The 51,137-nt window shown below is 72.4% G+C and carries 44 protein-coding genes and 1 pseudogene; 33 read left to right on the top strand and 12 right to left on the bottom strand.

Annotated features, from left to right (window positions below; translation table 11 throughout):
• Window positions 1-163: 163 nt before the first annotated feature.
• Window positions 164-1,951, top strand: coding sequence for an ABC transporter ATP-binding protein (locus AB0K25_RS04735; protein ID WP_308290857.1), 1,788 nt, complete (start codon window positions 164-166; stop codon window positions 1,949-1,951).
• A 223-nt stretch (window positions 1,952-2,174) separates the two neighbouring features.
• On the top strand, window positions 2,175-2,912 hold the full coding sequence (locus tag AB0K25_RS04730; RefSeq protein ID WP_357536952.1) for a DUF2470 domain-containing protein: 738 nt from the start codon (window positions 2,175-2,177) through the stop codon (window positions 2,910-2,912).
• A gap of 168 nt (window positions 2,913-3,080) precedes the next feature.
• On the opposite strand, the gene AB0K25_RS04725 is transcribed toward AB0K25_RS04730, so the two are convergent.
• The 3 genes from AB0K25_RS04725 to AB0K25_RS04715 are packed head-to-tail and all read right to left on the bottom strand — an operon-like array spanning window position 3,081 to window position 5,172.
• On the bottom strand, window positions 3,081-3,674 hold the full coding sequence (locus AB0K25_RS04725) for a TetR family transcriptional regulator (protein ID WP_219463879.1): 594 nt from the start codon (window positions 3,672-3,674) through the stop codon (window positions 3,081-3,083).
• 5 nt (window positions 3,675-3,679) lie between these two features.
• Window positions 3,680-4,435, bottom strand: coding sequence for an ABC transporter permease (locus AB0K25_RS04720; protein WP_219463877.1), 756 nt, complete (start codon window positions 4,433-4,435; stop codon window positions 3,680-3,682).
• Complete coding sequence (locus AB0K25_RS04715; protein WP_219463875.1) at window positions 4,432-5,172, bottom strand: ABC transporter ATP-binding protein; 741 nt, start codon at window positions 5,170-5,172, stop codon at window positions 4,432-4,434. Before AB0K25_RS04715 ends, AB0K25_RS04720 begins: the two co-directional genes overlap by 4 nt.
• A gap of 106 nt (window positions 5,173-5,278) precedes the next feature.
• On the opposite strand from AB0K25_RS04715, the gene AB0K25_RS04710 reads away from it, so the two are divergent.
• The 6 genes and pseudogenes from AB0K25_RS04710 to AB0K25_RS04685 all read left to right on the top strand — a co-directional run bounded on the left by AB0K25_RS04710 (window position 5,279) and on the right by AB0K25_RS04685 (window position 10,586).
• Window positions 5,279-5,665 carry a MerR family transcriptional regulator gene (locus tag AB0K25_RS04710; protein WP_208569696.1) on the top strand — a complete coding sequence of 129 codons (387 nt, stop codon included), beginning with the start codon at window positions 5,279-5,281 and terminating at the stop codon, window positions 5,663-5,665.
• Window positions 5,662-6,648 carry an aldo/keto reductase gene (locus tag AB0K25_RS04705; protein WP_208569695.1) on the top strand — a complete coding sequence of 329 codons (987 nt, stop codon included), beginning with the start codon at window positions 5,662-5,664 and terminating at the stop codon, window positions 6,646-6,648. The genes AB0K25_RS04710 and AB0K25_RS04705 overlap by 4 nt, the downstream gene beginning before the upstream one ends.
• 250 nt (window positions 6,649-6,898) lie before the next feature.
• A pseudogene (locus AB0K25_RS04700) lies at window positions 6,899-7,855 on the top strand (hypothetical protein); the annotation flags it as partial.
• A 159-nt stretch (window positions 7,856-8,014) separates the two neighbouring features.
• Window positions 8,015-8,428, top strand: coding sequence for a phosphoribosyl-AMP cyclohydrolase (hisI, locus tag AB0K25_RS04695; protein ID WP_308291109.1), 414 nt, complete (start codon window positions 8,015-8,017; stop codon window positions 8,426-8,428).
• Window positions 8,425-9,978, top strand: a complete 1,554-nt coding sequence (locus tag AB0K25_RS04690) for an anthranilate synthase component I (RefSeq protein WP_357014006.1) — start codon at window positions 8,425-8,427, stop codon at window positions 9,976-9,978. The genes hisI and AB0K25_RS04690 overlap by 4 nt, the downstream gene beginning before the upstream one ends.
• 80 nt (window positions 9,979-10,058) lie before the next feature.
• On the top strand, window positions 10,059-10,586 hold the full coding sequence (locus AB0K25_RS04685; protein WP_357536993.1) for a Trp biosynthesis-associated membrane protein: 528 nt from the start codon (window positions 10,059-10,061) through the stop codon (window positions 10,584-10,586).
• Here the strand turns inward: AB0K25_RS04685 and AB0K25_RS04680 are convergent.
• A complete protein-coding gene (locus tag AB0K25_RS04680; protein ID WP_357536949.1) occupies window positions 10,579-10,890 on the bottom strand; it encodes a hypothetical protein in 312 nt (103 codons plus the stop codon). The genes AB0K25_RS04685 and AB0K25_RS04680 overlap by 8 nt on opposite strands.
• A 477-nt stretch (window positions 10,891-11,367) precedes the next feature.
• Between AB0K25_RS04680 and trpC the strand changes: the two genes are divergently transcribed.
• The 5 genes from trpC (at window position 11,368) to AB0K25_RS04655 (ending at window position 17,050) form a co-directional block, all read left to right on the top strand.
• Window positions 11,368-12,171 (top strand): indole-3-glycerol phosphate synthase TrpC, encoded by an 804-nt coding sequence (gene trpC, locus AB0K25_RS04675; RefSeq protein ID WP_176738808.1) that lies wholly within the window; start codon window positions 11,368-11,370, stop codon window positions 12,169-12,171.
• Window positions 12,172-12,282: 111 nt separating this feature from the next.
• Window positions 12,283-13,518, top strand: a complete 1,236-nt coding sequence (gene trpB / locus AB0K25_RS04670; RefSeq protein WP_357536947.1) for a tryptophan synthase subunit beta — start codon at window positions 12,283-12,285, stop codon at window positions 13,516-13,518.
• 4 nt (window positions 13,519-13,522) lie between these two features.
• Entirely contained in the window at window positions 13,523-14,326 is an 804-nt protein-coding gene (gene trpA, locus AB0K25_RS04665) for a tryptophan synthase subunit alpha (protein WP_208569690.1), read from the top strand.
• A 250-nt stretch (window positions 14,327-14,576) separates the two neighbouring features.
• Entirely contained in the window at window positions 14,577-15,848 is a 1,272-nt protein-coding gene (gene lgt / locus AB0K25_RS04660; protein ID WP_363818834.1) for a prolipoprotein diacylglyceryl transferase, read from the top strand.
• A gap of 11 nt (window positions 15,849-15,859) precedes the next feature.
• Window positions 15,860-17,050 (top strand): NAD(P)/FAD-dependent oxidoreductase, encoded by a 1,191-nt coding sequence (locus AB0K25_RS04655; RefSeq protein WP_357536945.1) that lies wholly within the window; start codon window positions 15,860-15,862, stop codon window positions 17,048-17,050.
• Window positions 17,051-17,238: 188 nt separating this feature from the next.
• Here AB0K25_RS04655 and AB0K25_RS04650 read toward each other — a convergent pair whose 3' ends face one another.
• Window positions 17,239-18,084: a GNAT family N-acetyltransferase gene (locus AB0K25_RS04650; protein WP_219463864.1), complete on the bottom strand. Its 846-nt coding sequence runs from the start codon at window positions 18,082-18,084 to the stop codon at window positions 17,239-17,241.
• A 146-nt stretch (window positions 18,085-18,230) separates the two neighbouring features.
• Between AB0K25_RS04650 and gltB the strand changes: the two genes are divergently transcribed.
• Together gltB and AB0K25_RS04640 are read left to right on the top strand one after the other, a co-directional pair.
• Window positions 18,231-22,886, top strand: coding sequence for a glutamate synthase large subunit (gene gltB, locus AB0K25_RS04645; protein ID WP_357536943.1), 4,656 nt, complete (start codon window positions 18,231-18,233; stop codon window positions 22,884-22,886).
• On the top strand, window positions 22,879-24,387 hold the full coding sequence (locus AB0K25_RS04640) for a glutamate synthase subunit beta (protein ID WP_208569686.1): 1,509 nt from the start codon (window positions 22,879-22,881) through the stop codon (window positions 24,385-24,387). Before gltB ends, AB0K25_RS04640 begins: the two co-directional genes overlap by 8 nt.
• A 520-nt stretch (window positions 24,388-24,907) precedes the next feature.
• Here the strand turns inward: AB0K25_RS04640 and AB0K25_RS04635 are convergent.
• On the bottom strand, window positions 24,908-26,446 hold the full coding sequence (locus AB0K25_RS04635; protein ID WP_219463859.1) for a M1 family metallopeptidase: 1,539 nt from the start codon (window positions 26,444-26,446) through the stop codon (window positions 24,908-24,910).
• A 201-nt stretch (window positions 26,447-26,647) separates the two neighbouring features.
• Between AB0K25_RS04635 and AB0K25_RS04630 the strand changes: the two genes are divergently transcribed.
• The 3 genes from AB0K25_RS04630 to AB0K25_RS04620 all read left to right on the top strand — a co-directional run bounded on the left by AB0K25_RS04630 (window position 26,648) and on the right by AB0K25_RS04620 (window position 30,948).
• Window positions 26,648-27,460 carry an SGNH/GDSL hydrolase family protein gene (locus AB0K25_RS04630; RefSeq protein ID WP_219463856.1) on the top strand — a complete coding sequence of 271 codons (813 nt, stop codon included), beginning with the start codon at window positions 26,648-26,650 and terminating at the stop codon, window positions 27,458-27,460.
• A 236-nt stretch (window positions 27,461-27,696) separates the two neighbouring features.
• Complete coding sequence (locus tag AB0K25_RS04625) at window positions 27,697-30,213, top strand: FtsK/SpoIIIE domain-containing protein (protein ID WP_219463854.1); 2,517 nt, start codon at window positions 27,697-27,699, stop codon at window positions 30,211-30,213.
• Window positions 30,214-30,948 (top strand): hypothetical protein, encoded by a 735-nt coding sequence (locus AB0K25_RS04620; RefSeq protein ID WP_363818449.1) that lies wholly within the window; start codon window positions 30,214-30,216, stop codon window positions 30,946-30,948.
• Window positions 30,949-31,060: 112 nt separating this feature from the next.
• On the opposite strand, the gene AB0K25_RS04615 is transcribed toward AB0K25_RS04620, so the two are convergent.
• Window positions 31,061-31,408, bottom strand: coding sequence for a hypothetical protein (locus AB0K25_RS04615; protein WP_208570917.1), 348 nt, complete (start codon window positions 31,406-31,408; stop codon window positions 31,061-31,063).
• Between the two features lie 416 nt (window positions 31,409-31,824).
• Here AB0K25_RS04615 and AB0K25_RS04610 point away from each other — a divergent pair, with 416 nt between their 5' ends.
• Window positions 31,825-32,025 (top strand): hypothetical protein, encoded by a 201-nt coding sequence (locus AB0K25_RS04610; protein ID WP_255597670.1) that lies wholly within the window; start codon window positions 31,825-31,827, stop codon window positions 32,023-32,025.
• A gap of 98 nt (window positions 32,026-32,123) precedes the next feature.
• The gene (locus AB0K25_RS04605; protein ID WP_363818446.1) at window positions 32,124-32,378 is read left to right on the top strand and encodes a hypothetical protein; all 255 of its coding nucleotides are present in this window, start codon (window positions 32,124-32,126) and stop codon (window positions 32,376-32,378) included.
• Here AB0K25_RS04605 and AB0K25_RS04600 read toward each other — a convergent pair.
• Window positions 32,347-32,715, bottom strand: a complete 369-nt coding sequence (locus AB0K25_RS04600) for a hypothetical protein (protein WP_363818443.1) — start codon at window positions 32,713-32,715, stop codon at window positions 32,347-32,349. The two genes, AB0K25_RS04605 and AB0K25_RS04600, sit on opposite strands and share 32 nt — an antisense overlap.
• Complete coding sequence (locus AB0K25_RS04595) at window positions 32,712-32,870, bottom strand: hypothetical protein (RefSeq protein ID WP_219463851.1); 159 nt, start codon at window positions 32,868-32,870, stop codon at window positions 32,712-32,714. The genes AB0K25_RS04600 and AB0K25_RS04595 overlap by 4 nt, the downstream gene beginning before the upstream one ends.
• Window positions 32,871-33,178: 308 nt before the next feature.
• On the opposite strand from AB0K25_RS04595, the gene AB0K25_RS04590 reads away from it, so the two are divergent.
• The 7 genes from AB0K25_RS04590 to AB0K25_RS04560 all read left to right on the top strand — a co-directional run bounded on the left by AB0K25_RS04590 (window position 33,179) and on the right by AB0K25_RS04560 (window position 41,917).
• A complete protein-coding gene (locus AB0K25_RS04590; RefSeq protein ID WP_208570915.1) occupies window positions 33,179-33,400 on the top strand; it encodes a winged helix-turn-helix domain-containing protein in 222 nt (73 codons plus the stop codon).
• 397 nt (window positions 33,401-33,797) lie between these two features.
• Window positions 33,798-34,061: a DUF6244 family protein gene (locus tag AB0K25_RS04585; RefSeq protein WP_219463849.1), complete on the top strand. Its 264-nt coding sequence runs from the start codon at window positions 33,798-33,800 to the stop codon at window positions 34,059-34,061.
• A 200-nt stretch (window positions 34,062-34,261) separates the two neighbouring features.
• Window positions 34,262-34,693 carry a hypothetical protein gene (locus AB0K25_RS04580; RefSeq protein ID WP_363818438.1) on the top strand — a complete coding sequence of 144 codons (432 nt, stop codon included), beginning with the start codon at window positions 34,262-34,264 and terminating at the stop codon, window positions 34,691-34,693.
• Window positions 34,694-34,931: 238 nt separating this feature from the next.
• Window positions 34,932-38,423, top strand: a complete 3,492-nt coding sequence (locus AB0K25_RS04575; protein WP_363818435.1) for a DEAD/DEAH box helicase family protein — start codon at window positions 34,932-34,934, stop codon at window positions 38,421-38,423.
• Window positions 38,424-38,449: 26 nt separating this feature from the next.
• Window positions 38,450-39,898 carry a restriction endonuclease subunit S gene (locus AB0K25_RS04570; RefSeq protein WP_363818432.1) on the top strand — a complete coding sequence of 483 codons (1,449 nt, stop codon included), beginning with the start codon at window positions 38,450-38,452 and terminating at the stop codon, window positions 39,896-39,898.
• Between the two features lie 5 nt (window positions 39,899-39,903).
• Window positions 39,904-41,394, top strand: a complete 1,491-nt coding sequence (locus tag AB0K25_RS04565; RefSeq protein ID WP_363818429.1) for a class I SAM-dependent DNA methyltransferase — start codon at window positions 39,904-39,906, stop codon at window positions 41,392-41,394.
• Between the two features lie 187 nt (window positions 41,395-41,581).
• Entirely contained in the window at window positions 41,582-41,917 is a 336-nt protein-coding gene (locus AB0K25_RS04560; RefSeq protein ID WP_219463836.1) for a DUF6204 family protein, read from the top strand.
• Between the two features lie 159 nt (window positions 41,918-42,076).
• On the opposite strand, the gene AB0K25_RS04555 is transcribed toward AB0K25_RS04560, so the two are convergent.
• Window positions 42,077-42,796: a trypsin-like serine protease gene (locus tag AB0K25_RS04555; protein WP_357536921.1), complete on the bottom strand. Its 720-nt coding sequence runs from the start codon at window positions 42,794-42,796 to the stop codon at window positions 42,077-42,079.
• A gap of 559 nt (window positions 42,797-43,355) precedes the next feature.
• A complete protein-coding gene (locus AB0K25_RS04550) occupies window positions 43,356-43,571 on the bottom strand; it encodes a DNA-binding protein (protein WP_219463832.1) in 216 nt (71 codons plus the stop codon).
• A 79-nt stretch (window positions 43,572-43,650) separates the two neighbouring features.
• Between AB0K25_RS04550 and AB0K25_RS04545 the strand changes: the two genes are divergently transcribed.
• Genes AB0K25_RS04545 through AB0K25_RS04535 form a run of 3 tightly spaced genes read left to right on the top strand, consistent with a single transcriptional unit; the run spans window position 43,651 to window position 45,735 of the window.
• Window positions 43,651-43,842, top strand: a complete 192-nt coding sequence (locus AB0K25_RS04545; protein ID WP_219463829.1) for a hypothetical protein — start codon at window positions 43,651-43,653, stop codon at window positions 43,840-43,842.
• Window positions 43,842-44,204 (top strand): hypothetical protein, encoded by a 363-nt coding sequence (locus tag AB0K25_RS04540; RefSeq protein WP_363818831.1) that lies wholly within the window; start codon window positions 43,842-43,844, stop codon window positions 44,202-44,204. Before AB0K25_RS04545 ends, AB0K25_RS04540 begins: the two co-directional genes overlap by 1 nt.
• Window positions 44,205-44,253: 49 nt before the next feature.
• Window positions 44,254-45,735: a DUF3237 family protein gene (locus tag AB0K25_RS04535; protein WP_363818424.1), complete on the top strand. Its 1,482-nt coding sequence runs from the start codon at window positions 44,254-44,256 to the stop codon at window positions 45,733-45,735.
• Between the two features lie 85 nt (window positions 45,736-45,820).
• On the opposite strand, the gene AB0K25_RS04530 is transcribed toward AB0K25_RS04535, so the two are convergent.
• A complete protein-coding gene (locus AB0K25_RS04530; RefSeq protein ID WP_357536917.1) occupies window positions 45,821-46,765 on the bottom strand; it encodes an FAD-dependent oxidoreductase in 945 nt (314 codons plus the stop codon).
• Between the two features lie 124 nt (window positions 46,766-46,889).
• On the opposite strand from AB0K25_RS04530, the gene AB0K25_RS04525 reads away from it, so the two are divergent.
• The 3 genes from AB0K25_RS04525 (at window position 46,890) to AB0K25_RS04515 (ending at window position 50,915) form a co-directional block, all read left to right on the top strand.
• Window positions 46,890-47,843, top strand: coding sequence for a LysR substrate-binding domain-containing protein (locus tag AB0K25_RS04525; protein WP_363818421.1), 954 nt, complete (start codon window positions 46,890-46,892; stop codon window positions 47,841-47,843).
• A 317-nt stretch (window positions 47,844-48,160) separates the two neighbouring features.
• Window positions 48,161-50,428 carry a M48 family metalloprotease gene (locus tag AB0K25_RS04520; protein WP_363818828.1) on the top strand — a complete coding sequence of 756 codons (2,268 nt, stop codon included), beginning with the start codon at window positions 48,161-48,163 and terminating at the stop codon, window positions 50,426-50,428.
• 88 nt (window positions 50,429-50,516) lie between these two features.
• Window positions 50,517-50,915: a hypothetical protein gene (locus tag AB0K25_RS04515; RefSeq protein WP_357536914.1), complete on the top strand. Its 399-nt coding sequence runs from the start codon at window positions 50,517-50,519 to the stop codon at window positions 50,913-50,915.
• Window positions 50,916-51,137 lie beyond the last annotated feature (222 nt).

Here is a 51,137-nt window from a genome sequence, read left to right as displayed (position 1 = left end):
GCAGCGCAGCGGAGCCCCGCAGTCGCGAACGAAGGGTTGGTTCGGTGAGCGCGAGGAGTGCAGCGCAGCGGAGCCCCGCAGTCGCGAACGAAGGGTTGGTTCGGTGAGCGCGAGGAGTGCAGCGCAGCGGAGCCCCGCAGTCGCGAACGAAGGGTCGACGCCGGTGAGCGCGAATGTGGGTGGCGGGGACGAACGGGTCGAGGGGACCTGGCAGACGTTGCGCCGGGGGCTGGCGCTCTCGCCCGAGCTGCGTACCGGACTGGCCGGCACGATCGCCCTGGCGCTGGTCTACATGGTCGGCCGGGTGGCGGTCCCGGTCGCCGTGCAACGCGGCATCGACCAGGGGATCGCCGTACCCGGTGGTCCGGACCTCGGGGTGATCGTCACGGTGGTCACCGCCACCACGGCGGTGCTGGTGGTCACCACCGCCTGTGGGTACCTGATGATGCGGCGGCTGTTCACGGTCAGCGAGACCGCACTGGCCAACGTCCGGACCAGGGCGTTCCGGCACGTGCACGACCTGTCGATGCTGCACCAGCAGTCCGAGCGGCGCGGTTCGCTGGTCTCCCGGGTGACCAGCGACGTCGACCAGATCACCCATTTCCTCCAGTGGGGCGGGGTCATCCTCCTGGTCAACCTGGGCCAGCTCGTGGTCACCACGGCGGTGATGCTGGCGTACTCCTGGCAGTTGACGCTGGTGGTGCTCGTCGCGTTCACCCCGGCGGTGCTGATGATCCGGCTGCTGCAGCGCCGGTTGGCCGGGGCGTACGGGGTGGTCCGGCAGCGGATGGGCACCCTGCTCGGCACGATCGCCGAGAGCGTGGTGGGTGCGCCGGTGATCCGGGCGTACGGGGTGTCCGGGCGGACGGCCCGCCGGCTGGACGAGGCGATCGACGGGCAGCGGGTGGCCCAGCAGCGGGCGATCCGGATCAGCATCATGGGCAGCTCGGTGGGGGAGTTGGCGGCCGGGGTGGCACTGGCCGGGGTGGTGGTGGTCGGGGTGTCGCTCGGGGTGGACCGGACGCTGTCCGTCGGCCAGCTCACCGCCTTCCTCTTCCTGGTCACCCTCTTCATCCAGCCGGTGCAGATCGCCACCGAGGTGCTCAACGAGGCGCAGAACGCCATTGCCGGCTGGCGGCGGGTGCTCGACGTGCTCGACATCGCGCCGGACGTGGCCGACCCGGGCGAGCAGGGTCGGGAGCTGCCGGCCGGGCCGTTGGACATCCGCTTCGCCGGGGTGACGTTCGCCTATCCGGGTGGGCCGCCGGTGCTGCACGGCGTCACCCTGGACATCGCGGCGAAGAGCCGGGTGGCGGTGGTCGGCGAGACCGGCAGCGGCAAGACCACCTTCGCCAAGCTGCTCACCCGGCTGATGGACCCGACGCAGGGGCGGGTGCTGCTGTCCGGGGTGCCGCTGGACGAGGTGCGGTTCGACTCGTTGCGGTCCCGGGTGGTGATGGTGCCGCAGGACGGGTTCCTGTTCGACGCCACGGTCGGGGAGAACGTCCGCTTCGCCCGCCCCGAGCTGACCGACGCGCAGCTCACCGCCGCGTTCACCGAGCTGGGGCTGGCCGACTGGTTGGACGGTCTGCCGGCGGGTCTGGCCACTGCGGTGGGGGAGCGGGGGGAGGCGTTGAGCGTCGGGGAGCGGCAGCTGGTGGCGCTGGCCCGGGCGTACGTGGCGGATCCGGATCTGCTGGTGCTGGACGAGGCGACGAGCGCCGTCGACCCGGCCACCGAGGTACGCCTGCAACGCACCCTGGACGCGGTGACCCGGGGTCGTACCACGCTGGCCATCGCGCATCGCCTCTCCACCGCGCAGGCCGCCGACGAGGTGGTGGTGGTGGACCGGGGTCGGATCGTGCAGCGCGGCCCGCACGAGGAACTCCTCCGTGACCCCGACTCGGTCTACGGCCTGCTCTACGCCTCCTGGTTGGAACAGACCCGCTGACCGGCCGGCACCAGACACCGCCCTGCCACCTGCTGTGGACGCTTCGGCTGGCTGGTTGGCGCAGGCCCGCTGACGTCCGGCGCGGTGCCGGTGACGGGCGACCGGCCGCCGGGTCCGTGCCGCCGAGCAGCGTGTCCCTGCGGAATCGGCGGTCGGTGGACGTGGTCGCCCGGGTGCTCTACGCTGCGGGTTAGGTAAGGCTAACCTTTATCGGAGGTGCCCGGTGGCCCCGACCCCTGCTGAGCTGATCCGTACCCTGGTGGCCGGTCGGCTGCCCGGCCTGGTGCATCTCGCCCACCGACCCGGGCCGTTCCACGTCCGGCACGCCACCGACGTGGAGGGGCGGGTGCTGCTGCTCGTCCCGGTCTTCAGCGACCTGGCCGCCGAGCTCGACCCGGGGGTCGCCCGGGACGTCGCCGTGGTGCTCGACGTGCTCGATCTGCCTCCGGCCGCCGGAGCGCCCTCGGCCGGCCGGGCCTGGGTCTCCGGCTGGGCGGTGCCACTGGACGGAGAGTCGGCCCGTCGCGCCGCCGTCGACTTCGCCGCCGTGGACCCGACCGGCGACCTGCTCGACGTCGGGAGCCGCTTCCGGCTGCACCGCTTCGAGGTGGTCGAGGCCCGGCTGGAGACCGCCGGTGTGGTGCACCGGGTCGATCCCGGCGAGTACGCCGCCGCCGAGCCGGACCCGCTGCACGCCGACGAGGCCGCGCTGCTGGCCGATCTCGCCAACCGCCACGGGCCGGAGACGGTCGCGTACCTGCGCGGTCGGCTCCGGCTGACCGGCGACGAGCCCCGGGTGGTACGCCTGGACCGCTACGGCCTGGTCGTGGCGTACGGCCGACCCGGCGACCGCCGCCGCACCCGCCTGCCGTTCCCCCACCCGGTCACCGACCCGGCGGACCTGCCCCACCTCCTGCACCCCCTGCTCCACCTCCCCACCCCCGCCCACCCCCACCCCTGACCCCCACCCCCGCTCCCACCCCCGCCCCCTGCCCCGGTGATCAAGAGGTTTGCGTCATGCCGGGCGGCTTTCGTGACGTAAACCTCTTGATCACCGGGACGGGGCATCACCGGGGCAGGGCATCACCGGGGCGGGGCGTCGCCGGGGCAGGGCGTCGCCGGGGCGGGGTTAGGGGAGGGGGGCGGTGAGGTAGCGGTGGATGGTGGGGCCGAGGGTTGTGGCCAGGGTGTCGGGGGTGGCGGAGGCGACCGGTTCGAGGCGGATGACGTAGCGCATCATGGCCAGGCCGATCATCTGGGTGGCGACCAGGGCGCCGCGCAGCGGCCGTTCCGCCGGGTCGAGGTCGAGCTGGTCGAGCACCCGGCGCAGCACCTGGGTGGTCAGGAACTCGCGCATCAGCCGGGCCGTCCACTCGTTGTTGCTCGCCGAGCGGAGCAGCGCCACCGCCGCCCCGCCGGCCGGCGAGTCCCACACCCCGAGGAACGTGCGGACCAGCCGTTCCCCGATCCCGTCCGGGTCGCCGGCCAGCACGGCGGGCAGCAGCGCGGCCGGGTCGACCGGGATGTCGACGGTGGCCCGGAACAGCTCCTCCTTGCTGCCGAAGTAGTGGTGGACCAGGGCCGGATCGACCCCGGCGGCGGTGGCGACCTGCCGGATCGAGGTCGCGTCGAAACCGCGTTCGGCGAACGCCGACCGGGCGGCGGCGAGGATCGCCTCCCGGGTGTCCTGGTTGCCGGGGCGGCGGCCGGTGCGTCGGGTCACCGGGCTCACCCGCTGCGCCGGCGCAGGGTCGCCGCCGCCAGCACCAGGGCCACCACCGCCGCGCCGGCCACGATCGACACGTCGCGCCACATCAGGCCGGTCGGTGTGGGGTGCGCGCCGACCTCCTGGAGCGCCTCCACCGCGTACGACAGGGGCAGCGCGTCGCTGACGGCCTGGAGCCAGCCGGCCATCTGGTCGCGCGGCACGAACAGCCCGCACAGGAGCAGTTGCGGGGCGACCACGACCGGCATGAACTGCACCGCCTGGAACTCGGTGCGGGCGAAGGCGCTGCACAGCAGCCCCAGCGCGACGGCCAGCACCGCGTTGACCGCGGCGATCAGCACGACCAGCGCGGCGGACCCGGCGGTGGTCAGCCCGAGCAGCCGGTACGCCGCGGCGGCGGCGACGGTCGACTGGACCACCCCGGCCAGCCCGAACGCGATGCCGTAGCCGAAGAGCAGGTCGAGCTTGCCCAGCGGGGTGGTGAGCAGCCGTTCCAGCGTCCCGCTGGTGCGTTCCCGGAGCATCGCGATGCTGGTCACCAGGAACATGATGATGAACGGGAAGAAGCCCAGCATCACCAGGGCCACCCGGTCGAAGGGGGACGGTCGCCCGGGTGGGGCGGGCTGGTCGGCGTACATGTAGTAGACCAGGGTGAGCAGCACCGTCGGCACCACCACCAGCAGCGCCACCGTACGCCGGTCGTGTCGCAGTTGACGCAGGATGCGCCCGGTGGTGGCGGCCAGGATCGTCGGGTTCACGCCGCCTCCCCGATGTCCGCCGGGCCGGCCTCGCCGGCCCGGATGAGGCGCAGGAATGCCTCTTCCAGGTCGTCCACCCCGGTCGCGGCGCGGACCGCGTCGGGGGTGTCGTCGGCGATCAGCCGGCCGTGGCGGATCAGCAGCAGCCGGTCGCAGCGGGCCGCTTCGTCCATCACGTGGCTGGACACCAGCAGGGTGGTCCCGGCGGCGGCCAGGGCGTGGAACCGGGCCCACAGGTCGGCCCGTAGCACCGGGTCCTGCCCGACGGTGGGCTCGTCGAGGACGACCAGTTCCGGTTCGCCGACCAGCGCGCAGGCCAGTGAGGCCCGGCTGCGTTGCCCGCCGGAGAGGGTGCCGACCAGTTGGCCGGCGGCGGCGGCCAGGCCGACGTCGGTGACCGCCGCGTCGGCGTCGGCGGCGGTACGCCCCTGGAGGGCGGCGAAGTAGCGGGCGTTCTCCCGGACCGTCAGGTCGACGTAGACGCTGGGGGCCTGGGTCAGGTAGCCGACCCGGCGGCGTAGCTCGGCCGCGCCGGCCGGTCGACCCAGCACGGTGACCGTGCCCGAGTTGATCGTCTGCACCCCGACCACGGCCCGCATCAGGGTGGTCTTGCCGCTGCCGCTCGGGCCGAGCAGCCCGGTGACCGCGCCGCGCGGCACCGTGCAGCCGATGCCGTCCAGCACCCGTCGTCGACCCCGGTCGACGACCAGGTCGCGGACGGCGATGGCGTCGTCCATCGCGCCTCCTCAAAACTCATCTTGTGTTGAAATCAACGCTAGATGAATTACCCGGTGTCGCGCAACGGTTGACTTCGAGCACGCTCGAACTGAGAACCTGGGGCACGTGGACATCAGCACGCGGGAGAGAGTCCTGTCGGTCGGCGAGGCGGCGGCCCGGGTCGGCCTGACCACCTACACACTGCGCTGGTACGAACAGGAAGGGCTGGTCGCCCCGGTCGGCCGCGACTCGGCCGGCCGCCGCCGCTACACCGAGGCCGACCTGAACTGGCTGATGCTGCTCACCCGGCTGCGCCGCACCGGCATGCCCGTGCGTGACATGCGCCGGTACGCCGAGCTGGCCCGCCAGGGCGACCGGACGCGGGCCGCCCGACGGGCGCTGTTCGAAGCCCACCGGGTCCGGGTACTGACCCGGATGGCCGAACTGGAGGAGGACCTCAAGGTGCTCAACTACAAGATCGAAATCTACCGTTGCGCGGAGGAGGGGCGATGATCCGTCGACAGCTGGGGGCCGACGGTCCGGAGGTCTCCGCGATCGGCCTGGGCTGCATGGGGATGAGCTTCGCCTACGGCGGGCCGGACGACGCGGAGTCGACGCGCACCCTGCACCGCGCCCTCGACCTGGGGGTGAACCACCTCGACACCGCCGACATGTACGGCTTCGGCGCCAACGAGCGGCTGCTCGCCCCGGTGGTGCGGGCCCGCCGCGACGAGGTCTTCCTGGCCACCAAGTTCGGCAACCGACGCACCCCCGACGGCTCCGGGGTTCGCGTCGACAGCAGCGCGGCCTGGGCCCGGGAGGCCTGTGACGCCTCCCTCGGGCGGCTCGGGGTCGACACCATCGACCTGTACTACCTGCACCGCCGTGACCCGGGCACCCCGATCGAGGAGACCGTCACGGCGATGGCCGAGCTGGTCGAGGCGGGCAAGGTGCGCCGGCTCGGCCTGTCCGAGGTCAGCCCGGCGACCCTGCGTACGGCCCACGCGGTGCACCCGATCTCGGCCGTGCAGATGGAGTACTCCCTGTTCACCCGGGACGTCGAGGGGGAGATGCTGGACACCTGCCGGGAGTTGGGGGTGGCCCTGGTGGCGTACTCACCGGTCGGGCGGGGGCTGCTCACCGGGGCGATCACCGGGCGGGACCAGCTCGCCGAGGGTGACTGGCGGGCGGCGGCTCCCCGCTTCGCGGCGGAGAGCCTCGACGCCAACCTGCGCCTGGTGGCCGCCGTCCGGGCGGTGGCCGACGAGATCGGCTGCACGCCGGCCCAGGCCGCCCTGGCCTGGCTGCTCGCCCAGGGCCCGGACGTGCTCCCGATCCCGGGCACCAAGCGGGTCCGCTACCTGGAGGAGAACACCGCCGCCGCCGATCTGCGGCTCACCGCCGCCCAACAGGCCCGGTTGCGGGAGGCGGTCCCCGCCGACGCGGTGGCCGGCGAGCGGTACGCGGCAGCCGGGATGCGGACGGTCGGCCACTGACCTGCGCCGGTCGCCTCTCTCACCACGAACGGCCCGATCCGGTCACCTCGGCCGGTGTCCGGATCGGGCCGCGTGCTCAGGCGACCGTCAGCACCTGCGGCCCTACCCTCGGATCGGGCGCTAGCCTTCTTACCGGTCTTTAGCCCCGACCCGGGCTTCAGCCTTCGGACCGGGCGCTAGCCTTCTGACCGGACAGGATGTCCGCCTTCGGGCATTGCGGACCTGATCGGACGTACGGCACGATGGCGCGGTGGATCACGCTCCGTTGCCGGAGGCCGCTTTCCTGGCCGACTGGACCGACCGGTTACGGGCCTCCGCCGAGCGTCCGGTGGTCGGGATTCTGCTGCGCGGCAGCCACGCCCGGTCAGCCGCCACCGCCTACAGTGACGTCGACCTCGACGTCCTGGTCACCGCGACCGGCCGGCCCGTCCCGGCGGATCCGTGGCACCTGTCACCGCTGTCGGACCCGTCACCGCCCTCGGACCCGGCGTCCCCGCCCGGTGCGGGGCCGTCGGCCCTGTCGCGCCGGGCCGCTGCGCCGGGGCCGCCCGAGCGGGTCGGTCCCGCGCCGGGCCCGCGCCGGGCCGGTCCGCCGTCCGCACCGGGCCCGACCGGTCCGGCCCGGCAGACGACCCCGGTCGACGCCGACCGCGCCGGTCCGGGTGGCACGGGCCGGCCGGCCGAGACGCCGTACGACACCCGTCGCGCCTACCTGACCGAGGTCGACGGGCGGATCGTGCACGTCTCGGTGGCCGCGCGGGACGTCCGCACCTGGGTCGACCGGCTGGGCGAACCCGCCGACTGGGCGTTCGGGCTGCCGGTGACCACCCCCACCCGGCTGCTCTGGGCCGACCCGACCTGGCGTCGCCGGATCGACCTGCCCGTGCTCTGCCAGCCCGCCGACCAGCCCCGGCTGGAGGAGCTGGTCGCCACCCTCGGCAAGGTGGCCGGGGCGCTGGCCGCCGACGACCCGCTCGGCGTCCGGCTGGCCGCCGCCGACCTGGCCCGGCTCTGCCCGTGCGTGCTGCGCCCGGCCAACCCGGGGGTGCGGGTGGTGTCCCGCCGGGCCGCCTTCGCCGCCGCCCTGGACCTGCCGGTCGCGCCGCCGGGCTACCGCGACGACATGCTGCGCTGCCTGGGGGTACGCCCCGCTGCCGCCGCCGAGGTCGGCGTCGCCGCGGCCCGCCTGGTGGCCGGGGTGCTCCCGCTGGTCCGCCCGTACGCCGACCGGATTGCCGAGACGGCCGGCCCGGACCTCGCCCTGGCGCTGCACGATGGCCGGCTGGACCGCTACGTCGCCCAGTTGTCCCGGGCGGTCGGGGACGGGGCGCAGGTGCCCGCACCGCGTGCGGGACAATCGGGAACTGTGCCCGTACCTGACTCTGCCCCCAGCGACGGCGGACCCGCCGACGCGGCCCGCCCGTCCCGTCTCGACCCGGCCATCGCCGCCCGGCTGCGCCGCACCCCGGACGGCCTGGTGGCCGCAGTCGTGCGCCAGCACGACACCGGCGAGGTGCTGATGGTCGCCTGGATGGACGACGAGGCGCTGCACCGCACCCTCACCACCGGCCGGGCCACCTACTGGTCGCGCAGCCGGCAGGAGTACTGGGTCAAGGGCGCCACCTCCGGCCACCACCAGTACGTCCGTTCGGTGGCGTTGGACTGCGACGGCGACGCGCTGCTGGTCGGCGTGGACCAGGTCGGCGCTGCCTGCCACACCGGCGAACACACCTGCTTCTTCACCGAACTCCCGGTCACCGGTCAGGGGGTCCAGCGATGACCGACGGTGCGCTCAGCCCGGATCTCGCGGGGTTCGTGGCGGCGGCGGCCCGGTGGCGGGTGGTGCCGGTGACCCGCCGGCTGCTGGCCGACGCGGAGACCCCGGTGGGGGTCTACCGCAAGCTGGCCGGCGGGCCGGGAACGTTCCTGCTGGAGTCCGCCGAGCAGGGTGTCGGTTCGGCCGGCATGGCCTGGTCGCGGTACTCGTTCATCGGGGTGCGCAGCAGCGCCACCCTGGTCGAACGGGACGGCGTCGCGCAGTGGACCGGCACCCCGCCGGCCGGCGTGCCGGTCTCCGGCGACCCGGTGCACGTGCTGCGGGAGACCGTCGAGGCGCTCGCCGGTGGCACCCCGGACCCGGCGGCGGGCCTGCCGCCGCTGACCGGTGGCATGGTCGGCTACCTGGGGTACGACCTGATCCGCCGGTTCGAGCGGTTGCCCGAGCTGACCGAGGACGACCTCGGGGTGCCGGAGTTGGGCATGATGCTCGCCACCGACCTGGTGGTGCTGGACCACTACGACGGGTCGGCGATCCTGGTCGCCAACGCGGTGCTGCCACCGCTTACCGACCCGGACCGGGCCGACCGGGTCACCGCCGCCTACCACCACGCGGTGGGGCGGCTCGACGCGATGACCACCGCGTTGTCCCGACCGATTCCGCCCATGATCTCGACGGTGGGTCGGCCACCGGCCGGCGACGTGGTCAGCCGCACCCCGGACGGCGGCTACCCGAAGGCGGTCGAGGCGGCGAAGGAGGCGATCCGGGCCGGCGAGTGCTTCCAGATCGTGCTGGCCCAACGCTTCGAGCGGGCCACCGACGCCGACCCGCTGGACGTCTACCGGGTGCTGCGGACGACCAACCCGAGCCCGTACATGTACCTGCTGCGCTTCGACGGGTTCGACATCGTCGGCTCGTCCCCGGAGGCGCACCTCAAGGTCAACGCCGACACCGACGGGCAGCGGCGGGCGATGTTGCACCCGATCGCCGGCACCCGGCCGCGCGGGTCCACCCCGGTCGCCGACGCCCGGCTCGCCACCGAGCTGCTGGCCGACCCGAAGGAACGCGCCGAGCACGTGATGCTTGTCGACCTGGGCCGCAACGACCTGGGCCGAGTCTGCCAGCCGGGCACCGTGCAGGTGCCGGAGTTTGCCACCATCGAGCGGTACAGCCACGTGATGCACATCGTCTCCACGGTGGTGGGCACCCTGCGCGAGGACCGGACGGCCTTCGACGCGCTGGCCGCGACCTTCCCGGCCGGCACCCTGTCCGGGGCCCCGAAGGTCCGCGCCATGGAGATCATCGAAGGGTTGGAGCCGGTGCGCCGAGGGCTCTACGGCGGCACCGTGGGCTACTTCGGGTTCGGCGGCGACCTCGACATGGCGATCGCGATCCGGACCGCGCTGATCCGCGACGGCCGGGCGTACGTGCAGGCCGGGGCGGGGGTGGTGGCCGATTCTGATCCGGCCGCCGAGGACCAGGAGACCCGGAACAAGGCCGCCGCCGTGCTGGCTGCCATCGCCGCCGCCGAGACCCTGCGACCGGCCCGGTGAGCGGCACCGCCTCCGACGGTCCGGCTGTCCCCGACGGTCCGGCGGAATCCGGCGGTTCGGCCACCTCCGGGCGGCGTGAGCTGACGTACGCCGTGCTGCTCTGCCTGGCGGGGGCGGGCCTGGCCACCTGGACGGCGACCCGCACCTGGTCGGTGGAGGTGCTCGCCCGGGGGGCGTTGCCGCCGGCCCGGCAGGACCGCTCCGGGGCGGACCTGCTGCCCTGGCTGTCCGCGTTGGCGCTGGTCGCGTTGGCCGGTGGCGGTGCGGTGCTGGCCACCCGGGGGCGGCTGCGGCGGCTGCTGGGTGGTTTCGTCGCCCTGCTCGGCCTGGCGGTGGCGGCCGGTGGCGGTTACGGGCTGGCCGTCGACCCGGGGGCTGAGGCGCACCGGCAGTGGCCGGCGCTCTGCCTGCTCGGCGGCCTGGTGGCGGCCGGAGGCGGGTTGCTCACCGCGCTGCGCGGCGCGGGTTGGCCGACGATGGGTGCCCGCTACGAGCGGACGGCGCGCGCCACCGGGCCGGACCGGCCCGACGGTCGGCCGATCGCCGAGGGGGGCAACCGGGCGGCGTGGGACGCGCTCGACCGGGGTGAGGACCCGACGGTCAGCTGACCGGCTGCGGCGCGCAGGTGGCGCGCTGGTCCCGAACGGCCCGCCGGTCCTGACCCGGGTGCCGGTCCCGGGCCGCGGCCCGGGTGGCGGCCAGCTCGGCGACCAGGCGGTCCAGCTCGGCGCGCTGGTCGGCGCGCGCCCGGTCGGCGCAGACCGCCTCCCAGGCGTTGCCCCGGGCGGTGCGTACCCGCCCCTCGCCCGCGACGACCCGTTCCAGGGTGTGCACCACCTCGACGGCCAGCGAGGCGACGGTTCGGGAGATGGTGGTGAGTCCGATGCCGGCGTTCGGCCCCGCAGTGCTCATAGGTCACCCCGCACGATGAGATCCGATGGTGGGCAGGCGCATGGTCGAGTCTGCCCGAAACCGATGCTGCCCGGTTCACGTTTCGCCCTGGTGACGGGCCGGTCAACGGCCCCCACCTGCACCGGGCGGAGATCCTTGAGTTTCGTCACAGCCGCCTCGACCGGGCCGAGCTGCGCGGTGCGCCGGAACGTGATCTCATAACGCATATGGGCGTCTATCGATGGTCCGGGCGGCTCCGGACGACGGATGTCGATGACACCCGCCGACGGGTACGGTGGCGCTGTGTGACATTCCGTTCACCGGAGGTCCGGCATCATGCCACAGCCCATCTCGTGAGGAGCGCCATACCCCCGGCACTTGTCGCCAGGTGGCGCCCCCTAGCATCGGCCCATGACACCCGGAGAGGGGAGTCCGTTGGTGACTGCTGAGCATGCGCACGCAGAGGGGGACGGGGCCGGTTCGGCGGCGTCCGCAAGCGTGCTCGACGAGATCCTGGCCGGCGTCCGCGAGGATGTGGCGCGACGGCAGGAGCAGCTTCCGCTGGAGCGGTTGCGCGAACTGGCCGCCGCCGCGCCGCCGCCGCTGGACGCGTACGCGGCCCTGCGCAAGCCCGGCGTGGCCGTGATCGCCGAGGTGAAGCGTTCCTCACCGAGCCGGGGCCGACTGGCCGAGATCGCCGACCCGGCCGAGCTGGCCGGCGAGTACGCCTCGGGTGGTGCCCGGGCGATCAGTGTGCTGACCGAGGGGCGCTGGTTCGGTGGCTCACTCGACGACCTGGCGGCGGTGCGGGCTGCGGTGCAGGTGCCGGTCCTGCGTAAGGACTTCGTGGTCTCCAGCTACCAGGTGCACGAGGCCCGGGCGCACGGTGCCGACCTGGTGCTGCTGATCGTCGCCGCGCTGGAGCAGAACGCCCTGGTCGGGTTGCTGGAGCGGATCGAGTCGCTCGGCATGTGCGCGCTGGTCGAGGTGCACACCGAGGAGGAGGCCGACCGGGCCCTGGAGGCCGGCGCGCAGGTGATCGGGGTCAACGCCCGTGACCTGCGTACCCTGGAGGTCGACCGGTCGGTGTTCGAACGGATCGCCCCCGGCCTGCCGAGCAGCGTCGTCAAGATCGCCGAGTCCGGCGTGCGCGGTCCGCACGACCTGATCCGGTACGCCTCGGCCGGCGCCGACGCCGTCCTGGTGGGCGAGGGGCTGGTCACCCAGAAGAGCCCCCGTGAGGCGGTCGCCGAGCTGGTCAACGCCGGGAACCACCCGGCCACGCCCCGCCCGGCGCGCTGACCCGACGGGCAGATCTGCGCAGCGAGAGGACATCGCGATGAGCGAGCGCGAGCGATTCGTCACCGGCGACGCGACGGGGCGTCGGCGCGCGGACGGCCGGGGAGCGACGGCATGAGCGCCGACGTGACGACCCCGGCCGGCCAATTTCCCGACTCCGCCGGTCACTTCGGCCGGTTCGGCGGCCGGTTCGTCCCCGAGGCGCTGGTCGCTGCGCTCGACGAGCTGGACGCCGCGTACCGCAAGGCGATGACCGACGAGGAGTTCCTCGCCGAGTTCGCGGCCCTGCTGCGCGACTACGCCGGCACCCCCTCCCTGCTCTACTCCGCCGAGCGGTTCTCCGCCAAGATCGGTGCCCGGGTCCTGCTCAAGCGGGAGGACCTCAACCACACCGGCGCGCACAAGGTGCGCAACGTGCTGGGCCAGGCGCTGCTCACCCGGCGGATGGGCAAGCGGCGGGTGATCGCCGAGACCGGCGCCGGTCAGCACGGGGTGGCCACCGCCACCGCCGCCGCCCTGTTCGACCTCGACTGTGTGGTCTACATGGGCGAGGTGGACACCGAGCGGCAGGCGCTCAACGTGGCCCGGATGCGGATGCTGGGGGCCACCGTGATCCCGGTGACCACCGGCTCGCGCACCCTCAAGGACGCGATGAACGAGGCGATGCGGGACTGGGTCGCCAACGTCGACGACACCCACTACCTGATCGGCACCGCCGCCGGCCCGCACCCGTTCCCGGAGATGGTCCGCGACTTCGTGCGCGGCATCGGCGACGAGGCCCGCCAGCAGTGCCTCGACCTGACCGGTGGGCTGCCCGACGCGGTGCTCGCCTGCGTCGGCGGCGGCTCCAACGCGCTGGGCATCTTCCACGCCTTCGTGCCCGACACCGACGTGCGGCTGTACGGCTTCGAGGCCGGCGGCGACGGCGTGGACACCGACCGGCACGCCGCCAGCATCACCGGCGGCACCCCCGGGGTGCTGCACGGCGCCCGCACGTACGTGCTGCAGAACGCCGACGGCCAGACCGTCGAGTCGCACTCGATCTCCGCCGGCCTGGACTATCCCGGCGTCGGCCCGGAGCACGCCTGGTTGCACGACAGCGGCCGGGCCCGCTACCAGCCGGTGACCGACCGGGAGGCGATGGCCGCGTTCGAGCTGCTCTGCCGCACCGAGGGGATCATCCCGGCGATCGAGAGCGCGCACGCCCTCGCCGGCGCGGTGCAGATCGCCCCGCAGCTCGCCGCCGAGCTGGGCCGGGAACCGCTCCTCGTGGTCAACCTCTCCGGCCGGGGCGACAAGGACGTGCACACCGCCGGTGAATACTTCGGCATCCTCGACAAGGAGCAGTGAGACCGTGAGCCGGATCGGGGTGGCCTTCGACAAGGCCCGGGCCGACGGGCGGGCCGTCCTGGTCGGCTGCATGCCGGCCGGGTTCCCCACCGTCGAGGGCAGCATCGCCGCGATGACCGCGATGGTCGAGGCCGGGGTGGACGTCATCGAGGTGGAGATTCCCTACTCCGACCCGGTGATGGACGGCCCGGTGATCCAGAAGGCCAGCGACATCGCCCTGGCCGGTGGCGTCCGTACCGCCGACACGCTGCGCATCATCGAGGCGGTCGCGGCCACCGGGGCACCCGTGGTCACCATGACCTACTGGAACCCGATCGAGCAGTACGGGGTGGACGCGTTCGCCCGGGACCTGGCCGCCGCCGGGGGCACCGGCCTGATCACCCCCGACCTCATTCCCGACGAGGCCGGCGAGTGGCTGGCCGCCTCGGACGCGTACGGGCTGGACCGGACGTTCCTGGTCTCCCCGTCGTCCACGGACGCCCGGCTGCGGATGACCGTCGAGCACTGCCGGGGCTTCGTCTACGCCACCGCCATCATGGGGGTGACCGGGGCCCGCTCCCAGACCTCGGACGCCGCCCCGGTGCTGGTCTCCCGGCTGCGGGAGGTCACCGAGCTGCCCGTCGGGGTGGGTCTCGGCGTCGGCACCGGCGCGCAGGCGGCCACCGTCGCCGGGTACGCCGACGGGGTGATCGTGGGTAGCGCGCTGATCCGCCGGCTGCTGGACGCCCCGGACCTCGACGCGGGGTTGGCCGCCCTGCGTACCCTCTCCGCCGAGCTGGCCGAGGGCGTCCGCAACCCGACCCGCTGAGCCCGCACCCGGCCGGCCCGTCCCACCCTGCCGTCCGTCGCCGAGGTGCGGTACGGCTCGGATTGATCAACTCAGTGGGGGCGCGACGGCGGTGTCCGCTGCGGCGGAATGCTGCCATTTCGCCCCACGGGTGGCGTCCGTCGGGCGACCGGCCGCCGGGGTTGCAGGGTCGGGTGGCAGGTCTGACCGGACCGGGGTGCCACGGCGGGGCTCCGCAGCGGTAGCCTGTGCACCCGTGACCCACGTCTCGATGACACCCCTGGCGGCGCTGCCCAGCCCGACGACCGCCGTCTGGCAGCTCGGGCCGGTCCCGCTGCGGGCGTACGCCCTCTGCATCGTCGCCGGCATCGTGATCGCCTGTCTGGTGACCGAGCATCGGCTGCGCCAGCGTGGCGTCGCCCCCGGCGCGGTGCTCGACATCGCGGTCTGGGCGGTCCCGACCGGCATCATCGGCGCCCGGATCTACCACGTGATCACCTCACCCGAGAAATACTTCGGCACCGGCGGTGACCCCTGGAAGGCGTTCGCCATCTGGGAGGGCGGTCTCGGCATCTGGGGTGCCGTCGCCGGTGGCGCGGTCGGTGCCTGGATCGCCGCCCGGCAGCTCGGCATCCCGCTGACGGTGGTGGCCGACGCCCTCGCCCCGGGCCTGCCGCTGGCCCAGGCGGTGGGCCGGCTCGGCAACTGGTTCAACAACGAGCTGTACGGCGGGCGGACCAGCCTGCCGTGGGGCCTGGAGATCCACCGGATGGACCCGGACAATCCCGGGCACGCGCTGCGCGACGACGCCAACCAGCCCATCCTGGAGCCCGGCCTCTACCATCCGACGTTCGCCTACGAGGCGCTGTGGAACCTCGGCGTCGCCGGCCTGGTGTTCGCACTGGACCGGCGGTTCAAGCTGGGGCGCGGCCGGGCCTTCGCGCTCTACGTGATGGGTTACACCGCCGGCCGGTTCTGGATCGAGCTGATGCGCAGCGACGAGGCGAACCGGATCCTCGGGGTCCGGCTCAACGTGTGGACCGCCGGGCTGGTCTTCCTCGGCGCGCTGATCTACTTCCTGCGGGTGCGGGGCCCCCGGGGTTACCTGATCCCGATCGACGCCCCCGCGCCGGCTCCGGTGACCGGCGGCGACGTCTCCCAGGTCGACCTGTCCCAGACCGGCAAGGGGTCCGCCGCGACGGTCGCGCCGGTGGGCTACCAGGTGGTCGACGAGGAACAGTTCACCGCGTACCGGGAGACCGGGGTACGGCCCGACGGACCCGCCGCCGACGACGCGGCGGCGACCGACGACCAGCCTGCGGGCCACGACGACCAGCCTGAAGGCCACGACGACCAGCCGGCGGGCCACGACGACCAGCCGGCGGGCCACGACGACCAGCCGGCGGAGCCCGACCGGCTCAGCGGCGGTGCGGAGGCGGGGGCCGGCGGCGACCGGGCCGCCGGGACCGGCGCGGGTGACGACGTCGACGCGTCAGCGGGGGCCGGCGGCGCGGGTGGCCGGCCCGCCGACCGGGACAACTGAGCGGGCCCGGCATGCGCAGCGCGGTGGTGGTCGGCGCCGGGCTCGGCGGACTGTCGGTGGCCGGCGCGCTGGCCCGCTCCGGCTGGCAGGTCACCCTGCTGGAACGGGCCGACCGGGTCCGCCCGGAACCCACCGCCGTGGTGCTCTGGCCCAACGGGGTACGCGCGTTGCGGGTACTCGGCCTCGGCGCCGGCCTGGACGCCATCGCCACCCCGCTGCCCGACGGCGGTATCCGCCGCCCCGACGGTCACTGGCTGGCGCAGCCCCGGCCCACCCCGGCCGACCGGATGCCGGTGGTGGTGCACCGGGAGGATCTGCACGACGCCCTGATCGCCGGCCTCGGGGACCGGGTCGAGCTGCGGACCGGGGTCGTGGTGGACAGCGTCCGGGCGAACCCCGACGAGCGGCCCGGGGTCGGGCTGAACGGGCAGTTCGTCGAGGCGGACCTGGTGGTCGCCGCCGACGGCACGGACAGCGTGCTGCGCCGTCAGCTCGCCCCCGAGGCCAGCGTGGTCAGTTCCGGCTGCGCCGCCTGGCGGGCGGTGATCCCCTGGTACCGGGTGCCGGTGCCGGCCGACCAGCCGGTCGGTGGTGAGGTGCTGGGCGCCGGTTACCGGTTCGTGGCGGCCTCGCTCGGCGAGCGGGGGTCGTCCGGCGCGTCCCGTCGAGGTGGCGTCTACTGGGTGGCCACCGCCGCCGGTGCGCCCCGCCCGGAGTCCCCGCAGACCCAGCTCGCCCTGCTCAAGCGGTGGTACGCGGGCTGGCCCGCCCCGATCGGTGATCTCCTGGCGGCCACCGAACCCGCCGACCTGGTGCAGCAGGAGGTGCGTGAGTTGCGTCCGCTGCCCCGGGCGTACGGCTTTCCCGCCGGGCCGGGCGGGGTGGTGCTGCTCGGCGACGCCGCCCACGCCATGCCACCGCACCTGGGACAGGGCGCCTGCCTGGCCTTCGAGGACGCGGCCACCCTGTCGTCGCTGCTGCGCGAGTCCCGGTTGCCCGACGCCGTGCTGGCGTACGACCGGTTGCGCCGTCCCCGGGCGGCCACCGTGGTCCGGCAGACCCGCCGGATGTCGGCGGTGCTCCAGACCCGGGGCCGGCTGGCCCTGCGCGCCCGCGACGCGGCGCTCGGCACGATCAGCCCCCGCCTGCTCTCCGGTGCCGCCGCCGCAGCCGCCGCCTGGCGCCCCCCACCCACCCCCTGACCCGCTGCCCCCGGCTCGCCCGCCCCGCCCCGCCTGCGCGGCCGTCCCCGGGCCGGTGATCAAGAGGTTTACGTCATGCGCGGCCCATTTCCTGACGCAAACTTCTTGATCACCGAGCCGGGGCGGGGCGAGCCGAGCCGAGCCGAGCCGGGACGAGCTGGGGCGGGGCGGGGGAGGGACAGGGGCTGTTAGAGGAGGGCGGTGGGTTCGGCTATGCAGGCGGTGCCGATGCGGCGGAAGCCGACGCGCAGGTAGATGCGGGCGACGTCCTCGCTGCCGGCGGAGAGGAAGACCAGGTCGGTGCCGGCGGCGCGCAGGGTGCGGGCCAGAGTGGCGGTGACCGCGGCGGCGAGGCCCCGGCGGCGGGCGGCCGGCAGGGTGGCGACCCCGGCGACCTCGGCGACGTCGTCGACCCGCATCGCCATCCCGCTGGCCAACGCGCCGTCGTCAGGCGTCCAGGCGACCGCCGACAGTCGCCGGCCGGCGGCGATCGCGGCCCGCTCCTCGTCGAGGGCGGCCACGTCCAGCTCGGTCATCGCGGCGTCCCGTTCGGCCGGGCCGGCGGCGCCGGGGGCGGTGCCGGCGGCGGAGAAACCGACCGCGGCGACCGCGCGGCGGGCCGCCACGTCGAGCGCGAAGCCGGGCGCGTCCGGGTCCAGCACCCGCACCGGTACGTCGGTGAGCGTCGCCGGGTCGGCCGGGATCACCTGCGGGTCGAGCACCATCAGCGGGGCCTCCAGCACGCTCAGGCCGGCGGCCCGGGCGGTGGCGAGCAGGTCCGGGGTGGTCTCGTGCACCCACTCGAACGCCTCGGGCAGGCCCAGCTCACGCTGCCGTTCCCGGACGGTGTGCAGGTCGGCCAGCGACGGTGGCGCGGTGGCGTCCAGGCGGGGGCGGGCATAGAACGGCCAACCGACCCCGTCCCGGGCGAACAGCACCAGGCCGCCGTGTTCCTCGGCGCGGGCGGCGTCCCGGGGCACCGCGTCATAGAAGCGTTCCAACCGGTCGAACAGGTCGCGGTGCGCAGGATCCACCGCGCGAGACTACACGTCCCAGAGTCTGGAAGGTGTGATCAATCCGCACTGGCCCTGCCCGGGTCGCCCTAACGTAGACTCAACAGACCGCCCAGGGCCGACGTCGTCCCGACCATGAAACAACCTGAGTGACGACAGGAGACCCGGTGGCCCTTCCGTACCCGCACAGCCCGCAGCCGGTCCCTTCCGCGACCGGTCTGTACGACCCGGCGCACGAGCACGACGCGTGCGGGGTGGCCTTCGTGGCCGACCTCCACGGGCGGCGCTCCCATGCGGTGGTGGCGAACGGCCTCGGTGCGCTCTGCCGGCTCGACCATCGTGGCGCCCGGGGCGCCGAGCAGAACACCGGCGACGGCGCGGGCATCATGATCCAGGTGCCGGACGCGTTCCTGCGTGCGGTGGTGGACTTCCCCCTGCCCCCCGCCGGCCAGTACGCCACCGGTCTGGTCTTTCTCCCCGACGACGACGGCGGTGAGGCCCGCGCCCGTCAGGTGGTGGAGAAGTACGCCCTCGTCGAGGGGGCCGAGGTGCTCGGCTGGCGCGACGTGCCGACCGACCCGAGCGGGCTCGGTGAGACGGCGTTGGCGGCGATGCCCCGGATCCGGCAGCTCTTCCTGGCCGCGCACCGGCTCACCGACACCCCGGCGGGTCCGGCCGGTTCCCCGCTGTCCGGCATCGACCTGGACCGGGTGGCGTTCTGCGTGCGTAAGCAGGCCGAGCGGGAGACCGCCGAGCGGGGGGTGACCGCCTACTTCCCGTCGCTGTCGGCGCGGACGATGACCTGGAAGGGCATGCTCACCCCCGACCAGCTGCCGGAGTATTTCCCGGAGCTGACCGACGAGCGGGTCGACAGCGCGATCGCGCTGGTGCACTCCCGGTTCTCCACCAACACCTTTCCGTCCTGGCCGCTGGCCCACCCGTACCGGTTCATCGCGCACAACGGCGAGATCAACACGATCCGCGGCAACCGGAACTGGATGCAGGCCCGCGAGGCGCTGCTGCGTAGCCCGCACCTGCCCGGCAACATCCGTCGGGTGTTCCCGGTCTGCACTCCGGCCGCTTCCGACTCGGCCAACTTCGACGAGGTGCTGGAGTTGCTGCACCTGGCCGGCCGGAGCCTGCCGCACGCGGTGCTGATGATGATCCCGGAGGCGTGGGAGAACGACCCGGCGATGCGCCCGGACAAGCGCGCGTTCTACCGGTTCCACGCCAGCCTGATGGAGCCGTGGGACGGGCCGGCCTCGGTCGCCTTCACCGACGGTGAGATCGTCGGGGCGGTGCTGGACCGCAACGGCCTGCGGCCGGGGCGCTGGTGGCGGACCGCCGACGGGCTGGTGGTGCTGGGCAGCGAGGCGGGCGTGCTCGACCTCGACCCGGCCTCGGTGGTCGCCAAGGGCCGCCTCCAGCCGGGCCGGATGTTCCTGGTGGACACGGTCAACGGCCGGATCGTCTCGGACGACGAGATCAAGACCGAGTTGGCCGCCGCCCAGCCGTACGACGAGTGGCTGCACGCCGGCCTGATCGACCTCGGTGACCTGCCCGCCCGGGAGCACGTGGTCTACACCCACGACTCGGTGCGCCGGCGGCAGCAGACCTTCGGTTACACCGAGGAGGAGCTGAAGATCCTGCTCGCCCCGATGGCGCGTACCGGGGCGGAGCCGCTGGGCTCGATGGGCACCGACACCCCGATCGCGCCGCTGTCGACCCGGCCCCGGCTGCTCTACGACTACTTCCACCAGCTCTTCGCGCAGGTCACCAACCCGCCGTTGGACGCGATCCGGGAGGAGTTGGTGACCAGCCTGGCGTCGACCATCGGCCCGGAGGGCAACCTGCTGGACCCGGGTGCGGCGAGCTGCCGGCAGATCGTGCTGCCCTACCCGGTGATCGACAACGACGAGCTGGCGAAGCTACTCGACGTCGACGAGGACGGTGACCTGCCCGGCTTCAAGGCGGTCCGGGTGTCCGGGCTCTACCGCATCCGCGACGGCGGGGCCGGCATCAAGGCCCGGTTGACCGAGATCTGCCGGCACGTGTCCGAGGCGATCGAGGACGGCGTGCGCATCCTGGTGCTGTCCGACCGGGACTCCAACGCCGACCTGGCGCCGATCCCGTCGCTGCTGCTGACCGCGGCGGTGCACCAGCACCTGGTGCGGGAGCAGACCCGGACCCAGGTGGCGCTGATCGTGGAGTCCGGTGACTGCCGCGAGGTGCACCACGCGGCGGTGCTCATCGGGTACGGCGCGGCGGCGGTCAACCCCTACCTGGCCTTCGAGTCGGTGGAGGACATGATCGCCACCGGGGCCCTGGTCGGGGTGGAGCCGGCGAAGGCGGTCCGCAACTACGTCAAGGCGCTCGGCAAGGGCGTCCTCAAGATCATGTCCAAGATGGGCATCTCGACGGTGTCGTCGTACTGCGGCGCGCAGGTCTTCGAGGCCGTCGGCCTGGACACCCGGCTGGTCGACCGCTATTTCCGGGGCACCCCCAGCACCATCGGCGGGATCGGGCTGGCCGGGATCCACACCGAGGTCGCCGCCCGGCACGGGCAGGCCTGGCCGACGCCCGGCACCGTCGGCTCCACCCGGCTGGAGGTGGGCGGCGAGTACCAGTGGCGGCGCGAGGGTGAACTGCACCTGTTCAACCCGGAGACGGTCTTCCTGCTCCAGCACGCCACCCGCAGCCGCCAGTACGACGTGTTCCGCCAGTACACCGCCAAGGTCGACGAGCTGGCCGCCCAGGCCGGTTCGCTGCGCGGGCTGTTCACCCTGCGGACCGGGCTGCGTCCGGCGGTGCCGATCGAGGAGGTCGAGCCGGCCACCGAGATCGTCAAGCGGTTCGCCACCGGCGCCATGTCGTACGGGTCGATCTCGGCGGAGGCGCACGAGACGCTGGCCATCGCGATGAACCGGCTCGGCGGCAAGTCCAACACCGGCGAGGGCGGCGAGGACGTCGACCGGCTGCACGACCCGGCACGCCGCTCGGCGGTCAAGCAGATCGCCAGCGGACGCTTCGGGGTGACCAGCGAATACCTGGTCAACGCCGACGATCTCCAGATCAAGATGGCGCAGGGCGCGAAGCCCGGCGAGGGTGGGCAGCTGCCCGGCAACAAGGTGTGGCCGTGGATCGCCCGCACCCGGCACGCCACCCCCGGCGTCGGCCTGATCTCCCCGCCGCCGCACCACGACATCTACTCCATCGAGGACCTCGCCCAGCTCGTGCACGACCTCAAGTGCGTCAACCCGGCCGCCCGGGTGCACGTCAAGCTGGTCAGCGAGGTCGGTGTGGGCACCGTCGCGGCCGGGGTCGCCAAGCTCAAGGCCGACGTCATCCTGATCTCCGGGCACGACGGCGGCACCGGCGCGTCCCCGCTCAACTCGCTCAAGCACGCCGGCACCCCCTGGGAGTTGGGCCTGGCCGAGGCGCAGCAGACGCTGCTGCTCAACAAGCTGCGTGACCGGGTCACCGTGCAGGTCGACGGCCAGCTCAAGACCGGCCGGGACGTGGTGGTGGCGATGCTGCTCGGCGCGGAGGAGTTCGGTTTCGCCACCGCCCCGCTGATCGTCGAGGGCTGCGTGATGATGCGGGTCTGCCACCTCGACACCTGCCCGGTCGGCATCGCCACCCAGAACCCGGTGCTGCGGGAACGCTTCACCGGCCGGCCGGAGTTCGTGGAGAACTTCTTCCTCTTCCTCGCCGAGGAGGTCCGCGGCTACCTGGCCGAGCTGGGCTTCCGCAGCATCGAAGAGGCGATCGGGCAGACCGAGGTGCTCGACATCGTACCGGCGATCGACCACTGGAAGGGCCACGGCCTCGACCTGGCCCGGGTGCTGCACACCCCGCAGCTGCCCGAGGGTGCCGCCCGGCGCGGTGTCCGCGCCCAGGACCACGGCCTGGAGCTGGCCCTGGACAACGAGCTGATCGCGCTGGCCCAACCGGCGCTGCGCGACGGCAGCCCGGTCCGGGTGGAGGTGGCGGTGCGCAACGAGCACCGCAGCGTCGGCGCGATGCTCGGCGGCGAGGTGACCCGCCGGCACGGCGGCGCCGGCCTGCCGGACGACACCGTCGAGTTCGTGCTGCGCGGCACCGCCGGGCAGTCCTTCGGCGCGTTCCTGCCGCGCGGGGTGACCCTGCGGCTGCACGGCGACGCCAACGACTACGTCGGCAAGGGGCTCTCCGGGGGCCGGATCGTGATCCGCCCGGACGCCGCCGCGCCGTTCGTCGACCCCGAGGCCACCGCAGGGCAGCGCGCCGAGGACCAGATCATCGCCGGCAACACCATCCTGTACGGGGCCACCGGCGGTGAGCTGTTCCTGCGCGGCCGGGTGGGGGAGCGCTTCGCGGTGCGTAACTCCGGTGCGGTGGCCGTCGTCGAGGGCGTCGGCGACCACGGTTGCGAGTACATGACCGGTGGCACGGTGGTGGTGCTCGGCGAGACGGGCCGTAACTTCGCCGCCGGCATGTCCGGTGGGACGGCGTACGTGCACCGGTTGGACACCGGCCGGGTCAACGCGGAACTGGTCGACCTGTCCCCACTGCGCGACGCCGAGCGGGAGTTGCTGCACGACCTGGTGCAGCGGCACGTCGCGGAGACCGACTCGGCGGTCGGCGCGGAGTTGCTCAAGAACTGGCCGGAGGCGGTGGAGGAGTTCACCGCCGTGGTCCCCCGGGACTACCGCCGGGTTATGGAGATCATGAAGGCCGCCGAAGCCGCCGGCCGCGACGTCGACGACGCGGTCATGTCTGCGCTGACCGCGTCGGTGCCGCCCGCCGCGCGGGTGGTCGCCCAGGAGGTGGCTCGTGCCTGACCCGAATGGTTTCCTGCGTTACGAGCGGCAGTTGCCGGCCCGTCGCCCGGTGGCGGTGCGGATCACCGACTGGCGCGAGGTGTACCCGCCCGCCGGGGCCGAGCTGATCCGGGAGCAGGCCACCCGGTGCATGGACTGCGGCATCCCGTTCTGCCACGACGGCTGCCCGCTGGGCAACCGCATCCCGGACTGGAACGACCTGGTCCGCACCGGCACCTGGGACGCCGCGGTCGAGTCGCTGCACGCCACCAACAACTTCCCCGAGTTCACCGGCCGGCTCTGCCCGGCGCCCTGCGAGGCGGCCTGCGTGCTGGGTCTGGGCGGCCAGCAGCCGGTCACCATCAAGCAGGTGGAGGTGGAGATCGCCGACGCGGCGGTGGCCCGGGGCGGGCTGAACCCCCGCCCGGTGCCGGCGTCGACCGGGCGGTCGGTCGCCGTGGTCGGTTCCGGGCCCGCCGGGCTCGCCGCCGCCCAGCAACTGGCCCGCGCCGGTCACGCCGTCACGGTGTACGAGCGGGACGACGCGATCGGCGGTCTGCTGCGTTACGGCATCCCCGATTTCAAGCTGGAGAAGCAGCACATCGACCGGCGGCTGGCCCAGCTCGCCGCCGAGGGCGTGCAGTTCCGCACCGGGGTGAACGTCGGGGTCGACGTGACCGCCGAGGAGCTGCGGGCCCGGCACGACGCGGTGCTGCTGGCCTGTGGCGCGCTCCAGGGCCGGGACACCCCGGAGACGCCCGGTCGGCCGCTGCGCGGCGTCCACCAGGCGATGACCCACCTGGTCGCCGCCAACCGGGTGGTCGCGGCGGCCGGGGACGGTCGACCCGCGCCGGCGGTGCTGCCCGACGGCACGCCGATCGACGCGGCCGGCAAGCACGTGGTGATCATCGGTGGTGGCGACACCGCCGCCGACTGCCTGGGCGTGGCCCACCGGCAGGGCGCGGCCGGCGTCCACCAGCTCGATCTCTACCCGGAGCCGCCGCACGGCCGCGACGCCGAACGGGACCCGTGGCCGACCTGGCCGTGGGTGCTGCGCAACTACCCGGCGCACGAGGAGGGCGGGGAGCGGGTCTTCGCGGTGGCCGTGCAGGAGTTCGTGGACGACGGCACCGGTCAGGTCAAGGGCGTCCGGATCGCCGAGGTGACGGTGGAGCGGCGCGACGGCCGACGGGTGGTCACCGCGCTGCCCGGCTCCGAGCGGGAACTCCCGGCGGACCTGGTGCTGCTGGCCATCGGCTTCGAAGGCACCGAGGAGCAGCCGCTGCTGGCCCAGTTCGGGGTGGTCCGCAACGCCCGGGGTGCGGTCGACGCCCGCCCCGACTGGCAGACCGACGCCGACGGGGTGTTCGTCGCCGGGGACATGCACCGGGGGGCGTCGCTGATCGTCTGGGCGATCGCCGAGGGGCGGGCCGCCGCCGCGGCGATCCACTCCTACCTGGGTGGGGTGGGTGACCTGCCGGCCCCGGTCGACCCGGCCCGCCAGCCCCTCGCCGCCCGCTGACCCCCGCCCGTCGAACGGTGGCCGTCAGCCGACCTGGTCTCCGGGTCGGCTGACGGCCCGACCTTGTGGCACGGCCTGTGGCACGGCCACCGTTTCGCCCGCTGCGCCCTGCCGGCTCACAGCCGCTTCTGCGGCACCACCTGTCCCGGCCCTGCCGTTGTGGTGTCACGGGGGTGTCGGAGCCAGCCCTCCCGAGAGCACGTATCACCACGGAGAGCGATATGCCTGACAGTCATAAATATGCCCGTCAGGCATATCGCTCTCCGGAACCATCGTTCCGGCTCGGTCCGACGCTGCCCCGATCGGCGTCGCCCGGAGCCGACCCCGGCCCCGACCAGCCCGGGGCCGACCCCGGCCCCGACCAGCCCCAGACCAGACCAGACCCGACCTCGGGCCGAAACCGTGCCGAGCCGGGACCGAGTTCCGCCGGGACCGGCCCGGGTGCCGGAAGGTCACGGTTGCGGGCCGGTCCGGGCTGCCCGCGCCGGTGCCGGGGGCGGGCAGCCCGAACCGGGGTCGGTCAGCGCGCCAGCAGTTGGTGCGCCGCCCGGATCTGGGTCCACGACTTCGGCTGCGCCGGGGCGGTCGTGCTGCGGGTGGCGGTGGCCGGGGTGGGCCGGCCGGGGGTGAACAGCCAGGTCGTGAAGACCGGGTCCAGGTCGAGGCCGGAGATCCGCTCGGCGAGGGCCTGGAACTGGGCGATGGTGCCGTTGCCGTACCGGTGCTCGGCGGTCCAGGCGGGCAGGATCCGGAAGAACGCGTCGTCGCCGACGGTCAGCCGGAGCTGGTGCAGGGCCATCGCGCCCCGGTCGTAGACCGCGTCGTCGAAGACCGCGCCGGCACCCGGGTTGCCCGGCAGCACCTGCCAGAAGCCGTCGCCGGCGGGGTAGTTGGCGTAGGTGAAGTCGAACAGCTCCTGCGCGGTGCCCTCACCCTGCGCCTCCGACCAGAGCCACTCGGCGTACGAGGCGAAGCCCTCGTTGAGCCAGATGTTGCTCCAGTTCGCCACCGAGACCGAGTCGCCGAACCACTGGTGGGCGTTCTCGTGCACCACCACGTACGGGTTGCTGCCGCGTCGCCAGAAGCCGGGCCCGTACACCGGGCGGGTCTGCGTCTCCAGGGCGAAGCCGAGGCTGTCGATCGGCGCGGCCACACCCCCCTGCGCCTCGAACGGGTACGGCCCGAAGACGCCACTGGCCCAGTCGACGACCTCGGCGGTGCGTTCGATGCTGGCCCGGGCGGCGGGAGCCCGGTCGCCCAGCGTGGTGCTGTAGGCGTTGATCACCGGCTGCCCGTTCGGGGCGGTGTCGGTGACGATGTCGTACTGGCCGATCGCGAGGAACGCCAGGTAGGTCGCGCCGGGTTTGGTGCTGCGCCAGCCCCACCGCATCCGGTTGCCGGCCTCGGCCAGCGGGGGCCGGGGCTGCACGCCGTTGCTGATCACCTCGACGCCGTCGGGCACCGACACCGAGACGTCCCAGGTGGCCTTGTCCAGCGGGTGGTCGTTGGACGGGAACCACCACCAGGCCGACTCGGGCTCGTTGACGGCGAGCGCGCCGTCGACGGTGCGGGTCCAGCCGGAGTAGCCGTTCACCAGGGTCTCGGACGGCACGCCGGAGTAGGTGACCACGACGGTCATCGCCTGGCCGGTGGTGAGGCCGCGCGGCGCGGTCACCACCAGCTCGTGGTCGCCCTCCCGGGCGAACCGGGCGGTCCACCCGTTGACCCGCACCGACTCCACGTCGAGCAGGAAGTCGAGGTTGAACCGGGAGAGGTCCTGGGTGGCGGTGGCCAGGATGGTGGTGGTGCCGCTGAGCCGGTCGGTGGCCGGCTCGTAGCGCAGCCGCACGTCGTAGTGGTCGACGTCGTAGCCACCGTTGCCGTAGTCGGGGAAGTAGGGGTCGCCGAGGCCGGGGCTGCCGGGTTTCGGGGCGGCCGAGACCGCGACCGACCGGCTCTTGCCCGGTCGGGCGTCGGCCTGGCCGGGGGTGCCGGTCACCAGGGTGCCGGCGGTGGTGACGGTCAGGGCGGCGATGGCCGCCGTGAAAACACGTCGCACGGGGTGGACTCCCTCCATCGGGGTGTTCGCACCGACAACCTAATCGACGGCGGTGGAAACGTGTGCGTCGGATCGATGGGGATCGGCTGTTCTCTTTGTGTCGATGTTTCGCTAGCATTACCGACTAGTAACAACGCCTCACCCCCCTTGGCCACGCGCGCGGTCCAGAGGCTCCACCCTTCCTGCCCCCGGAGGACCGTCATGCCCCACCGCGCCCTACCCCGTCGTGCCCTGGCCCGTGCGGCCACCGCACTCGCCGCCCTGCTCGCCACCGCCGTCGGTGTCGTGCTCGTCCCCACCCCCGCCCAGGCCGCCACCGTCCACTACGTGGCGCTCGGCGACTCGTACTCCTCCGGCGTCGGCGCCGGCCCGTACGACCTGTCCACCTGCCTGCGCAGCCAGAAGTCGTACGCCCCGCTCTGGGCCGCCGCCAACGCGGTGACCAGCTTCGCCTTCCCCGCCTGCGGTGGCGCGGTCACCTCCGACGTGATCAGCAAGCAGGTCGGTTCGCTGAGCGCCACCACCACGTTGGTCACCATCACCATCGGTGGCAACGACGCAGGCTTCGCCGACGTGATCACCAGTTGCCGGTTCGGCAGCACGGCGACCTGCACCGCGGCGGTCGACAAGGCCAAGAGCTTCGCCACCTCGACGCTGCCCGGCCGGCTCGACGCCACCTACGCCGCGATCCGTGACCGGGCCCCGAACGCCCGACTGGTGGTGCTCGGCTACCCCCGGCTCTTCGAAACCGGCTCCTGTGGAGTGCTGGCGATGAGCAGCTACAAGCGGACCATCCTCAACGAGGCCGCCGACGTGCTCGCCACGGTCACCGCCGCGCGGGCCGGGGCGGTCGGGGCCACCTTCGCCGACACCCGGCCGTTCTTCACCGGGCACGGTGTCTGCGCCGCCGCCCCGTGGATCCGCGACGTCAGCGGCGTCATCGAGGCATACCACCCGAACGCCGACGGTTACCGGTCCGGCTACCTGCCGGCGCTCACCGCCGCGCTGCGCTGACCCACGCCGACGGTCGGCGGCCCCCGGGTCGCCGACCGTCGGCGTCGGGCGTCGGTCGCCTCCGGCGCCCCACCGGAGCGCCGGGCGACACCGCCGACGGCGGGCCGCAGTCGGGACGCCGACGGCGGGCCGCAGTCGGGACGCCGACGAGTTGATCGGTGGGCGGGTCGTGCGTGCCGACCGGCCGGGGCGCTAGGGTTCCCTCGATTCGTCAGCGCGGCGGTGGGGAGCAGTGGGTGGGCAGGCTCGCATCGGCGTACGGGCAGGCGGTCGCCGCGCACCGGCAGGCCCGGCAGCGGTGGACGGCGGCCCGTGCGCTGCTGGACCGGCTGACCGGGGAGCCCGTCCCGGAACGCACCGCCGACCTGGTCGCCCGACTGGCCCGGCTCGCCGACACGCTGGCCGCCCCACCGGCGGACGGCGGCCCCGCCCCGGTGCGCATCGGGGAGGCGTCCACGGCGGACGGACGGTTCCCGCTGCTGCTGCCGTTGGGTGCCGGCCGGCACCTGGCGGTCGACCGGGACGCCCGCGATCCCCGGGTGGCGGTGCTGCTGCGGGTGCTGGTGCTGCGGCTGCTCAGCACGGCCACGCCGGGCAGCGTGCGGGTGGTCGGTATCGACCCGGCCGCGTGGGGTGCCACCTTCATTCCGCTGCGCCCGCTGCGCGACGCCGGGGTGCTCGGTGGGGTCGCCACCACCGAGGCGGAGATCGGCGCGTTGCTGGACACCGCCGAGGCGCACGCCCGCGCCGCCCAGGCCGGTGCGGGGGAACCGGAACTGCTGCTGGTGGTGGCCGCGTCCGCGCCCGGTCCGCGGGAGCTGGCCCGGCTCGCCGCGCTGACCCACGCCGGCCCGACCGCCGGGGTGTGCGTGCTGTTCGCCGGGCGCGCGGTGACCACGCCCGGGCAGGTCCCACCCGCGCTGGGCGGCACCACCGAGGTACGCCTCGACGAACGCTACGCCCGCATCGGCGACCCGCCGGGGCAACCGTTCAGCGCCGACGGCACCGGCCTGCCCGTGCCGGTGCTGCTCGACGGCGATCCGCCCGCCGGGGCGGTCCAGGCGTTGGCCGACCAGTTGGGCGCGCAGGTGCGCCGGGACACCGCCCTGCACCTGGCCGACCTGCTGCCCGAGCGGCGCTGGAGCGAGTCCGCCCGCGCCGGCCTGCGGACCGTGGTCGGCCGCTCGGGTCGTACCCCGGTGGTGCTGGCCTTCGACGACGCGACGCCGCACTGGCTGGTCGGTGGCCGCACCGGCGCGGGCAAGACGGTCTTCCTGCTCGACGTGCTCTACGGCCTGGCGGCCCGCTACTCCCCGGCCGAGCTTCAGCTGTGGCTGCTCGACTTCAAGGAGGGGGTCAGCTTCACCGAGTTCGTCCCCACCGAACGGGACCCGTCGTTCCTGCCGCACGCGCGGGCCGTCGGCGTCGAATCCGACCGGGAGTACGGCCTGGCCGTGCTGCGGGAGCTGCGCCGGGAGCTGGGCCGGCGGGCCGGGCTGTTCAAGCGGCACGGGGTGACCAAGCTCGCCGACCTGCCGGACACCGAACCGGTGCCCCGCACGGTGGCCGTGATCGACGAGTTCCACGTGCTGTTCGCCGGCAACGACCGGCTGGCCCGGGAAGCCGTCGACCTGCTGGAGGAGCTGGCCCGCAAGGGCCGCTCGTACGGGGTGCACCTGGTGCTGGCCAGTCAGAGCACCAGCGGCGTGGAGGCCCTGTACGGCCGGGCCGAGTCGCTGTTCGGGCAGTTCGCGCTGCGGGTGGCGCTGCCCGGCGGTGAGCCGGTGCTCGGCCCCCGGGCCACCGTGACCGGCCCGACCCGGATCGGCACGGCGCTGGTCAACACCGCCGCCGGGGCGGCCGGCGCGGACACCCTGCTGCGGTTCCCCGACGCGCACGCCGACGCCCGCCAGCTCGCCCGGCTGCGCTACGAACTGTGGGACGCCCGCCCCGACGACACCGGCCCGCCCGCGGTCTTCCGGGGCTACGCCACCGCCCACGTGGAGGACGAGCCGATGCCGGCCGCCGCCGTGACCCGCCGCCCGGCGGTGCTGGTGGGCCGGACGGTCGACGTGGTCGGCAGCACCGCCCGGTTCGACCTGGACGCCTCCCCCGGCCGGCACCTGGCCGTGGTGGGCACCTCGGCGACCGGCGGGCACGTGCTGCGGGCCGCCGCGTTGAGCCTGGCCGGCCAGCACCGCCCCGGCGAGGCCGAGTTCGTGCTGGTCCCGCTGGTGTCGGCCGCCGACGAACTCGCCGACGACACGGCTGCCGGGTTGAAGGCCGCCGGACACCAGGTGACCCAGGTCGACGCGGCCGGCCTGCGGGCCCGCATCGGTGCGCTGACCGCCGGCCCCGGCGAGCGCGGCCGGACGTACCTGGTGGTCTTCGGGGTGGACGCGGCCGGCGCGGTGCTCGCCGCCGCCGACCCCGACACCTACCGCACCGGCCACGACGACCTGCGGGCGCTGCTGGGGGAGGGGCCGGGGCGTGGGGTGCACCTGCTCGGCTGGTGGCGGGGGCTGCGTCGGCTCGCCGACGACCTCGGTGGTAGCCAGAACCGCGACGACGTGGCCTGCCTGGTGGCGTTGAACGTGCCCGCCGACGATCTCGGGCTGTATCTCGGGGTGACCGATCTGGTGTGGACCCCTCGCCCCAACCGGGCCCTGCTGGTCGACCGGCACGCCCAGCGGCGCACGGTGATCGTGCCGTTCGTCCGCCCCGGACACCAGCCCGACGAGGAGGAACGCTGAGTGGCCGGCTACGACGACTACGCGGCGGCCGTCCGGCAGCTCTCCGCCCGGATCCGCGAGGGTGAGCGGGGTGCCGCCGCCGAGGCGGAACGCCGCCGGAGCCTGCACGCCGGGGTGACCCAGCTCGGTCAGCGGCTGGCCGCCCAGGAACAGCGCCTCACCCAGCTCGCCGCCGCCGCCGGCCTACCTGCCGTGGCCGACCCGACCCCCGGTCCGGGGCCGGTCCCCGGGGCCGGTGCGGGTCCCGCCGTCGGCTCCGGTTCGGCCCCGGGGCCCGCCCCCGGGGCGGGCACGGCTCCCGGCGGGTCCGGGGTGGACGGCGATCCGGCGGTGGTGCTGGCGGAGACCGGGCGGCTGGTCGACGAGGCGGACCGGCTGGGGCAGCAGGCCGAGGCGTTGGCCCAGCGGCCTGCTCTGCTGCCCACCTGGTCACCGACCGCCCGCGCGGTCGCCGTCTACGCCGGCTGTGCCGCCGTCGGGGCACTGGTCATGCTGGTGCTGGTGGTCGCCAACGGCATCGGCGTGGTCGACGGCTTCACCCTGGGCGCGCTGACCTGCGCCGGGCTGCCGCTGATCTCCTTCGTCGCCGGCTGGTTGATCCTCGGGCGGTGGGGACGGCCGGCACTGGCCAGCACCGATCCGCCCCGGTACGCCCCGCTCGGCTTCGTCGTCTGCGTCCTGCTGGTGCCGCTGGCGTACTGCGTGACCCTGCTGCTGTTCCGCGTCGTGCGGTGAGGTGCCTGGCGGGGCCGGTGGCGGTTGCTGCGGCGGTGGTGGTCGTTGCGGCGGCGGTGAAGAAGGGACCTCGTCCCGGTGCTCGTGTGCGAACGACCACCGGGAACGCTGGTCAGCCGGCCCGGTAGGAGAGGTAGTAGCCCTCGTACGGCCAGCTGTGGAAGTTGTTCAGCTCGGACGCGGTACCGGTGCAGTCGGAGGTCCGGTAGCCGGAGACGGAACCGAAGCCGTTCCAGCCGATCGCCCAGATCGCCTCTGCCGGGACCGGGCGGCAGATGCCGTCGGGCGTGGCCTGTCTGCCGACGATGATCTGCGTGGTGGCCTGGTAGAAGACGAGGCCGACGTCGGGGACCTTGAGCGTCTCGACAGCGGCTGCGGGCGACGCCGGTATCGTTACGGCCAGTGTGGTGATCAATGCGGCGGCGAGACCCGCAGCGATTCGGCTGGTGAAACTGCGCATGAGCTTCCCTTCCTCACGGTGTCCAGGAACGGGGCCGGAGCTCGTTCACCCCGCAATGAATTGATCTGGATCGATTGTATTCCCCGTGTCAACAACCTCGTCACTGATTGCTGCCGCCGGGTGGCCCGAGTTTCCTGCCGGCACCCCGCGAGCGTCAGGTACTTGACCGTGCAACTTTCCGGCGGTAGCTTGAGATTTCGATCCACCAGCATCAATGGGAGTAGGTAGCCGTGCTGTTGAAATCCTTCGCCATCGCCGGGGTCGTCGCCGGTGTGCTGGCTGTGGCCCCTCCTGCCTCGGCGGCACCCCAGCTGGGGGCCGGCGTCTATCCGCCCGGGAACTGCCAGCCGGGCACATTCTGCGTCTGGCCCCACTGGGATCACCCGAACGGGGTCCCTACGGAGACTCCGTCCCTGGTGACCACCACCGAGTGGACCGGCAACATCACGGGTTTCAACTACTACAACTACACGAACCGAAACGCCGCGATCAGCTGGCGCTTCAACTCTGCCGGAACGATTATGACCGGCACGGACTGTGCTACCCCCGGCGACGGATTCTTCTATGTACCAATGGGCGTGACGAAGGTGAGTTGGAATACGGCGAACGTCTGCTGACCTCCGCCTCTTCTGATCTCCCGAATTCGGTGCCTCCGCTTTCCCGGTGGTCTTTCGTACGGGGACGACCACCGGAGAGGTCGGGCGGTAAGCCCTCCGTGGCTGCTGTTGCCGACGTGGTCACCGCCGGGCCGCACGGTCGGTACCTGTTTCGCCTGCGCCGGGTCGGGATCGAGTTGGTGCCGGTCGCCCACCTCGGCGGGGAGCAGCCCCGGCCGCACCCCCGACAGATCCCGGTGTACGTCTCGATGCGGTGGTCGGCCAACGTCCGCCATGCCTCGGCGGCCCGCCCGGCGGCGTACCGGCGCAGCTCGGCGGCGTTCACCGGCGTCCCCTCGGCGCGGCGGCCTTGATCAGTCGGGCGTACCTCACCTGCTCGCAGGGGTAGTCCGCGCCACAGCCGCAGACCCGGCGGGTCACCACGCGCGGGGGATGGGCGAACAGGATGTCGTCGGCGTCCTCGACGTCCTGGTCGGAGACGAGCAGGCCGAGGTCGCCGCCGGACTCCGAGGGCAGGTCGGCGTCCGACGCGTTGCTGTCGTACGGACGGCGGTTGTCGTGCGCTCGCTGGCTGTCCTGTGCTCGCTGGTCGCCCTGTGCTCGCTGGTCGCCCTGTGCTCGCTCGTTGTCGTGTGGTCGCTGGTTGTCGTGCTGTCGTCGGCTGGGGTGGTGGTCGGGTCGGTCGTTCATCGGGGTACCTCCAGGTCGGTCTCCTCGGGCGAGGGCTGGTGGGTGTTGAGCCGGATCCGGTGAGTCTCGGCGGGGTCTGGTGGCTGGAGCGCGCCGTCGGGGGCGACGGTCAGCTGCACGGTGCTGGTCCAGTTGCTTGAGCGACTGGCGCTCAAGATCAGATTGCGATTTGCGTACTCCCCTCGGCGTGTCGTGTACAAAATCGCAATCTGATCTTGGTGAGGGTGGTGCACAAGTGGTCGGGGCGTGTGGGCAGGTGGTGGCACGCCCGGTCGGGTCGGGGGGATGACCCGACCGGGCGCTCTGTGCGGGTGCGGAACCGACCAGCTCCGGGTTTGCAGACCTGGGAGCCGATCGATGGGAGCTTTACACATCTAGTCACGCAAGGCAAGCACGACAACACGTTACTTGTCACGAGTAGTGGCACGTGATCGAATGGCGGGGCAGACCTGGGAGTACACACATGCCCGTCAAGCCCAAGTGGCAACAACTCGCGGACCAGATCCGTGGGCAGATCGAATCAGGAGAGCTTGCGCCAGGGGACCAGTTGCCCTCCACCATGCAGCTCAAGACTGAGCACGGCGTCTCGACGACCGTCGTGCGGCAAGCCATTCTCGTCTTGCAGACGCAGGGATGGGTGCAGGGTGTCCACGGGCTTGGGGTGTTTGTCGCCGAGCGGGAGTGACCGGGATGCCCCACACCCCGTGCCCTGCCACGCCGACGCCCCACGGCGACGCCCCATGTCGACGCCGACGCCAAGATCGTGCTACTTCCTGGTTGTAGTGGCATCCCCGCGGGCGTTACGAGGCCACTACATCGTGGATCGAGCACGATCTTGGCCGCAGGTGGCGGCCTAACCGAGCGGGGTTAGCCGAGCGGGGGTAGCCCAGCGGGGTTAGCCGGGCGGGGGCGGCCAGTGGGGCCTTTGCGTGGGCCGGGCATTGGCGGTGGTCACCCGTACCGCGTGGGGGTGGTCCCGGTGGGGGGTGGCTGCGTTCGGTGTTCACCTCGTAGGCTCTCTGTGGTCATCGTCGGTGCGGCGGCGTGACTGTGGTGTGTCGACAGGCCAGGGGGGAGCGTGTGTGAGCGCGGCGGAGATGCTCGCGAAGCTGGCGGCGGCCTCGCAGAAGCTGGACGAGGCGCGGGCGAAGACGGCAGCGGCCGCACAGGACGCCGCCGAGGCGCGTTCCCTGGTCGCCGGGGCGTTGCAGGGCGTCGCCGCCGGCCCGCTGATCGGCGTGATCGACAGCTACCGGCAGGCGCTCGCCCAGGCCACGCAGGGCGGTCAGCCGGCCTACCAGCAGCTCCAGGAGACGATCTCCAAGGTACGCGCGCTGGGTAATTAAGTGGCCCTGCGACCGGTGTGGGCGGGCCGGCCGTGGTCGGGTTGCCCGTGTGGCCACCGATCTGCCGGATGGCCGCTGGCGTAACGCGTGCGGGCGGTGTGATCCGCCGGATTCGTGGTGTCGATTCTTCGCGAAGTCAGTTCCACCGCCAGCCTCGGCGCTGGCGGTCGACCAGTTGGACACGATCGAGGCGGTGGGGGATGACGGTGCAGGGGCGTGACGGTGGCGATCTGGACGGGTTCCACGTCGGGTGGGTGCCGGAAGGGGCCGGGGAACTGGTGTCGGACTTCGCTTCCGAGTGGGAGGACGTCAGCTTCGCCAGCCGGGTCTGGGAACGTGCGGTGGAGGACGGCTACCGGGTCGACCTGCGGGTGCACGTGTTGCGGGGGGAACGGCTGACCACGCTGTTGCAGGTGCGCGATTTCCTGGCCGGGTACCACGAGCGGGATTCCGCTGAGTGGCCGCTTGCCGAGTTCGGGCGCGGTGACGGCGTCGGGTTGACCGGCGGGGGCGAGGCGTTCTGGCTGGTCCGACCGGGGCTCGCGGTCGACGTGCTGGTGGATGTCGACCGGTTCGATGCGGAGGCGTCGATCGAGGTCGCCAGCTCCATCAGGGAGCTACCCCACGGCTGACCCCGGGCGGGGATGATTCCTGGGGGAGGGTTATGCCTGTCAGGCATATTCATGACGCTGTGGCATAAGACCTTCCCCGCACAGTCTGTCCCGACGTCGCCCGTGTCCCGACGTCGCCCGTGTCCCGACGTCGCCCGTGTCCCGACGTTGTCGGGTTTCCGATAACGCACCAGGTTCCGAAAATGTACACCCGTTCATATTCTGACGTGTTCACCGTCGGCTATGGACGTGGAGAGTCGTGGATCATCGAGAGGTACGCCGCCTGGCGGAGCAGTCTGCCAACTTCGGGTTCTTGGCGGACCATCCGCTGCTGGTCTGGTACGGCGCCGGGGCGGAACTGCTCGTCTACGTCGACGCGCAGTCGGCGATGTTCAAGGCCCGCGCGTTCGGTGACGTCCTCGCCCGGGACCTGGTACGGCGTACCCAGGTCACCCCGGCCAAGGACACCTTCTTTCACCAGGTGCAGGCGTTGCACACCTCGGGTGCCGTCACCGCGAAGGTCTACGCCGCCTTCGACCGCCTGCGGGACACCGGCAACCGGGCGGTCCACGACCACCTCGGCGAGGTCCGTGAGGCACTGGCGCTGCTGCGGACCTGTTTCGAGCTGGGCGTCTGGTACCACCGGGCGTTGACCGACGACCGTTCCCCGCGTGGCTTCGTGCCCCCGACCCCGCCTCCGGCGCAGGTCCCGGTGTCGATTGCCGAGGGGCTGCGCGCCGAGATCGAACGGTACAAGCAGGAGCTTGCCCAGACGAAGCTGTTGCTGGACGGGCAACCGTCGCTGGCGCTGGCCCAGGCCGCCGCGACGGATGCCGCCGAGCAGGCGGTGCGGGACGCCGACGCCCGACGCCCGCAGGCCGCCGCGTTGGTCGCCAGTCTCGAACCGGCCGCCGAGGCGGCGCAGCAGGCATTCGACAGTGCGCAGCCGGTGACGGTGTCCGCCGCCAAGCGGGAGGATTTCATCGCCCGCGCCCGCCGCGCCTCCCAGGAGCCGCTGAACGAGGCGCAGACCCGGGTCGAGATCGACCGTCAGCTCACCGCCGCCGGTTGGCAGGTCCAGGACGAGAACCAGCTCAACCTGTACGCGGGCGTCGGTGTCGCGGTGCGCGAGGTGACCCTGGCGACGGGCCGCGCCGACTATCTGCTCTATGTCAACCAGCGGCTGGTCGGGGTGATCGAGGCCAAGCGGGAGGGCACCGCCCCGCGTGGGGTGGAGGCGCAGCTCGACCGCTACCTCAACGGGTTGACCGCCGAGCAGCGGCTCAGCGCGTGGCGGCGGGAGGCGGCACTGCCGTTCGGATACGTCGCCACCGGCACGGAGACCGCTTTCGTCAACCAGCTCGACCCGTTTCCGCGTACCCGGGAGGTGTTCGCGTTCCATCGGCCGGAGACGCTCGCCCGGTGGATGCGGGAGGCGGACGACGAGCCGGAGGCCCCGACGCTGCGTGCCCGGCTGCGCCGGATGCCGGCGCTGGACCGGCTGGGTCTGCGCCCGGCGCAGATCGACGCGGTCGACGGCCTGGAACGCTCGCTGGCCGATGCCCGGCCCCGGGCGTTGATCCAGATGGCGACCGGGGCGGGCAAGACCTTCACCGCGGTCACCAGCAGCTACCGGCTGCTCAAGCACGCCCGTGCCCGCCGCATCCTGTTCCTGGTCGACCGGAACAACCTCGGCAAGCAGACCCTGCGCGAGTACGCCGGCTACCAGACCCCCGACGACGGGCGGAAGTTCACCGAGCTGTACACGGTGGACCGGCTCTCCGGGGTCGGCCTGCTGGACTCGTCGAACGTGGTGATCTCCACGATCCAGCGCCTCCACGGGGCGCTGCGCGGCGTCGAACTACCCGACGTCGACCTGGACGACCGGGCGTACGACAGCTACGACCTGGACTCCCCGGCCGAGGTGGGTTACAACCCGCAATTGCCGCCGGAGACGTTCGACCTGATCGTGGTGGACGAGTGTCACCGCTCGATCTATGGCAAGTGGCGTGCCGTGATCGAGTATTTCGACGCCTTCGTGGTGGGGCTGACCGCGACGCCGGTGAAGCAGACCCTCGGCTTCTTCCAGCAGAACCTGGTGTCCGAATACACCTACGAGCAGGCGGTCGCCGACGGGGTGAACGTCAACTTCGACGTCTACCGGATCAAGACCGAGATCACCGAGGGCGGGCAGAAGATCGAGGCCGGCACGGTCGTGCCGCTGCGCGACCGCCGCACCCGCGCCGAGCGCTACCAGGAGCTGGAGGACGACTTCACGTACGCGGGCCGCCAGGTCGGCCGGTCGGTGATCTCGAAGGGGCAGTTGCGGCTGGTGCTGGAGACCTTCCGCGAGCGGCTGTTCACCGAGATCTTCCCCGGCCGTTCCACGGTGCCCAAGACGCTGATCTTCGCGCGTGACGACAACCACGCCGAGGAGATCGTCGCCATGGTCCGGGAGGTGTTCGGGCGCGGCAACGAGTTCGCCAGAAAGATCACCTATTCCTCCCGGCGGGACGGCGACAACCCCGACACCCTCATCCAGGCGTTCCGCAACAGCCCGGAGATGCGGGTCGCGGTCACCGTCGACATGATCGCCACCGGCACCGACGTACGCCCGCTGGAGTGTGTGTTCTTCCTCCGGCCGGTGCGCAGCGCCACCTACTTCGAGCAGATGAAGGGGCGTGGGGCACGCACCATCGACCCGGCCGACTTCCAGTCCGTCACCCCGGACGCCCAGGTGAAGGACCGGTTCGTCATCGTCGACGCGGTAGGCGTCACCGAGGCCGACCTGGACGAGGCGGTGCCGCTGCAACGGCACACCGAACAGCAGATCTCGCTGCGTGACCTGCTGCGCAAGGCCGGCACCCTCACCGCCGACGCCAACGAGGTGGCCACCCTGGCGTCCCGGTTGTCCCGCCTCGACCGGCAACTCACCGACGACGAACGCGCCGAGTTGGCGGAGCTGGGCGGGCAGCCGCTCACCGGCATCGTCCGGGGCCTGGTCGACGCCGTCGCCCCCGAACAGCTCAACCCGGCGACCCAGGCCGGGCCGGACGCCGTCCGTGACCTGCTGGCCGGGGCGCTGCGCCCGTTGGCTGCGAACCCGCAGCTCCGCGACCGCATCCTGGAGATCCGCCGCGCCCACGACATCACCATCGACGAGGTCAACGTCGACAAGCTGGTGTCGGCGGCCGGGGTGCCCGCCGCCGAACGCGCCCAGGTGACCGTGCGGAGCTGGCACGACTACCTGGAACAGCACCGCGACGAGATCACCGGGTTGCAGGTGTTCTACGAGGGCAAGGGCCGGGTCAGCTACGAACAGCTCAAGGAGCTCGCGGCCCGGATCGCCCGGCCCCCGCAGGCGTGGACCCCGGAGTCGCTGTGGCAGGCGTACGTGCTGCTCGGCCGCACCGCCGAGCAGTCCGGGGCGCGCGGGGTGACCGACCTGGTCGCCCTGATCCGCTACGAACTGGGCCACGACCAGGAATTGCGTCCATTTCGTACGGCCACAGAGGAGCGTTTCCGTGGGTGGCTGCTGCGGCAACAGCAGGCGGGCGCTACCTTCACTGCCGATCAGGTGTGGTGGCTGGAGAGGATCAAGGACGTGATAGCGGTCAGCGTGGAGATCACCCCCGACGACCTGGAAGGGGCACCCTTCACCGAACGCGGCGGCATCGACGGGTACGCGGGCGCCTTCGGCAACCGCGCCGAACCCCTCCTCACCGAACTCAACCAGGAGCTGTCCGCGTGACCGACCTACCGCCCGGTTGGGTGCGGGTGAGACTCGACGAGGTAGCTGAGGTTCGTCTCGGCCGTCAGCGCTCCCCAAAGAACCACATCGGTACACAAATGCGCCCCTATTTACGGGCAGCGAACGTAGATTGGAATGGCCTTAAGCTTGACGACGTCAAGCAGATGAACTTCACAGATGGCGAAGCGGAAATCTATAGGCTTCGCCAAGGGGATATCGTCCTCAGTGAAGCATCTGGAAGCCCCGGTGAGGTTGGTAAGCCAGCCCTTTGGAGTGGGGAGATCGAAGATTGCTGCATTCAGAATACCTTACTTCGAGTTCGGAGCTATGGTCCAGATCCTCGATTCCTACTTCACCTTCTGCGCCATGAGGCAATTCGAGGTGCCTTTGTAGAACCCTCGCGAGGGGTTGGCATCCACCATATTGGTGCTGCTCGCTTGTCGTCGTGGCCGTTGCTGTTGCCGCCGCTCGCCGAGCAGCGCCGAATTGTCGCGGCTGTGGAGGGGTATCTGTCGAAGATCGAGGAGGCGGATGCTTGTCTCGATTCTGCCTTAGCGAAGTTGGCGTCCCACCGTCAAGCAACTGCAACAACCGCAGTCCGTGGTTCACTTGTATCGAATGACTCGGCTGCTGTTTCCGCGAATCATCTAGTAGAGAAAATTGCCGGGCAGGGCGGAATTCTTTCCGAAGGTGACTGGGCTGTTCCTGCTTCGTGGGTGTGGTCGACTCTAGGAGACCTCTTCGAGATTTTTGTTGGCTTTACTCCGAGTAGGTCGGATTCGACACTGTGGCAGGGCGATGTGCCGTGGGTGTCAAGCGGGGAGGTCGCTTTTGGGCGAATTCAGGGCACGAGAGAGAAAATCGCTCTGCAAGCTATTGGCAATACTGCTACCAGGCTGCACCCTCCGGGTACCTTGCTTCTCGCTATGATTGGGGAAGGTAAAACACGGGGTCAGGTGGCGATCCTTGACATCGAAGCTGCCCATAACCAAAATTGTGCTTCAATTCGCGTGTCAAAAACTCCAATCCTCCCCGAGTACGTATACATTTTTCTGATGGCGCGATATGACCAGACGCGGCGTGCTGCTGCGGGTGGAAATCAGCTTGCCTTGAATCGAGGTATGATTCGCGAAATCCGGATTCCAGTTCCCCCGGTTGAAGAGCAGGTGCGGATCGTTGAAGTTGCGCACGAGGCGTTCTCTGCAAATGATCGTTTAGTCCTTGAACTGGGGCGTGCGGTAAAACGATCCGCAGGACTGGTGTCCTCGTTGTTGGCGGAGGCGTTCGCCGGGCGGCTCGTGCCGCAGGATCCGGACGACGAGCCGGCCGCTGAACTGCTCGCCCGGATCAGGGCCGAGCGGGCGGCCACCATCCCGAAGCAGCGGACGCGCTCCCGGCGTACCCCCAGGGAGTTGGCGGCACCGCCGACCAGGGTGACCGGCGACGACTACCAGCAGGAGACCTTGCCACTGTGAGCACTGTGGATTCGCGCCGTCTGGTGCAGAAGCTCTGGAACTACTGTGACGTGCTGCGCGACGACGGCGTGTCGACCATCGATTATGTGGAGCAGTTGACCTATTTGCTGTTCCTCAAGATGGCCGACGAGCGGGCCAACCGGACGTTCCGGCCGGAGCAGATCGTCCCCGACGAGCTGAGCTGGCAGACCCTGCTGGACGCCGAGGGCGACGACCTGGAGGTGCAATACCGGCACATCCTCACCGGGCTGGCCCGGGAGGGTGGCACCCTCGGCACCATCTTCCGCAAGGCGCAGAACAAGATCCAGGACCCGGCGAAGCTCAAGCGGCTGATCGTCGACCTGATCGACAAGCAGGAATGGTCGGGCACCGGGGTCGACGTCAAGGGCGACGCCTACGAGGAGTTGCTGGCCAAGGGCGCGGAGGACGCGAAATCCGGCGCGGGGCAATACTTCACCCCGCGTGCGTTGACCGCCGCGATGGTCGACTGCATGCTGCCCACCCCCGACGACACGATCACCGACCCGGCCTGCGGCACCGGCGGGTTCCTGCTCGCCGCCTACGACCACATCCAGCGTCACCACGGCAGCACCCTCACCCCCGACCAGCGGCGACGGCTCGCCCACGGCGCGATCACCGGCACCGAGCTGGTCGACGGCACCGCCCGGCTGGCGGCGATGAACATGCTGCTGCACGGCATCGGCACCCCCAACGGCCCGTCGCTGATCACCGTGCGCGACGCACTCGGCCGGGAGCCTGACCAGCGGGTCAGCCTGGTGCTCGCCAACCCGCCGTTCGGGCGCAGCTCGTCGATCCGGATGGTGGGGGAGGACGGCCGCTCCTCCCGCGAGGAACGCGAGATCGAACGCGCCGACTTCTGGGCCACCACCGCCAACAAGCAGCTCAACTTCGTCCAGCACATCGCCGCGCTGTTGGAGATCGACGGCCGGGCGGCGGTCGTCCTGCCCGACAACGTGCTGTTCGAAGGCGGCGCGGGGGAGACCATCCGCCGCCGGCTGCTCAAGCAGTACGACCTGCACACCATGCTGCGCCTGCCCACCGGCATCTTCTACGCCGGTGGTGTCAAGGCCAACGTGCTGTTCTTCGAGCGCAAGCGCGCCCGCGAACAACCCTGGACCCAAAACCTCTGGGTGTACGACTTCCGCACCAACCAGCACTTCACGCTCAAGCAGAACCCGCTGCGCCGGGAGCACCTCCAGGACTTCGTCGACTGCTACCTGCCCGGCAAGGACCGCTCCGAGCGGGTGCCGACCGAGCGCTTCCGCGCGTTCTCCTATGACGAGCTGATCGCGCGCGACAAGGTGAACCTGGACATCACCTGGCTCAAGGACGCCTCCCTGGAGGACGCCGACGCGCTGCTGCCACCCGAGGTGATCGCCCAGGAGATCGTCGAGGACCTCCAGGCGGCCCTACGCGAGTTCGCCGCCATCGCCGAAGCCCTCGGCGCGACAGGCTCCCGGGTCGACGCCGACTGAGCCGTGCAGGCGCACCGCTGGGGAAAAGCGTAGGCGTGCTGGTGGCCCTCCCGGTAGGGTCGCCAGCGCGTACCGTACCGGCCGGTCAGTGGCGTGTTGCCCGGTGGCCTGTCCGTCTTCCTTCCGGGCGCACCAGCTCGCCGCCCATCCGATGTCGTCGTGCTCAGCAGAGCCGGAGGTCCCCACCATGGCCGGTAAGACCTATCAGGTCATCGTGCGCGGCAAGTTCGCGCCGCTCGGCGACGTGCAGCGTGCCGCGCTGCTCGCGAGAGCCGATGAGCATGAGGTGTTCCGGGCGAAGTTCACCGAAGAGGGCACGGTGACCTATGAGCGGTCCCTGCTCGCGTTCACCTTCCGCTGCCTGATCCCGGCCACCGAGGAGGACGGGGAGGCGGTCGTGATCGGGCGGGCGGAAACGCTTGCCGCAGCAGCCGTCGCGGCACTCGGTGTCGACCACCGTGACCTCCGGTCGGTGGCGACCGACCTCGACGACATCAAGATCCGCCACCGGGCACGCGGGTAGCCGGTCGGACCCGGTCATCGGCATGCACATGCGTGGGGCTGCCCGGCTGGCCGCCGCTTCCGCAGCGCTCCCGGTGGTGACGCGTAAACGCCGGGCGGGCCGATCCAGGGAATCCCAGGATCGGCCCGCCGCAGTGGTCGTGACCTGATCAGTCGCCGCTCAGGAGGTGACGCCCCGGACGTTGGTCTTCGCATAGATCCAGTCAGCGACGAGCGCGGTCGGCACCGCGTTCGTGTAGGCCTGCTCGTCCCCGGTGGAGACGACACCTCGGATCAGACTTCCGTCCCAGACCCCCGCGCCGGAATCGCCCTTTGCGGTTACTCCGTTGATCCTCTTGATCTGGAAGACGTCGGCAACGGAGGACTCGACCTTCATCGAGCAGACCTTCAGTGACGGGCTGGGGCCGGTGCCGGTCCGGCTTTCGCGGCCCCAGCCGCGCACGGCCACGTTCACGCCGGCTTTGATGATCCCAGGGCCGGCACTGTATTTGACGATGTTCTGTGTCTGCTTGACCGGCCCGGCAAGGTGCAGGATGGCGATGTCGTAGCCCTTCTCCGCCGCCGCGTAACCGTCGACAGCGATCTGCTGACCCTGTTTCGGGGCTCGGTTCCCGGTCCAGATGCGCATGCTGGTAATCGGACTGACCAGGCAGTGTTCTGCGGTCAGCACGTATCTTTCGCCGATCAGGGAACCCGTGCACTGGAACGACGCGCCGTTGTTGATCCAGATGTTCACCTGGCCCGTCAGGTTGCCACTGGTGGTGCCGTCGATGATTGCGCTCGCCGGTTGCCCGACCATGACGGCAAGCAGCGTGGTTGTCAGCGTCACGGCCACGGCGGCAAGGCGCCTGCCTGCGAAGAAGGTGGATCTGGGCAGCATTGTGCTCCTCGGGCAGGCTTTGCGTGGGCCATGGACGCGGTTGGCGTGGGCCGGCAGAAGGGAGCGTAGGGGAGGCCAATCCGGCAAACAAGATCAGCTATGTGCCGGCCCCAAGATTTAACAATCCGGGGGTACGCCGTTCCGGGTCGGCGGTACGGGACATGCCTGGGGGAACGAAGGGCGACCACCTGCCACGTGCGATGGAAGACATCCGCGTCGAGCACGTCGAACGGGCCGGCGGGGAACAGGGGAGTCGGAGCCGGCAAACAGGAGCTGCGCAACGCCCAGCTCCGACACCGTCCTGCCGAGACGGGCCACCCCGCGACGCGCCGTTCCGCCGTACGCGCGCTGTTCGTCTCGTCGCTGGCGAAGGCCGGCCCTCGGTCTTCTTCGTGGAGAGTTCTTGTCGCCAGGGCGACAAGAACTCTCCACAATCACTGTTGACCTCCGACGGCGGGGACGTTGCCGTGGGCGTCCGACCCACTCCCGCCAAGATCCGACTGTGTCGCGTACGTCGTGAGTGCCGGCGACGAACGGTCGTGCGCCGAGGTGCGGCCGGTCACTCCGGGGTGTCGTCCTCGGTGGGGCGCGGCGGCCGGTGCTTCGTGATCCACTCTTCGACGTCCTCGGCCAGCCACACCTTCATGCCGCGTAGCTCCTGGTAGGGCCGCGGGAAGGTGGGATGCCGGGTGAGCTGCTGGAACCGCTGCCGCGAGACACCCATCCGCTGGGCGATCTCGTACGGACCCATCAGCAGCACCGGGTCACGACTCATGTGGCTGACGGTAGCGAGTCGCCTACTTTGCGATCGGCTATTGCCATCTGACTAAACCTCCACCAGGGACCGTGTCGGTATGTCACGACGAGTGTCCTACCACGAGTATCTGCTCGCCACGGCGATGACGTTGGCGCGGCGGCACCGGCCGGCGTGGTCGTGGCGGCGGTGGCGGTTCGTCTGCCGGTGCGGCAACGAACTGCCCTGCCGTTACCGGCACCGCATCCCGATCAACCAGCGGCACTGGCCGGGCCAGGAGGGGCCGCGATGATCGCGCTGCGGGCCGGGGTGCTGGTGCAGGTGACGCGGAAGGCGAGCCCGCAGTTCGTCAGGCCGATCCTGTTCCGCCTGATCCGGGTCCGCACCGAGTGGATCACGTACGACGGTTGGGCCTGGCTCGACGGCTACCAGATCAACGCCAAGGGTGACGCGGTGGCCCGCCGCTCGATCTACGTCCAGCCGGCCGAACTCCAGCTCCCGAGCCCGGCTCAGAGTCGCCCCGGGCCGGTCCCCACCTCCCGGATCGTTCCTTCGCCGCGACCCGCGCCGCCCGGTGTCCGGAGGAGTCGACCACGGCAACCTAATCGAGATACGTCGATTGACAGAAGTTTGTCCGATCGAGACACTGGTTGAAACATAACCGTGCGTGCGCGGCGTCGTGCCGTCGATGCGGGAGGACCAGATGAGGCTCGTACACCGGCGGCCCCTGCTCGCGGGAGCGCTTGCCGCCGCCACCCTGGTCGGCGTCGTCGGGGTCGCCACCTCGGCCTCCGCCGCCACCGGCTGCCGGGTGACCTACACGGTCTCCAGCCAGTGGAACGGCGGGTTCGGGGCCAACGTCGCCGTCACCAACCTCGGTGACCCGCTCAACGGTTGGCAGCTCACCTGGTCGTTCACCGCCGGGCAGCAGATCACCCAGTACTGGAACGGCACCGTCACCCAGAACGGCGGCCGGGTCACCGTCGGCAACACCACCTGGAACGCCGCACTCGGCACCGGGGCGAGCACGTCGTTCGGCTTCAACGGCTCGTGGAACAACGCCAGCAACCCGGCACCGACCGACTTCGCGCTCAACGGCACCCCCTGCACCGGCAGCACCACGCCCACGACACCGACCACGCCCACCCCGGGCACCCCGCCACCCACCACGCCGCCGCCCACCCCGACCACCCCGCCGCCGAGCACCCCACCGCCACCCACCCCGAGCACCACCCCGAGCGGCGCGGAGGCGACCATCGTGCCCGACCCGTCCTGGACCTGCGGCCGGTCCGCCGGCATCGTGCCCCCGACCCGTGGCCGGCTGGTCTTCCGCGCCACCGCCCAACTCGGCGCGATCCGCGACGTCGGCGTCACCCAGTACGGCCACCGCCGCATCCTCGACATCAGGGGCGGCACGATCACCGGGGACCGGATCAACGGCACCATCCTCACCGGCGGCCTCGACCTCGAACTCACCCTCGGCACCGGCGCGACCGAGCTGGAACAGGTCGCCATCCTGCGCACCGGCGACGGCACCCCCATCTACCTGCGCACCTGCGGTGTCGCACCGGCCGGCGAGTCCACCGTGCGGATCGTGCCCGACTTCGAGGCCCCGAACTCCAGCGCGTACGCCTGGTTGAACACCGGGACGTACGTCGGCACCCGGACCGTCGACACCGCGACGAACACCCTCACCCTGGCCGTGTACGACGTCGCCGGGGTGTCCCCGGCCGACCCGCGCGTGCAGCTACGCGACCCGGCCGGGACGGCCAACCAGTCGTGGGACTGCCTGACCGGCAGCGGCACCCGGGGCTCGGCGGTGTTCACCGAGACCGTCACGCTCGGGGCCAGCGTCTCGGTCGGGGCCAGCAAGCGCGGCACCCGCAACATCATCCCCATCACCGGCGGCACCATGACCGGCCGGGTGACCGGGACCGTCCTGCCCGGCGGGGCGGACTACCAGCTCATCGGCGCGACCAGCACGCTCGACGCCCGGTACGTGCTGTCCACCAACGACCGGGAGCTGATCCTGGTCCGCAACTGCGGGGCGTTCGGCCGGCTGGTGCCGACGTTCGAGGCCCGCGCCGCCGGCCCGTACGCCTTCCTCAACGCCAACACCTGGCTCAGCTCCGACCCGGGCTCCGCCCCCGGCGGCGTGAGCATCACCTTCTACGAACGCCGCTAGCGCGGGGGAGGGTGCCCGCCCCTCCGCCCCGACGCCCGGCCCCGTCCCACGGTCCCCCTGGTGGGGCGGGGCCGGGTGGCACCGCTCAGGTGTCCAGCGCCAACCGGGCCACCTCGTCGGCGCACCCCCAGGACAGCGTCACCCCGGCACCCCCGTGGCCGTACGCGTGCACCAGCCGCCGCCCCGGCGCGGCCCGCACCGCCACCCTCGGCCCACCGTGCCGGGCCGGCCGCAACCCGACCCGCACCCCCAGCACGGGGGCGTCGGCCAGCTCCGGCACCAGCGCCACGCACCGGGCCCGGATCGCCGCCGAGGTGGCCGGGTCGGGCCCGGTGTCCCACTCGTCCGGCTCGAAGGTGCCGCCGAGCACCACGTCGTGCCGGCGCGGGTGCACGTAGGTGATCCCGGCCGGGTTCTCCTCGTCGCGGACCGAGGTGGTCAGGCCCGGATTCGCCACCAGCACCAGGTGCCCGCGTACCGGGTGCACCGCCGGGTCGTCGGCGAGTCGGCCGGCGGCCAGGCCGGTGGCGTTGACCACGGTCGGGGCGAGGGCGAAGCCGTCGTCGAGGCGGTCGAGCCGACCGGCCCGGAGCACCCCACCGGCGGCCGTGAACCGGTCCCGCAGCCAGTCCAGATAGGGCGACATCTCCACCGTCGGGGCGGTGAACCGCAGCTGCGCCGCGTACGGGCCGAAGCCCGGCCCGGTCACCAGGTCGCCGGTCGCCGCCGCCCACCACGGCGGGCCCACCCCCGGCCGGCGCAGCAGCATCCGGGTCGGCCGGGCCACCACCCCGGGCACCCCGGCGGTGGCCTGCCGGCCCAGCTCCGTATGCGTGTCGGTGGCCCAGCGCAGCACCCGGGGGTCGGCGTCGGTGTGGCTGGGATACCAGACGGCGGCGGCCACCGCCGACACCGTGTCGGCGGGCGGGTCGGCGGTCAGCAGCGTCACCCGTACGCCCCGCTCCCGCAGCCGCACCGCCGCCGTCAACCCGATGATCCCGCCCCCGACCACCAGCACGTCCGTGTCCATCGTCGACCTCCCCGTCGGTGCCGCCCGCAGTTCGGACGACCGGACCTGGATCGTCTCCCCGACCCGACGGACCGGTCCAAGACAGAATCGGCGGCCGGCGATAAGTGCCGCTTATGCTCCCTGGATGGGGGCACCACCGATCACCGGTCCGACCCGACCGGACCACGACCGGGACCGGCCGGACCCAGGGCGGGACGGGTGGGACCTGCGCCGGTGGCGGTACTTCGTGGTGCTCGCCGACGAGCTGCACTTCACCCGGGCCGCCGCCCGGCTGCGGATCGCCCAACCGGCGCTCAGCCAGCAGATCCGCGCCCTCGAACGGCAGCTCGGGGTGACCCTGCTGCACCGGGACAGTCACGGCTGCACGCTGACCGGGGTGGGCGCGCAGGTGGCAGGTGAGGCCCGTCGGCTGCTCGCCGAGGTGGATGCCGCCACCGCCCGCATCCGGGACCTGGTCGGTGGGCGCGGCGGTCGCCTGCGGTTGGCTTACACCCGCTCGGCCCGGGGTGGTCGGGTGGACGCGCTGGTGGCCCGGTTCCGGGCGGCGCACCCCGAGGTGGAGGTCGTCCCCGAGACCGGCTGGACCGCACCCAACGTGACCGGGCTGCTCACCGGTCGACTCGACGTCGCCTTCGTCCGTCCGCCGCTACCGGAGGCGGGGCTGACCTGCCACCCCGTCGACCGGGAGGAGTTGCTGCTGGCGGTGCCGGTGGGGCATCCGCTCGCGGCCGGCCGGGCCCGGGTGCGCCGGGCCGAGGTGGTCGGGCTGCCCGCGGTGATGTGGCCCCGGGCGAACGGCCCCGGCATGTTCGACCGCACCATCGCCCAGGTGTGGCCCGACGGCGGTTTCCACCTGGTCCGCCAGGAACCCGACGACGAACAGTTGCTGCGCGCGGTGGCCGGCGGCGACGTGGTCGCGGCCGTCCCGGCCGGCCGGGCCCGTGCCCTGAAGGTTCCGGGGGTACGCCTGCGGCGCTTCGCCGCCCCGGTGCCGACCGTCGACGTGGCCCTGGCCTGGCGGACCGGCACCACCGACCCGGCCGTCCGTCGGCTCGTCGCCCTGCTCGCCACCTGCTGATCCGTCAGGCGTCGTCGTCGCGTCGGATCCTGCGGGGGTGTGGACCCGTTCGCCGGCGCAGTTTCGCCGCCATTGCTCGACGAACCCGGCACACTCGGACGGATATCCGACAATGGACGGTCCCGACGTTTCTGCCGGTGAATATGAATCGCCGAGCGCATTCGCGGCGAGTAATGTGCTGCCTCCCACGGCCCGTACGAACCGCCGTGTTCGTGGAATCGTCCCACTCTGCTCGTGGGTGGTTCGGCCGTGCCCATGGAATCGTCCCGCCGTTTCGGCAGGTGACGCTGTAGTCGAGGAGCCCTGACGTGTCCGACATGGACAGCGCCCCGCAGCCCGGACCCGAAGTCGACCCCGCCCCGGCCCGGAACGTGCCACCGGCCGGGTCGCCGACCGCGCCGACCGCCGGGTCGCCGACCGCGCCGACCGCCGGGGCGGTGGCCGGGTCGCCCGCCGACGAATCCGGGGACCGGTTCGCCCACCGCCCGCCCGGCTACCCGAGCGCCCTGGTCTGGTTGCGCGCCGGCATCCTGCGGGACTGGCGGGGCGTGCTCGGCTCGTTCCTGGCCACCTGGTTCTACGTGCCGTTGGCGCTGGTGGCAGCCGTCTGGGGCGGCCTCGCCCTCGGCCTCTACGGGCTGATCGCCGGGGGCACCCAGTCCGAGGAGGCGGTGCCGGCGCTGCTGCGGGACGCCCCGCTGGTCGGGCCGCTGCTGGAAGCCTTCGTGGCACGTTCCGGCGGGGTGGTCGGCGGGTTCGCCGGGTTCGCGCTCGGTGCCCTGGTCGGTTTCCTGGCCATCCTGGTGCTGCCCTGGCGCAACGCCTTCGACGAGCCGGCGAACCTCTTCACCGGCCTGGCCGGGATGGTGGTCGCCGCCGGCCTCGTCGGGCTGCTCTACACCGTCGGGCGGGTGCTGCTGGAACCGTGGCTGCTGGGGGTCTCCGGAGCGCGTCTGCTCAGCCGTCGCGAGGCCGAACGGCTGCGTCCGCTGCTGAGCGACTGCGCGGCCCGGCTCGGCCTGCCCGGTGAACCCCGGCTGCTGATCGAGGACGACCCGGTGCTGACCAACGCCCGCGCGTACGCCCGGCACGTGGTGGTGAGCACCGCCGTACTCGACTGCACCGACGAGGAGATCGCCGCGCTACTCAGCCACGAACTGGTGCACTGGCGCACCGGCGACGAGGTGACCAGCGCGTTCATCCGCGGTGTCGGCCTGCCGCTGGTGCTGGTGCATGCGCTGCCGGCCTGGCTGATGCGCCGGTTCCCGCACCCGGCCACCGACTTCGTGGTGTTCCTGTTCTTCTGGCCGGTGCTGCTCACCATGCGCTACCTGGTCCTGCCCTGCCACCGCCGGGACGTCCGGGCCGCCGAGTACCGGGCCGACACCGGCGCGGTGCTCGCCGGGCACCGGGAGGGGATGCGCGCCATGCTGGAGCGGCGGCGCTCCTTCGAGACCGGGCGCAGCGGCTGGGACGAGGCGGTCTGCGCCACCCACCCGCCGTCCGAGCTGCGCCTGGACCGGCTGGACCACCCCGTCCCCGACCCGGCCACCGACCGCGCGGCCACCGCACGCGGCCTCGACGAGCTGTTCGGCGGTACGACGGGTGCGACGGTCGGTTCCCGCCGGGCGCTACTGCTGGTCGGCGCGTTGGTGCTGGTGAGCTGCCTCGGCGGGGGGTTGACGGCGACCCAGTGGGCGTTCTTCCGTCCCCAGGCGGCCGTCAGCGACTACTTCGCGGCCCTGGACGACCACGACGCCCCCGAGGCGCTCGAACGGCTCACCCCCGGCGTGCGGGCGGCGCTGGGCGACAGCGGGCAGCTCGCCCGGATGGTGGCGGCGAAGGACTACCGCCCGCCCACCGACGTCTCCGTGACGGGGGTGGAACGCGACGGCGACGAGGCGGTCGCGACGGTCGCCTACACCCTCGCCGGGCGGAAGCTGACCGCCGAGCTGCCGTTGCGCCGCGACGACTCCGCCGTGCTCGGGCTGTTCCACCGCTGGCACCTCGACGCCGCCCCGGCGACCCTGACCCTGCCCGGCGGCCCGGCCCCGCTGACCGTCAACGGGGTGCCCGCACCCACCGGTGAGGAGGGGGTGGCGGTACCGCTGCTGCCCGGGGCGTACACGGTCGCGGGGGAGAGCAACGCGCTCAGCGAGACGGCGCCCCGGGTGGTCTACGTCGTACCCGGGCAGCAGAGCGTGAGCGGCGCGGAGCTGACGCCCACCCTGCGACCCGAGGCGCTGGCGGCGGCGGAACAGAGCGTGCGGTCCTACCTGGACGGCTGCGCGGCGCAGGCGGTGGCCGCGCCACCGGGCTGCCCGCTGCGCTACTACAGCGGCGGTTCGACGGTGAAGAAGATCGCCTGGAAGATCACCGAATACCCGAGGATCGAGCTGACCCTGACCGGCCCGACCACCGCGCGGGTCTCCACCGCGTACGAGTCGCAGGGGTCGGCGCGGGCCACCGGCAGCACCGTCGGCTACTTCGGGACCACCCCGTTCAGCGACACCCAGACGGTCGGGGTCAGCGGTGTGCTGTCGGTGGTCGACGGCAAGCTGACCTTCCAACCCGGTGACGACTGAGCCGGCGTGTGCCGACTGAGCCACCCGGTGTCGACGGTGCCGTCCGGTGCCGGGTCGCACCGTGGCGACGACTGATAGGGAGATCGAGATGACCGCCCCCCGTTCCACCGCCCCGGCCCGGCTGGTGCTGGCCCCGCGTGCCGCCGGGCCGCACCGGGTGCCGCTGCTGGCCTGGCTGCACCGCGACCCGCGCTACCGGGCCCTGGTCCGCGACGCAGGCCCGGGGGGCGGGGCCGGTGGCCGGGCCGGTTTCAGCGACGCGGTGATCATCGCGGTGGTGGCCCAGGGGTTGCTGCCCGGCCTGTTCAACCTGGTGCAGAGCTGGGTGGACCAGCAGCGGACCGAGGTGAGCATCCGGCTCCAGGTGGGCGACTCCGAGGTGGAGATCCAGGTCAACGGCCGTACCGACGCGGCGAAGCTGTTCGACGAGGCCCAGCGGGCGCTGCGCCCGACCGACCCCGGCAACGAGATCACCCCCGGCGGCTGACCCACCGCCACCCTGCCCCGAGCCGACCCGGGCCCCGGGCCCGCCCGCCCCCGGGCCCGCCCGGCGTGCGGCGCTCGGCGCGTCGGGGCTCAACGAGGGGGGCGATGTAGCGGCATCCGCAGCTTGGGATGCCGCTACATCGCCCCCCGCCTGTGGCCGGCGCGGGGGGTGGAACCGGGGTGCGGTGCGCTGCCGGGGCGGAAAACACAAAACTCCCGTCGG

It is taken from the genome of Micromonospora sp. NPDC049257 (genome assembly GCF_040678915.1).
Taxonomy (GTDB): domain Bacteria; phylum Actinomycetota; class Actinomycetes; order Mycobacteriales; family Micromonosporaceae; genus Micromonospora; species Micromonospora antibiotica.
The sequence above is the reverse complement of the archived record's forward strand: the minus strand, read 5'-3'. Positions and strand labels throughout refer to the sequence as shown.

What these genes read in the sequence shown, in the direction of transcription:
- AB0K25_RS04545 (WP_219463829.1), top strand. Translation starts at nt 43,651, where the DNA reads ATGTCACGACGAGTGTCCTACCACGAGTATCTGCTCGCCACGGCGATG.
- AB0K25_RS04560 (WP_219463836.1), top strand. Translation starts at nt 41,582, where the DNA reads ATGGCCGGTAAGACCTATCAGGTCATCGTGCGCGGCAAGTTCGCGCCG.
- AB0K25_RS04615 (WP_208570917.1), bottom strand. Translation starts at nt 31,408, where the DNA reads ATGCGCAGTTTCACCAGCCGAATCGCTGCGGGTCTCGCCGCCGCATTG.
- trpB (WP_357536947.1), top strand. Translation starts at nt 12,283, where the DNA reads ATGAGCGCCGACGTGACGACCCCGGCCGGCCAATTTCCCGACTCCGCC.
- AB0K25_RS04530 (WP_357536917.1), bottom strand. Translation starts at nt 46,765, where the DNA reads ATGGACACGGACGTGCTGGTGGTCGGGGGCGGGATCATCGGGTTGACG.
- AB0K25_RS04590 (WP_208570915.1), top strand. Translation starts at nt 33,179, where the DNA reads ATGCCCGTCAAGCCCAAGTGGCAACAACTCGCGGACCAGATCCGTGGG.
- AB0K25_RS04655 (WP_357536945.1), top strand. Translation starts at nt 15,860, where the DNA reads ATGCGCAGCGCGGTGGTGGTCGGCGCCGGGCTCGGCGGACTGTCGGTG.
- AB0K25_RS04550 (WP_219463832.1), bottom strand. Translation starts at nt 43,571, where the DNA reads ATGAGTCGTGACCCGGTGCTGCTGATGGGTCCGTACGAGATCGCCCAG.
- AB0K25_RS04680 (WP_357536949.1), bottom strand. Translation starts at nt 10,890, where the DNA reads ATGAGCACTGCGGGGCCGAACGCCGGCATCGGACTCACCACCATCTCC.
- AB0K25_RS04705 (WP_208569695.1), top strand. Translation starts at nt 5,662, where the DNA reads ATGATCCGTCGACAGCTGGGGGCCGACGGTCCGGAGGTCTCCGCGATC.
- AB0K25_RS04525 (WP_363818421.1), top strand. Translation starts at nt 46,890, where the DNA reads ATGGGGGCACCACCGATCACCGGTCCGACCCGACCGGACCACGACCGG.
- AB0K25_RS04715 (WP_219463875.1), bottom strand. Translation starts at nt 5,172, where the DNA reads ATGGACGACGCCATCGCCGTCCGCGACCTGGTCGTCGACCGGGGTCGA.
- AB0K25_RS04690 (WP_357014006.1), top strand. Translation starts at nt 8,425, where the DNA reads ATGACCGACGGTGCGCTCAGCCCGGATCTCGCGGGGTTCGTGGCGGCG.
- AB0K25_RS04580 (WP_363818438.1), top strand. Translation starts at nt 34,262, where the DNA reads ATGACGGTGCAGGGGCGTGACGGTGGCGATCTGGACGGGTTCCACGTC.
- AB0K25_RS04515 (WP_357536914.1), top strand. Translation starts at nt 50,517, where the DNA reads ATGACCGCCCCCCGTTCCACCGCCCCGGCCCGGCTGGTGCTGGCCCCG.
- AB0K25_RS04600 (WP_363818443.1), bottom strand. Translation starts at nt 32,715, where the DNA reads ATGAACGACCGACCCGACCACCACCCCAGCCGACGACAGCACGACAAC.
- AB0K25_RS04630 (WP_219463856.1), top strand. Translation starts at nt 26,648, where the DNA reads ATGCCCCACCGCGCCCTACCCCGTCGTGCCCTGGCCCGTGCGGCCACC.
- AB0K25_RS04520 (WP_363818828.1), top strand. Translation starts at nt 48,161, where the DNA reads ATGGACAGCGCCCCGCAGCCCGGACCCGAAGTCGACCCCGCCCCGGCC.
- AB0K25_RS04535 (WP_363818424.1), top strand. Translation starts at nt 44,254, where the DNA reads ATGAGGCTCGTACACCGGCGGCCCCTGCTCGCGGGAGCGCTTGCCGCC.
- AB0K25_RS04555 (WP_357536921.1), bottom strand. Translation starts at nt 42,796, where the DNA reads ATGCTGCCCAGATCCACCTTCTTCGCAGGCAGGCGCCTTGCCGCCGTG.
- lgt (WP_363818834.1), top strand. Translation starts at nt 14,577, where the DNA reads ATGACACCCCTGGCGGCGCTGCCCAGCCCGACGACCGCCGTCTGGCAG.